53 protein-coding genes, 1 tRNA gene and 1 pseudogene (2 of these 55 running past the window's edge) are annotated in these 56125 nt (G+C 70.4%); 23 read left to right on the top strand and 32 right to left on the bottom strand.

All coding sequences use genetic code 11. The annotated features are described in order from the left end of the window. Together pucL and P5G59_RS08655 are read left to right on the top strand one after the other, a co-directional pair. Positions 1 to 797, top strand: the 3' portion of a protein-coding gene (gene pucL / locus P5G59_RS08660; RefSeq protein ID WP_301217980.1) for a factor-independent urate hydroxylase. The gene continues 109 nt to the left of window position 1, outside the view; only the last 797 of its 906 coding nucleotides appear in the window; the start codon falls outside the window, past its left edge; the stop codon is at positions 795 to 797. Further along, complete coding sequence (locus P5G59_RS08655) at positions 794 to 1273, top strand: nucleoside deaminase (RefSeq protein WP_301217978.1); 480 nt, start codon at positions 794 to 796, stop codon at positions 1271 to 1273. The genes pucL and P5G59_RS08655 overlap by 4 nt, the downstream gene beginning before the upstream one ends. 85 nt (positions 1274 to 1358) lie before the next feature. Here P5G59_RS08655 and uraH read toward each other — a convergent pair whose 3' ends face one another. Further along, positions 1359 to 1697, bottom strand: coding sequence for a hydroxyisourate hydrolase (uraH, locus tag P5G59_RS08650; RefSeq protein ID WP_301218803.1), 339 nt, complete (start codon positions 1695 to 1697; stop codon positions 1359 to 1361). After that, positions 1695 to 2171 (bottom strand): annotated as a pseudogene (gene uraD / locus P5G59_RS08645) (2-oxo-4-hydroxy-4-carboxy-5-ureidoimidazoline decarboxylase); the annotation flags it as partial. The gene uraH and the pseudogene uraD, both read right to left, overlap by 3 nt. A 41-nt stretch (positions 2172 to 2212) precedes the next feature. Between uraD and P5G59_RS08640 the strand changes: the two are divergent. Together P5G59_RS08640 and P5G59_RS08635 are read left to right on the top strand one after the other, a co-directional pair. Beyond that, positions 2213 to 2803, top strand: a complete 591-nt coding sequence (locus P5G59_RS08640) for a nucleotidyltransferase family protein (protein ID WP_301217976.1) — start codon at positions 2213 to 2215, stop codon at positions 2801 to 2803. 189 nt (positions 2804 to 2992) lie between these two features. Next, positions 2993 to 3850 (top strand): MurR/RpiR family transcriptional regulator, encoded by an 858-nt coding sequence (locus tag P5G59_RS08635; RefSeq protein WP_301217973.1) that lies wholly within the window; start codon positions 2993 to 2995, stop codon positions 3848 to 3850. On the opposite strand, the gene P5G59_RS08630 is transcribed toward P5G59_RS08635, so the two are convergent. Both P5G59_RS08630 and P5G59_RS08625 read right to left on the bottom strand, forming a co-directional pair. Then, complete coding sequence (locus tag P5G59_RS08630) at positions 3820 to 5091, bottom strand: allantoate amidohydrolase (RefSeq protein ID WP_301217971.1); 1272 nt, start codon at positions 5089 to 5091, stop codon at positions 3820 to 3822. The two genes, P5G59_RS08635 and P5G59_RS08630, sit on opposite strands and share 31 nt — an antisense overlap. After that, a complete protein-coding gene (locus tag P5G59_RS08625) occupies positions 5088 to 6275 on the bottom strand; it encodes a pyridoxal-phosphate-dependent aminotransferase family protein (protein WP_301217969.1) in 1188 nt (395 codons plus the stop codon). Before P5G59_RS08625 ends, P5G59_RS08630 begins: the two co-directional genes overlap by 4 nt. 142 nt (positions 6276 to 6417) lie before the next feature. Here P5G59_RS08625 and P5G59_RS08620 point away from each other — a divergent pair, with 142 nt between their 5' ends. The 6 genes from P5G59_RS08620 to P5G59_RS08595 all read left to right on the top strand — a co-directional run bounded on the left by P5G59_RS08620 (position 6418) and on the right by P5G59_RS08595 (position 12264). Then, complete coding sequence (locus P5G59_RS08620; protein ID WP_301217967.1) at positions 6418 to 7464, top strand: acetamidase/formamidase family protein; 1047 nt, start codon at positions 6418 to 6420, stop codon at positions 7462 to 7464. Beyond that, complete coding sequence (locus P5G59_RS08615; protein ID WP_301217966.1) at positions 7457 to 8998, top strand: AtzH-like domain-containing protein; 1542 nt, start codon at positions 7457 to 7459, stop codon at positions 8996 to 8998. Before P5G59_RS08620 ends, P5G59_RS08615 begins: the two co-directional genes overlap by 8 nt. 16 nt (positions 8999 to 9014) lie before the next feature. Continuing rightward, positions 9015 to 9755, top strand: coding sequence for a YoaK family protein (locus tag P5G59_RS08610; RefSeq protein WP_301217965.1), 741 nt, complete (start codon positions 9015 to 9017; stop codon positions 9753 to 9755). Positions 9756 to 9851: 96 nt separating this feature from the next. Further along, entirely contained in the window at positions 9852 to 10454 is a 603-nt protein-coding gene (locus P5G59_RS08605) for a DUF1269 domain-containing protein (RefSeq protein WP_301217964.1), read from the top strand. A gap of 30 nt (positions 10455 to 10484) precedes the next feature. After that, positions 10485 to 11390, top strand: a complete 906-nt coding sequence (locus tag P5G59_RS08600; RefSeq protein WP_301217962.1) for an esterase/lipase family protein — start codon at positions 10485 to 10487, stop codon at positions 11388 to 11390. A 121-nt stretch (positions 11391 to 11511) separates the two neighbouring features. Further along, positions 11512 to 12264, top strand: coding sequence for a hypothetical protein (locus tag P5G59_RS08595; protein WP_301217959.1), 753 nt, complete (start codon positions 11512 to 11514; stop codon positions 12262 to 12264). A gap of 31 nt (positions 12265 to 12295) precedes the next feature. On the opposite strand, the gene P5G59_RS08590 is transcribed toward P5G59_RS08595, so the two are convergent. Then, positions 12296 to 13453 (bottom strand): ROK family transcriptional regulator, encoded by a 1158-nt coding sequence (locus P5G59_RS08590; protein ID WP_301217957.1) that lies wholly within the window; start codon positions 13451 to 13453, stop codon positions 12296 to 12298. 181 nt (positions 13454 to 13634) lie between these two features. Here P5G59_RS08590 and P5G59_RS08585 point away from each other — a divergent pair, with 181 nt between their 5' ends. The 5 genes from P5G59_RS08585 to P5G59_RS08565 are packed head-to-tail and all read left to right on the top strand — an operon-like array spanning position 13635 to position 20166. Beyond that, complete coding sequence (locus P5G59_RS08585) at positions 13635 to 14918, top strand: extracellular solute-binding protein (protein ID WP_301217955.1); 1284 nt, start codon at positions 13635 to 13637, stop codon at positions 14916 to 14918. Between the two features lie 4 nt (positions 14919 to 14922). Beyond that, the gene (locus tag P5G59_RS08580) at positions 14923 to 15924 is read left to right on the top strand and encodes a carbohydrate ABC transporter permease (protein ID WP_301217953.1); all 1002 of its coding nucleotides are present in this window, start codon (positions 14923 to 14925) and stop codon (positions 15922 to 15924) included. Beyond that, positions 15921 to 16808, top strand: coding sequence for a carbohydrate ABC transporter permease (locus P5G59_RS08575; RefSeq protein WP_301217951.1), 888 nt, complete (start codon positions 15921 to 15923; stop codon positions 16806 to 16808). Before P5G59_RS08580 ends, P5G59_RS08575 begins: the two co-directional genes overlap by 4 nt. Next, positions 16805 to 18412 carry a glycoside hydrolase family 66 protein gene (locus tag P5G59_RS08570; protein ID WP_301217949.1) on the top strand — a complete coding sequence of 536 codons (1608 nt, stop codon included), beginning with the start codon at positions 16805 to 16807 and terminating at the stop codon, positions 18410 to 18412. The genes P5G59_RS08575 and P5G59_RS08570 overlap by 4 nt, the downstream gene beginning before the upstream one ends. Continuing rightward, entirely contained in the window at positions 18409 to 20166 is a 1758-nt protein-coding gene (locus P5G59_RS08565; RefSeq protein WP_301217946.1) for a glycoside hydrolase family 13 protein, read from the top strand. Before P5G59_RS08570 ends, P5G59_RS08565 begins: the two co-directional genes overlap by 4 nt. 47 nt (positions 20167 to 20213) lie before the next feature. Here P5G59_RS08565 and P5G59_RS08560 read toward each other — a convergent pair whose 3' ends face one another. From P5G59_RS08560 to P5G59_RS08530, 7 genes are all read right to left on the bottom strand, one after another. Further along, complete coding sequence (locus P5G59_RS08560) at positions 20214 to 22217, bottom strand: beta-galactosidase (protein WP_301217944.1); 2004 nt, start codon at positions 22215 to 22217, stop codon at positions 20214 to 20216. 5 nt (positions 22218 to 22222) lie between these two features. Next, positions 22223 to 23161 (bottom strand): carbohydrate ABC transporter permease, encoded by a 939-nt coding sequence (locus P5G59_RS08555; RefSeq protein WP_301217942.1) that lies wholly within the window; start codon positions 23159 to 23161, stop codon positions 22223 to 22225. Next, the gene (locus P5G59_RS08550) at positions 23154 to 24104 is read right to left on the bottom strand and encodes a carbohydrate ABC transporter permease (protein WP_301217941.1); all 951 of its coding nucleotides are present in this window, start codon (positions 24102 to 24104) and stop codon (positions 23154 to 23156) included. Before P5G59_RS08550 ends, P5G59_RS08555 begins: the two co-directional genes overlap by 8 nt. 64 nt (positions 24105 to 24168) lie before the next feature. After that, complete coding sequence (locus P5G59_RS08545) at positions 24169 to 25527, bottom strand: ABC transporter substrate-binding protein (protein WP_301217939.1); 1359 nt, start codon at positions 25525 to 25527, stop codon at positions 24169 to 24171. A 29-nt stretch (positions 25528 to 25556) separates the two neighbouring features. Further along, positions 25557 to 27656 (bottom strand): beta-galactosidase, encoded by a 2100-nt coding sequence (locus P5G59_RS08540; protein ID WP_301217936.1) that lies wholly within the window; start codon positions 27654 to 27656, stop codon positions 25557 to 25559. 133 nt (positions 27657 to 27789) lie between these two features. Then, a complete protein-coding gene (locus tag P5G59_RS08535; RefSeq protein WP_301217934.1) occupies positions 27790 to 28794 on the bottom strand; it encodes a LacI family DNA-binding transcriptional regulator in 1005 nt (334 codons plus the stop codon). A 218-nt stretch (positions 28795 to 29012) separates the two neighbouring features. Then, entirely contained in the window at positions 29013 to 30593 is a 1581-nt protein-coding gene (locus tag P5G59_RS08530) for an FG-GAP repeat domain-containing protein (protein WP_301217932.1), read from the bottom strand. A 226-nt stretch (positions 30594 to 30819) separates the two neighbouring features. On the opposite strand from P5G59_RS08530, the gene P5G59_RS08525 reads away from it, so the two are divergent. Both P5G59_RS08525 and P5G59_RS08520 read left to right on the top strand, forming a co-directional pair. Then, on the top strand, positions 30820 to 33135 hold the full coding sequence (locus P5G59_RS08525) for an FG-GAP repeat domain-containing protein (protein WP_301217930.1): 2316 nt from the start codon (positions 30820 to 30822) through the stop codon (positions 33133 to 33135). Between the two features lie 113 nt (positions 33136 to 33248). Continuing rightward, entirely contained in the window at positions 33249 to 33794 is a 546-nt protein-coding gene (locus tag P5G59_RS08520; RefSeq protein WP_301217928.1) for a hypothetical protein, read from the top strand. Between the two features lie 100 nt (positions 33795 to 33894). Here the strand turns inward: P5G59_RS08520 and P5G59_RS08515 are convergent. Continuing rightward, positions 33895 to 33984, bottom strand: a tRNA-Ser gene (locus tag P5G59_RS08515). Between the two features lie 87 nt (positions 33985 to 34071). On the opposite strand from P5G59_RS08515, the gene P5G59_RS08510 reads away from it, so the two are divergent. Then, complete coding sequence (locus P5G59_RS08510; protein ID WP_301217926.1) at positions 34072 to 34878, top strand: SGNH/GDSL hydrolase family protein; 807 nt, start codon at positions 34072 to 34074, stop codon at positions 34876 to 34878. Here P5G59_RS08510 and P5G59_RS08505 read toward each other — a convergent pair. Continuing rightward, a complete protein-coding gene (locus P5G59_RS08505) occupies positions 34868 to 35794 on the bottom strand; it encodes an alpha/beta hydrolase (protein ID WP_301217923.1) in 927 nt (308 codons plus the stop codon). The genes P5G59_RS08510 and P5G59_RS08505 overlap by 11 nt on opposite strands. Positions 35795 to 35937: 143 nt before the next feature. Here P5G59_RS08505 and radA point away from each other — a divergent pair, with 143 nt between their 5' ends. Together radA and P5G59_RS08495 are read left to right on the top strand one after the other, a co-directional pair. Beyond that, positions 35938 to 37299, top strand: a complete 1362-nt coding sequence (gene radA / locus P5G59_RS08500) for a DNA repair protein RadA (RefSeq protein WP_301217921.1) — start codon at positions 35938 to 35940, stop codon at positions 37297 to 37299. 71 nt (positions 37300 to 37370) lie between these two features. After that, a complete protein-coding gene (locus P5G59_RS08495) occupies positions 37371 to 37742 on the top strand; it encodes a YciI family protein (protein ID WP_301217919.1) in 372 nt (123 codons plus the stop codon). Here the strand turns inward: P5G59_RS08495 and P5G59_RS08490 are convergent. The 5 genes from P5G59_RS08490 to P5G59_RS08470 all read right to left on the bottom strand — a co-directional run bounded on the left by P5G59_RS08490 (position 37729) and on the right by P5G59_RS08470 (position 44143). Further along, positions 37729 to 38361, bottom strand: a complete 633-nt coding sequence (locus tag P5G59_RS08490; protein ID WP_301217917.1) for a hypothetical protein — start codon at positions 38359 to 38361, stop codon at positions 37729 to 37731. The two genes, P5G59_RS08495 and P5G59_RS08490, sit on opposite strands and share 14 nt — an antisense overlap. A gap of 63 nt (positions 38362 to 38424) precedes the next feature. Then, a complete protein-coding gene (locus P5G59_RS08485; protein ID WP_301217915.1) occupies positions 38425 to 38943 on the bottom strand; it encodes an amino-acid N-acetyltransferase in 519 nt (172 codons plus the stop codon). Between the two features lie 64 nt (positions 38944 to 39007). Beyond that, positions 39008 to 40930 carry an alkyl/aryl-sulfatase gene (locus tag P5G59_RS08480; RefSeq protein ID WP_301217913.1) on the bottom strand — a complete coding sequence of 641 codons (1923 nt, stop codon included), beginning with the start codon at positions 40928 to 40930 and terminating at the stop codon, positions 39008 to 39010. Positions 40931 to 41067: 137 nt separating this feature from the next. Further along, positions 41068 to 43590 (bottom strand): ATP-dependent Clp protease ATP-binding subunit, encoded by a 2523-nt coding sequence (locus P5G59_RS08475; protein ID WP_301217911.1) that lies wholly within the window; start codon positions 43588 to 43590, stop codon positions 41068 to 41070. 130 nt (positions 43591 to 43720) lie between these two features. After that, positions 43721 to 44143, bottom strand: coding sequence for a hypothetical protein (locus P5G59_RS08470; protein WP_301217908.1), 423 nt, complete (start codon positions 44141 to 44143; stop codon positions 43721 to 43723). 56 nt (positions 44144 to 44199) lie between these two features. Here P5G59_RS08470 and P5G59_RS08465 point away from each other — a divergent pair, with 56 nt between their 5' ends. The 3 genes from P5G59_RS08465 to P5G59_RS08455 all read left to right on the top strand — a co-directional run bounded on the left by P5G59_RS08465 (position 44200) and on the right by P5G59_RS08455 (position 46013). Continuing rightward, entirely contained in the window at positions 44200 to 45174 is a 975-nt protein-coding gene (locus P5G59_RS08465) for a pirin family protein (protein WP_301217906.1), read from the top strand. A gap of 150 nt (positions 45175 to 45324) precedes the next feature. Further along, on the top strand, positions 45325 to 45603 hold the full coding sequence (locus tag P5G59_RS08460) for a hypothetical protein (protein ID WP_301217904.1): 279 nt from the start codon (positions 45325 to 45327) through the stop codon (positions 45601 to 45603). Further along, entirely contained in the window at positions 45600 to 46013 is a 414-nt protein-coding gene (locus tag P5G59_RS08455) for a type II toxin-antitoxin system VapC family toxin (RefSeq protein ID WP_301217902.1), read from the top strand. The genes P5G59_RS08460 and P5G59_RS08455 overlap by 4 nt, the downstream gene beginning before the upstream one ends. A gap of 27 nt (positions 46014 to 46040) precedes the next feature. Here the strand turns inward: P5G59_RS08455 and cls are convergent, their stop codons facing one another. From cls to ftsH, 13 genes are all read right to left on the bottom strand, one after another. Further along, on the bottom strand, positions 46041 to 47504 hold the full coding sequence (cls, locus tag P5G59_RS08450) for a cardiolipin synthase (protein ID WP_301217900.1): 1464 nt from the start codon (positions 47502 to 47504) through the stop codon (positions 46041 to 46043). Positions 47505 to 47588: 84 nt separating this feature from the next. Continuing rightward, positions 47589 to 47762: a hypothetical protein gene (locus P5G59_RS08445; protein WP_301217897.1), complete on the bottom strand. Its 174-nt coding sequence runs from the start codon at positions 47760 to 47762 to the stop codon at positions 47589 to 47591. A gap of 33 nt (positions 47763 to 47795) precedes the next feature. Continuing rightward, complete coding sequence (lysS, locus tag P5G59_RS08440; protein ID WP_301217894.1) at positions 47796 to 49325, bottom strand: lysine--tRNA ligase; 1530 nt, start codon at positions 49323 to 49325, stop codon at positions 47796 to 47798. Positions 49326 to 49378: 53 nt separating this feature from the next. Beyond that, entirely contained in the window at positions 49379 to 50251 is an 873-nt protein-coding gene (gene panC, locus P5G59_RS08435; RefSeq protein WP_301217892.1) for a pantoate--beta-alanine ligase, read from the bottom strand. A 40-nt stretch (positions 50252 to 50291) separates the two neighbouring features. Beyond that, positions 50292 to 51095, bottom strand: coding sequence for a Rossmann-like and DUF2520 domain-containing protein (locus P5G59_RS08430; protein WP_301217889.1), 804 nt, complete (start codon positions 51093 to 51095; stop codon positions 50292 to 50294). Then, the gene (locus tag P5G59_RS08425; RefSeq protein ID WP_301217887.1) at positions 51095 to 52792 is read right to left on the bottom strand and encodes a PH domain-containing protein; all 1698 of its coding nucleotides are present in this window, start codon (positions 52790 to 52792) and stop codon (positions 51095 to 51097) included. Before P5G59_RS08425 ends, P5G59_RS08430 begins: the two co-directional genes overlap by 1 nt. After that, positions 52789 to 53274, bottom strand: a complete 486-nt coding sequence (locus P5G59_RS08420; RefSeq protein ID WP_301217885.1) for a PH domain-containing protein — start codon at positions 53272 to 53274, stop codon at positions 52789 to 52791. The genes P5G59_RS08425 and P5G59_RS08420 overlap by 4 nt, the downstream gene beginning before the upstream one ends. Then, entirely contained in the window at positions 53258 to 53737 is a 480-nt protein-coding gene (locus P5G59_RS08415; protein WP_301217882.1) for a DUF3180 domain-containing protein, read from the bottom strand. Before P5G59_RS08415 ends, P5G59_RS08420 begins: the two co-directional genes overlap by 17 nt. Beyond that, complete coding sequence (gene folK / locus P5G59_RS08410) at positions 53734 to 54291, bottom strand: 2-amino-4-hydroxy-6-hydroxymethyldihydropteridine diphosphokinase (RefSeq protein ID WP_301217880.1); 558 nt, start codon at positions 54289 to 54291, stop codon at positions 53734 to 53736. Before folK ends, P5G59_RS08415 begins: the two co-directional genes overlap by 4 nt. Continuing rightward, on the bottom strand, positions 54288 to 54671 hold the full coding sequence (folB, locus tag P5G59_RS08405; RefSeq protein ID WP_301217877.1) for a dihydroneopterin aldolase: 384 nt from the start codon (positions 54669 to 54671) through the stop codon (positions 54288 to 54290). The genes folK and folB overlap by 4 nt, the downstream gene beginning before the upstream one ends. Next, entirely contained in the window at positions 54664 to 55467 is an 804-nt protein-coding gene (gene folP / locus P5G59_RS08400; RefSeq protein WP_301217875.1) for a dihydropteroate synthase, read from the bottom strand. The genes folB and folP overlap by 8 nt, the downstream gene beginning before the upstream one ends. Then, the gene (folE, locus tag P5G59_RS08395) at positions 55464 to 56042 is read right to left on the bottom strand and encodes a GTP cyclohydrolase I FolE (protein ID WP_301217873.1); all 579 of its coding nucleotides are present in this window, start codon (positions 56040 to 56042) and stop codon (positions 55464 to 55466) included. Before folE ends, folP begins: the two co-directional genes overlap by 4 nt. A 13-nt stretch (positions 56043 to 56055) precedes the next feature. After that, positions 56056 to 56125, bottom strand: the end of a protein-coding gene (ftsH, locus tag P5G59_RS08390) for an ATP-dependent zinc metalloprotease FtsH (RefSeq protein ID WP_301217871.1). Its footprint extends 1934 nt past the window's final position; the window shows 70 of its 2004 coding nt (coding positions 1935–2004); its start codon lies off the right edge, out of view; its stop codon occupies positions 56056 to 56058.

The raw sequence follows: 56125 nt of genomic DNA, 5'->3' as shown, positions 1-56125 counted from the left end.
CGCTGCGGGGCTCGTTCGAGGACGCGTACCTCACCGGCGACCAGTCGAAGGTGCTCCCCACCGACAGCCAGAAGAACACCGCCTACGCCTTCGCCAAAGAGCACGGCCTCGGGTCGATCGAGGATTTCGGGCTCACCCTCGCCCGTCACTTCGTCGACGACGTCGAGCCGGTCTCCGGGGCCCGCATCGAGATCGAGGAGTTCTCCTGGCGCCGGGCGGTCGTCGACGGTGCAGAGCACGACCACACCTGGCTGCGCACCGGCCCGGAGATCCGCACCGCGGCGATCACCGTCGAGGGTGAGGGCGACGCCCGCCGCGAGCACGTGATCGGCGGCGTCAAGGACCTGGTGCTGCTGAAGTCGACCGGAAGCGAGTTCGCCGGCTTCCTGAAGGACGGGTACACGACGCTGCCGGAGACGCACGACCGCGTCATGGCGACCTCGGTGGTCGCCAAGTGGCGGTTCGCGACGGTCGACGTGGACTGGGAGGACACGTACACCCGCATCACCGCCGCCCTCGTCAAGGAGTTCGCGACCCTCCAGTCGCTCGCCCTGCAGCAGACGCTCTGGCACATGGGCACGGCGGCACTGGATGCGGTGCCCGAGCTCGCGGAGATCCGGCTCGTGGCCCCCAACAAGCACCACTTCGTCGTGGACCTCTCGCCCTTCGGCTCGGAGAACCCCAACGAGGTCTTCTTCGCCGCCGACCGCCCCTACGGTCTGATCGAGGCGACCATCGTCCGCGACGGCGCCCCGGATGCGGGCAGCGCCTGGCGCGCATCGGCGGGGCTCGCATGAGCGCCGCGGCCTCCGACGCGCCCTGGCTCGACCTCGCGGTGCGGCTGGCGACCGAGAACGTCGCCGCAGGCGGCGGTCCGTTCGGCGCCGTCATCGTGCGGGACGGCGCCCTGCTCGCGACCGGCCAGAACCGGGTGACCCGCGACAACGACCCGACCGCGCACGCCGAGGTGACGGCGATCCGCGCCGCCTGCGCGATCGTCGGCGACTTCTCCCTGGCCGGGGCGACGCTGTACACCTCGTGCGAGCCGTGCCCGCTGTGCGCGTCGGCCGCGCTCTGGGCGCGCGTGGAGCGCGTGGTCTTCGCTGCCGACCGGCACGACGCCGCGCGGGCGGGCTTCGACGACCGCGAGTTCTACGAGCTGTTCGCGCGCGACCGCGCGACCTGGCCGACCCCGGTGGTCGAGCTGCGGGTCGAGGCCGCCGCCGAGCCGTTCGACGCCTGGCTGGCGGACACCGCCCGCACCGACTACTGACCCCGTCGCCCCGTCATCGAGTCCGCGAAAAATGCCCGCGACACGCCGTCCCGGTGGGTACTCTTCGCGGACTCGATGGCGGGCGTCAGCTTCCGCGGTAAGTGGAGTAGCCGAACGGGCTGAGCAGGAGGGGCACGTGATAGTGGGCATCGGGATCGGCGATCGCGAACACCACGAGGATCTCGGGGAAGAACGCGTCCGGTCCGAGGTACGCGGCCGTCGCGAAGGTCAGCCGGTAGCGGCCGGCGTCGAGGTCGACGGGTCCGAGTTCCGCGATGCGTCCGTCGGTGTCGGTCACGCCCGACGCCAGCCGCTGCCATCCGGCGCCGGTCCAGGAGTCGAGGTGCACCGGCACGCCGGCGGCCGGCCTCCCGGCGGCGGTGTCGAGCACGTGCGTGGTGACACGGCTGCGTGGCGTCGCCAGCAGGGTGCGCAGCCGCAGCGCCGCGATCTGCCGCAGCTGCTCGGCGACCTCGGCGAGCTCGGCCTCGTCCGGGTTGCCAAGCCGGCGCTCCAGCTCGGCGAGCACGTCGCGGCGGGAACGACCCGCCGCGCGGATGAGGAACACGCGCCCGAACCGTTCCTCGTAGGCACGGTTCCCGGCCGCGATCGCCGTCGCGAGTTCGGCGTCGTCCGCGTCGGCCGCCTGCTGCTCCCTCCGGGAGAGCTGCTGCGACGCCCCCTCGCCGACCGGACGCTCGCCGATCCGGGGGTGGTGCGAGAGGGCCTGGTCGATCTCCGCCTCGCTCAGCGGCGTCGCCGCCGCGACAGCCGCGCCCACCAGGGCGTCGAGCGTGTCGTAGGGCGCCCGCGCGACGACGTCGTCCACCCAGCGCGGCACGGCGAGGGCGGTCGGAAGGACGGCGCGCAGCGTCTCGGCGTCGATCGTCGTGGTCATCGGTCCTCCGTGGGGTCTGGCTCGTGGTGTTGACTGGCGGGATGGAGTTCGCGGGCATCGTTCTGGCGGCCGGCGCGGGGAGCCGGATGGGCACCCCGAAGGCCCTCCTCCGCACGCCCGATGGCGAGCCGTGGTCGGCGCGGGCCGTCCGGCTGCTGTTGGAGGGCGGCTGCTCCCGCGTGGTCGTCGTGCTCGGGGCGCGCGCGCAGGAGGCGCTGCCGCTGGTCCCGGCGGATCCGCGGGTCGGCACGCTCGTCGCCGCGCGCTGGGACGAAGGCCTCAGCGTCTCCCTGCGGGGCGGACTGCGCTGGGTCGAGCGCCTCTCTCCGCAGCCCGACGCCGCCGTCGTGACCCTCGTCGATCTGCCGGGGCTCACGCCCGCGGTTGTCCGGCGCCTGACCGTGAACCCGGGAGAGGACACGCTGCGCCAGGCGGAGTACGACGGACGACCAGGGCATCCCGTGGTCGTGGGGCGCGCGCACTGGTCGGCGATGGGCGCGACCCTGCGCGGCGACGAGGGCGGCCGCCGCTACCTGAGCGCCAACGGGGCCGAACGCGTGGAGTGCGGGCGACTGGCCGACGGCCGCGACGTGGACACGCCGCAGGACGAGCTGCCGCCCGCCGGATTCTGACGGAATGGTGTTCGCTATCGTTCCGGTCCCTTCCTCACCGTCGACGCTATCCACTCGATCCAGCCCGAAAGGCGCAGGATGCGCGGTCGCGGCACTTCGTCGCAGAGGTTTTACGCCGGCGAAACAATGGGCGTGGGTTAGGGTCGTGATGACTGCGCTCCGGCAGTCCCGCCGACCGGGGGAAAGGCCATGACCACGCCCACGACGCGCAGTCCGGATGGCCCCATCGACCGGCGCATCGAGAAGGTCTACGCGGAGCTGCCGCCCAAATCGCAGCGGGTCGCCGACGCCGTGCTCGACCACCTGGGAGACATCGCCAGCTACAGCGTCAGCGAGCTCGCCGAGCTGAGCGGCACCTCGCAGGCGACGGTCAGCCGCCTGTTCGCCTCGCTCGGCTTCGAGGACTTCGCGGCGGTGAAGGCGCACGTGCGGGGCCTGCGCACCGCCGGCGTCCCGATCAGCGGCACCGACACGGCCGGAGCCGCCGTGCTTTCGGAGCACGTCGCACGGGAGACCCGCAACCTCCAGCGCCTGCTCGAGACCATCCACGAGGAGACCCTGCAGCAGGCCGCCAAGACCCTCGCGGACGCCGACACCGTCCTCACGATCGGGTACCGCAACAGCTACCCCGTGGCGCTGCACCTGCGGACGGCGCTGCTCCAATGCCGCCCCCGCGTGGGCGTGCACCCGCAGCCCGGTCAGTCCCTCGGCGAGGAGCTCGCCCAGCTGACCGAACGGGACGCGGTGGTCGTCGTCGGCTTCCGCCGGCGGCTGTCGAGCTTCGGCGAGCTGATGCGCGTGCTGGCCGCGTCGCCGGCGACAGTCATTCTGCTCGCCGACTCCAGCGCCCGCCGCTACGCGACGCTGGCGGACCTGTGGCTGGAGTGCCCCCTGGAGTCGGTCGGCGCGTTCGACAGCTACGCCGCCGCGATGAGTGTGGTCAGCGTGCTGGCCGACGCGGTGCTGGACGCCGGCGGGTCCGCCGGCACCCGCCGCGTCTCCGCGATCTCCTCCGTCTACGAGGAGCTCGGCGAGCTCGACGCCTGAGTGCGTGCCAGCGCCTCCACGGTCCGCTCCAGCGCGTCGATCGCGGCGGCGACGTCGTCGAGGGTGACCGCCTCGTCGGCGTGGTGGCTGATGCCGCCCGCGCACCGCACGAAGGTCATGCCCACCGGCGCGATACCGGCGACGGCCATCGCGTCGTGGCCGGCGACGCTGAACAGCCGCGGGACGGAGCCGGTCGCGTCCGCCTGCCCGACCGATGCGATCGCCTCGCCGATCGCGTCCTGCAGCCTCGCGTCGCAGAGCACGGCGGCCGCGGTGTGGGTGTCGTGCCGTTCGAGCGTCAGGCCGCGCTCCCGGCAGATCGTCGCGAGCTCGGCGAGGATTGCCTCGAGGGCGGCATCCCGTTCCGCATCGGTCTCGGCGCGGAGGTCGAGCGACAACGTCGCCGTGCCGGGGATCACGTTCACCGCCCCCGGCGCGACCTCCATCCGTCCCACCGTCGCCATCGCCCCGAGCGACCGCGCAGTGCGCTCGATGGCGACCACCGCCTGGGCTGCGCCGAGCAGGGCGTCGTGCCGGCGGTCGTACGGCGTCGCGCAGTGCCGCGCCTCGCCGTGGAAGGTGAGGGACATCCGGCGGGCGGCCGCGATGCCCGTGACCACGCCGAGCGGCAGGTCGAGGTCCTCCAGGCGTGGCCCCTGCTCGATGTGGGTCTCCAGGTAGGCGAGCACTTCCCCGGCGCGGTTCGCCTCGCCGATGCGCGCGGGGTCGAGCCTGAAGCGTTCGAAGGCCTCCCGCAGCGTGACGCCGTCGCAATCGGTCAGCTCCCACCACTCGTCGCGCCAGGCTCCGGCGACGGCCGCGCTGCCGAGCAGCGTCGTCCCGAAACGCGTGCCCTCCTCGTCGCCGAACGCGATCACCTCGACCGCGAACGGGAGCGTTGCCGCCCGCGCGGCGATCCTCCGCACGACGGCGATCGCCGACAGCACCCCGAGGATGCCGTCGTAGCGACCCGCGTCGGGGACCGTGTCGAGGTGCGATCCGAGGAGTAGCGCCGGGAGGCCAGGGCTCCGGCCCTCCAGCCGCCCGACCAGGTTGCCCGCGGCGTCCTGCCTCACGGTCAGGCCGGCCTCGGCCATCCACTCCGCGGCACGGGCATGCGCCTCGGCGTGCTGCGGGGAGAGGTACACGCGCTCGATGCCGACGGGGAGGGAGGAGATCGCGGCGAGCTCGTCGCAGCGGTCGAGCAGTTCGCGGGCGTCTGCCGTGACATCCGCCGTCATCGAGCCTCCTCCGCGTACACGGCGAGCGCCGCCGCGACGCCGGCGTCGGCAGGAGCGGCGAAGCCGGCACGGCGCAGGGTGCTGTCGAGCGCGGTCAGCGTCGTGAGCACGGCGTCGCGACGGGCGTTGTAGCCCATGACCCCGACTCGCCAGACCTTGCCGTGCAGCGGCCCGAACGAGGTCCCGATCTCGATGCCGAAGTCGGTCAGCATCGCGGCGCGCACCGCGTCGCCCTCCACCCCGTCCGGGATGTTGACGGCCACGACGTTGTTCATCCGGTGCGCCTCGTCGCCGAACACCGTGAGCCCCAGCCCCTTCAGGCCCGCGAGCATGGCGGCGCCGTGACGGCGGTGCCGCTCCACCGCGGCGTCGATGCCCTCCTCGAGCAGCAGCGCGGCGCACTCGCGCGCCGCGTAGAGCATGCTCGCGGCCTCGGTGTGGTGGTTGAGCCGTTGCTCGCCCCAGTAGTCGAGGATCATCGCGAGGTCGAAGTAGTTCGAGTGGATGCGCGCCTGCGAGACGGTCGCGCCCGCGGCCGCGATCCCCGCCTCCACACTCCTGCGCCGGTCGAGCACCGCGACCGCGGCGGGCGAGAGCGAGATCGGCGCGCTGCCGGACGGCCCGGAGAGGCACTTCTGCAGTCCGGCCGTGGCGACGTCGACATTCCAGGCGTCCTGCTCGAACGCGTTCCCGCCGAGCGAGGCGGTCACATCCGCGTACAGGAGCACGCCCTCGTCGCGGCAGACCGCGCCCACCCGCTCCAGCGGCTGCAGCATGGTTGTCGAGGTGTCGCCGTGCACGAGCGCGACCAGCGCCGGGCGGACGCGATGGATGGCGTCGATGATCTCCTGCTCGTCGAAGACGGTCCCCCACGCGGTCTCGATTGTGTGCACCTCGGCGCCGCAGCGGCCCGCGATCTCGGTCAGCAGCAGCCCGAACCGTCCGAACACCGGCACGAGCACCCGGTCGCCCGGCTCGATCAGCGAGACGAGGGCGGCCTCGATGCCGGCTCGGGAGGTCCCGTCGACCAGGACGGTGGCCTCGTTCGCGGTGCGGAAGACCTCGCGATACGCGGCCATGACCTCGTTCATGTACTCGGTCATCGCCGGGTCGAACTGCCCGACGAGGGGCGCGGACATCGCCCGGAGGACGCGCGGGTGGGCGTTGATCGGCCCCGGGCCCATCAACAGGCGGGGCGGCGGGGAGAGCGTCGGAATGGCGATGGGATCCTCCCGAATGTAAGAGTTGTTTCGTAGCGTCACTGTACGGAATGATTGTTTCATCCACATGTCGCTGACGACACCGAACCGATCGGAGGGCGGCGACATGACCTCGCCGGACAGCGCACCAGCCCCCGCAGCACACGAGCTCGCAGCCGAGCCCGGCACGGTCTTCTGGGGGCGCCTGCCCTGCGAGACCGACGCCCCGGTGCTCACCGTGCGGCCGGGAGACGCGGTCACCTTCCAGACGGTCAGCCACGAAGGCCTGCTGCCCGGGCAGGGCTCGGACCCGGTCGCCTTCTTCGGGTCGTTCGGCTTCGAGCCGCACGAGGTGCTGCCGGAGGCCGTCGCCATCGCCCGGGAGTGCACGCGGTCGGAGCTCGACGGACCGCACGTGGTCGTCGGCCCGATCGCCGTCGACGGCGCCCGGGTCGGCGACGTGCTGACGATGACGCTGCTGTCGGCCGAGCCGCGCGTCCCGTACGGCATCGTCTCGAACCGGCACGGAAAGGGCGCGCTCGCCGGCGACCTGCCCACCGGCGGCGCCGAGCGCAGCGTGCTGGCCGAGCTGGTCGGTCCCGGCCGGGCGACGATCCGGGTGGAGACCGGGCGCGCTCCCGTGTTCCCGGTCGACCCGTTCCTCGGGATCATGGGCGTGGCCGTTCCCGGCGCCGACCGGCCCCACTCGGTGCCGCCCGGGCCCCACGGCGGCAACCTCGACATCCGGCTGCTCACCGCCGGCTCGCGCCTTCACCTCCCGGTGCTCGTGCCCGGCGCGCTCGCCTACGTCGGCGACCCGCACTTCGCGCAGGGCGACGGCGAGGTCGCGCTGACCGCCGTCGAGGGCTCGCTGACCGCCACGGTGCGGTTCGACCTGGTGCCCGCCGCCGACGCCGCCGAACGGTTCGGCACGCTGAACGGCCCACTGGTCGAGACCGACGAGTGCTGGGTGCCGGTCGGCCTGGATGAGGACCTCGACCTCGCGGTCCGCCACTGCGTGCGCGCCGCCATCGACCTGCTCGGCGTGCGGTACGGCCTCGACGAGGCCTCCGCCTACGCGTACCTCAGCGCCGCGACCGACTTCGACATCTCGCAGGTGGTCGACGGGGTCAAGGGCGCGCACGCCCGCATCCGGAAGGCCGACTTTGCGTGAGCCTGAGGTCGTCGCGCTCGACGGCGACACGATCCCCGACGGGCTGGTGGAGGCCGCGCTGAGCTACGAGCGGGCTCTCGCGGAGGACGACGTCGCCCTGCTCGACGCCTTCTTCGTCGACGGCCCCGCCGCGGTGCGAACGGACGCGGATGGCGTGCTCACCGGGCACGGCGCGATCGCGCGCTTCCGCAGGCTGCGCGGCGGTGCCCCGGCGCGGTTGCTCCTACGCCTCGAGGTCGTCGTCCTCTCCCCCGAGTCGGCCGTCACAATCGCGACCACCTCAGCCTCCGGTCGCAGCGCCGCCCTGACCCAGGTCTGGCGGCGCACGCCCGACGGCTGGAGGATCGCCGTGGCCCACGTCGGCGCCCCGGCGAGCGCCCTGGACGAGCGTGTCTGGCGCGTCGCCGGCGCGCCCCTGCTCCCTGCCGCGAGCCCCGGCGCGCTCGACGGCATGACCGTCGCCGTCAAGGACGTCTTCGCTGTCGCCGGGCAGCGGCTCGGCGGCGGCGTCCCCGCCTTCCTCGCCGGACGCGACCCGGAAACGGCCAACGCCACCGCGGTCCAGCAGCTGCTCGACCGCGGCGCGAGCGTGCGCGGCGTCGCGGTCACCGACGAGTTCGCGTACAGCCTCACCGGGGTCAACCCGCACCATCCACCGACCCCGAACGTCCTGCACCGCGGCCACCTGCCAGGCGGCTCCTCCAGCGGCCCGGCGGCCGCCGTCGCGCTAGGCGAGGCCATGGTCGGGCTCGCGACCGACACGGCTGGCTCCATCCGGGTACCCGCGTCGTACCAGGGGCTCTGGGGTCTGCGCACCACCCACGGAGCCGTGGACACCAGCGGGATGCTGCCGCTCGCCCCCAGCTTCGACACGGCCGGCTGGCTCGCCCGCGACGGCGAGACCCTGCTCCGGGTGGCCGAGAGCGTGCTCGGCGCATCCACCACCGCGTCCGCCGCGGGCCTGGTGACGCTGGAGGACCTCCGGCTGACCGACCCCGTCGCGGCGGCCTTCGACGCTGCCCTCGACCGGCTCGGCCCTGTTCGCCGTGTCGCCTACCCGCTCGACGAACTGGCGGCCGCGTTCCGTACCGTGCAGGCCGCCGAGGCGTGGCGGTCGCACGGCGCCTGGATCCTCGCCCATCCCGGCTCGCTGAGCGCCGACGTCGCCGGCCGGTTCGCCGCCGCGCAGCTCGTCACCGCCGACGACGAGTCGGCCGCACGGGCCGCCCTCGACGGCCACGCCCTGCGGTTGCGGGAGCTCCTCGGCGACGACGTGCTCGTCCTCCCCTCCACCCCGACCACACCGCCGCCGCTCGACATCGCGCCCGCGTCGCTGGATGCCGTCCGCGCCGCCACGACCCGCCTCACCTCGATCGCGGGCGCCCTGCGCGCGCCGGCCGTCAGTGCACCGCTCCTCGGACCGCGCGGCGCCGCCGGCGGCCTCTGCCTGGTGGGCTCGCGTGGGGACGACGTGCAGCTTGTCGCCCGTATGCTCGACCTCGCCACCGAGCTGACGACCGAACCGCGCTCATGACCGACCAAGGAGAATGATGTCGACCCCTCTCGCCGACCCGGCCCTGGCCGAGCGCCCGTCCACGCTCTCCCGGCTGGCGCACCTCGCCCCGATGCTCGCGCTGACGTTCACCACCGGCGTGGTCGACGCCGTCGGCTATCTCGGACTCGACCGCGTCTTCACCGGCAACATGACCGGCAACGTCGTCATCCTCGGGATGGCGCTGGCCGGCGCCGACAACCTGCCGATCGCCGGCCCGTCGCTCGCGCTGGCCGCGTTCATGGTCGGCGCCATCGTCTCCGGACGCGTGCTCCGCGCCGCCGGCACCGGCTGGTCGAGGCGTACGACGACCATGTTCGCCGTCGTCGCCACCCTCGTCGCGCTCACCGGCGTGCTCGCCGCCGTCGACGGCCACCCCGCCGCGCCGATCGCCCTCACGATCACCGGTGGCCTCGCCTTCGCCATGGGCCTGCAGGCGGCCGCCGCCCGCCACCTGTCGGTCGCCGACGTGACCACGGTCGTCGTCACCTCCACCATCACGGGCCTCGCCGCCGACTCCTGGTTCGGACTCCGCACCGGCCAGCGCTGGCCGCGCCGCGTCCTCGCCATCGCCCTCATCGCCGCGGGCGCCTTCGCCGGTGCGCTGCTGCTGCGCGTCCACCTCTCGGCGGGACTGTTCACCGCGGCCGTGCTCATCACCGCCGCCACCGTCTTCGGCCACGCCGTCACCGCGCGCGACGGCCGGCGTCTCGCGGCCGCGGAGGCCGCGGAGGCGTAGCGGCGAGTCCCTCCGCGAATGCTGCATAGCCACGCGCGAACCCCGTTCCTATACTTGCGGCCGAACGGCAGTCACCACGCTTTCAGGAGGCCCGACATGACCGACTCATCATCCACTCCCACCGCCCAGCCCGGCGCGGACGACGACACCGTCGAGGTCCGCGCAGCGGGCGTCAGCGACGGCGCCTACACCCTGCTCGCCGCCGACTTCGCGGACACCGACATCGCCATGGAGGCCTACGAGGAGCTCAAGAAGGTCGAGGACGGCGCGACGGTCAAGATCGACGGGGTCGTCGTCGTCCGACGCGACACCGACGGCAAGCTCGAGGTGCAGAAGGCCACCGATCACAGCACCCGCGAGGGCCTCGCCTGGGGCGCCGTCGGCGGTGCCGTCCTCGGCGTCCTGTTCCCGCCCTCGATCATCGGCAGCGCCCTCGTGGTCGGCGCCGGCGGCGGCATCTTCGGCAAGCTGCGCGAGCGCCACCACAAGAAGGAGCTGGCGAAGGAGCTGGAGGACGCGATCGAGCCCGGCCACTCCGGCATCATCGCGCTCGTCTCCAATCCCGGCGAGATCAAGATCCGCAAGGCGCTCGAGAAGGCCGACCACATCGTGGAGAAGGCGATCGACGACGCCGCCGCGGCCGACCTCAAAGCGGCAGGCAAGAACGCCGACAGCGCGAGCGACGCCGGCGACAAGTGATGCAGGCTGACTTCCCTTAGGCTCGCGAGCATGAGGGATGTCATCCTGGTCTCCGGCGGCGCCGCGGTCACCCCGTTCACCACCCCGGAGGGCGCGGCCCGCCGCGGCCTCGCGGCGGGCAACACCATGACGGCGCTCCGCTCGCGCCTCCTGGCGGCGGGCGCGCGGACGTTCACCGCACCCGCGCGCGTCGGCGCGGGAACCGTGACCGAGGACACCGGCTGGGAGGGGTTCGGCGACGTCCCGTTCGAGCTGCCCGCGGAACTGACGATCAACGCCGTCGGGACCCTGGCGGATGCCGGGACGTCCCTCCACGCCTTCCTGGGTCACCTCGCCGCCGAGTACGCGGTGACGGAGGCCGTGCTCGTCGGCCACTCCATGGGCGGCCTCTTCTCACGCGCCGCGATCGCCCACACCAGGGCGCACGGCTCGCCCGTCGCCATCCGCGGGCTGGTCACCATCGGGACGCCGTGGACCGGCTCCCTCCTCGGCGATCACCTCGCCGGCTCGATCACCCTGGAGGACGCTCACGGCGACCCCTTCACCGAGCGGATCCTGACCGAGTCCGCACGCTTCGCGCACGAGAACTCGCAGGGCGCCGCCGAGCAGGTGAGCGCGCCCTACCTCACCGGCCCGGACGGGTGGAACGCCGCGCAAGCCGGCGTGCTGGACGGCATCCCCGTCACGGTCATCGCCGGCGACTACTTCGCGTCCCACGACACCCCGGACTCGTTGTGGCCGCACGACGGACTCGTCGCGCGGACGAGCGCCTCGGCCGTCGGAGTGGAGGCGCCGGTGCTGGACACCCCGCATCGCGCGGCGTTCCCCGACGTTCACAGCATCTTCTTTGCCGACGCCGTCGGCCTGCCGTGGGAACGGGCCCTCACGTGGGACCCGGACGTCGCGGACGTCGTCGTCGACGCCGTCCGGGGGTAGGTCATGGGTCCGCATCCCGGGTGGCCCAGCGCTCACGGGACTTTCGACCCGGGCGATCGGCCGTCCGCTTGCAAGTCTTGATCGCCGGGCGAACGCGTGGCGGGCGAGCGAGGGAGACGAGTTGGAGCAGCAGGTTCAGGTCGACGTGATCGCGGAAGTCATCGGCGAACCGGCCGAGGGGCACCCGTCCGACTCGGCGGGTGCCGCAGACCGTGAGCTGCGAAGGCTGTACGCCCAGTCCTGGGTGAACGCGGGTTTCACAGATCCTCGCGAGGTGGCCGCCTGGATCGCCGAAGGCGTGCACCACGCCGGGATCGCCGCCGAGGCGTACCGCGCGGGGTTCCGCCCCGGTGACCCGTGGGTGGAGCGCTCCGACGCCTGCCTGGTCCCGCCTCGGCAGGAGCCGCTCACCGCCCCGGGCTGGTTCGCCGTCCGCGCCAATCGTGCGCGCGCCCGGCGCGCATGGCGCGCCCGGGAGCTCAAGCGACGGCGCGCAGACGCACTGTTCGACGAGCAGATGCGCCAGCTCGCGTGGTTGACCCGTTCGCTGGACTTCGATGCCGGATTCGGAGCCATCAGCCTCGAGCTGATTGGCCGATCCGACGTCCCGGTGATCGAGGCCGACGTCCTCCGCGGCTACGACGAGTACGCCGACGCGCTCGTCCTGCTGCGCGAGCGGCTGGCGGCGGATCCCTCCGACGCACCCGCCATCCAGGGCGAGCTCTCACGCTGGTACGGAATCGGCCAGGTCATCGGCCTCCACCTCCACGTGTGCGACGGGCCCATCCGCCGCACGATCGAGGCGCAGCTCGCAGCCGACCAGCGGTGGCTGGATGGGATGCGGCAGCACCACCGGCACCCAGGGGGCAGCTAGTGAATCCCGGCGGACGCTCGGCCGCGCCTAGCTAACGAAACCCCGGGTGGGTGCCGAGCACGTAGGTCTGGATCGCGATCACAGCCCCGCCGCGGCACCACTCGACGTTGTCGCCCGACGTCGTGATGAGGTCGAGACGCTTCGCCCTCGGGTCACGATCTGCGGCGATGCCGTGGTCGATCTCCTCCCGGGCGACCTCGACCAGGCGCACTCCCTCCCCGCCGAGAATGATCCGCTCGGGCATCGTGAGATTGGCCACGGCGGCCAGGAGCCTGCCGAGACCCCTCCCGGCGTCGGACACGACCCGGCGTGCCGCGGGCTCGCCCGCCTCGGCGAGCGTGAGGGCTTCGTCGTAGCCGACCGGTCGCCCTAGGGCGCTCCCGACCTCCTGCACGATGGCCTCTTGCGTGAGCACGCTGCGCGCGCAGCCCCGGTGGCCGGCCGGACAGAGCGGACCGAGCGGATCGAGCGGCCAGTGCCCGATGAGCCCGATGCCGGTATCGTCGTCGGCCACGATGCCGTCGTGGATGACGAGGCCGTACCCGATGCCGGCGCCGAGCGTGATCACGGCGAACCGATCAAGACCGCGCCCGTAGCCGAACCAGTGCTCCGCCTCGGTGAAGGCCACGACATCGTTCTCGATCACCGTGGAGATCCCCGTGCGCTGCTCGATCATGTCGACGAGCGGCACATCCTCCCACTCGAGGAAAGCCGCGCTGGCGACCCGGGAGTTGTCGGCGATACGGCCGCCGAGACCGATGCCCAATGCGGTGACCGGGGGCACGTCGCGGCTGAGGCGCCGTGCCAGTTCCGCGATCGCATCGGCGACGGCTCCGGGCTCGCGGGAGCCGAATTCCACCGTGTCCGTCGCGATGACGTTCGCTCGGAGGTCCGTGGCGACGCCCTGCACCCTGTCTGCCATCAGTTTCATGCCGATGAAGTGGCGCGACCCCGCGACGACGTCCAGCGGTCTCGAGGGGCGGCCCGTGCGACCCTCGGCCACCTCTCCGGTCTCGACGAGGAGGCCCGTCTCGATCAGAGGAGTGCTGAGACGCGTGAGAGAACCTGGAGAGAGGTCGAGACGGCGGGCGATCTCGCTGCGTGAAAGCGGGCCGTTGAGGAGGACCTCGAGCGCGACGGAACGCGACGCCCCAGTATCCGGCGTCCATGTCGGTGCAGCGATCGTCACTGGTTCCCCTTCGCTTTCCTGCCCCTTCACTTTGGCATGCCGGGATTGTTTCGTCAATCAACGAACCGCGGCTGGAATGGTGCTTTCAGCCACATATTGACACCGGGTTGTTTCTGCAATAGAAATAACTCCACACCGCGGGGCGCTTCATCCGGGCGCTCCCTTCCGAAGGAGAACTGCAATGAAGCGTTCCACCGCACTGGCCGCTACGGCGGCGCTCGCGGCATCCATCGCCCTGATCGCGAGTGGATGCTCGGCGACCAGCGGCTCGTCCGGCGGGTCATCCGATCACCCCGTCACCCTCACCTTCTGGGGCTCGTACGGCAACGGCGGGAACTCCGCCCAGCAGGACGCGCTGAACAAGACCCTGATCCCCGCCTTCGAGAAGGCCAACCCCGACATCAAGGTCGATTACGTCGACATCCCGTACGACAGCCTCCTGCAGAAGCTGACCACCAGCGCCGCCGGGGGAAGCCTCCCCGACCTCGTCCGCTCAGACATCGGCTGGGTGCCGCAGCTCGCCCAGCTCGGGGTGCTCACTCCGCTCTCCGACTCCATGTCCGACTTCGGCAAGCTTTCCAAGGCCGTCTACCCGGGCACGCTCTCGACCAACAGGTACGACGGCAAGTACTACGGCCTGCCGCTCGACACGAACACGCGAGTGCTCATCACGTCACAGAAGGCGCTGGACACGGCCGGGATGAGCGCGCCTCCCGCCACATTCGACGAGCTCAAGCAGATGGCCGCGAAGCTGAAGGGGACCGGCGTATCGGTCTTCGCCGACAGCGGCCTCGGCGGGTGGAACATCTACCCGTGGATCTGGTCGAACGGCGGAGCGGTCACCAACGCCGGCCTGACCAAGGCCAGCGGCTACCTCGACGGGGCGAAGTCGGTCGCGGCGGTGCAGATGCTGGTCGACCTCTACAAGGAGGGGCAAATCCCGAACCTCATCACCGGCAATCAGGGCGCGACGTCGACGTCCGACGGGCTGCCGACCGGAAAGTATGCGACCATCCTCGACGGCCCCTGGATGAAGGCGATCTGGGCCGGCCAGTACAAGGACTTCTCACCGATCTACGCTCCGGTCCCCAAGGGCGACGGCGCATCCACCAGTGTCGTGGGCGGGGAGGACATCGTCCTGACGGCATCGTCCAAGAACCAGGACGCGGCGCAGAAGTTCATCCGCTTCACTCAGTCCGAGAAGTTCCAGATCGAGATGGCCAAGACCGGCCAGATGACCGTCATCCCGGCCCTCGCCCCCCAGCAGTCCGCCATCGACCCGTACTTCGCGACGTTCGCCGACCAGCTGAAGACCGCCAAGTCACGTCTGGCCATCCCCCAGGGCGCCAAGGTAGACGGCATCCTGAGTGCCGCGCTCACGCCCGCTTTCACCGGGTCGACCAGCGTCAAGGACGCGCTCACCTCGGCGGCTCAGCAGATCGACCCGCTGCTGACCGCGAAGTGACGCCGTGAGCACCACGACCGAGAAGACCACGCGCGCGGCGGGGCCCGGCCCCGCCGCGCCGCGGCGCCCAGACGACCTCACCCGAGAAAGGGGACGGCCCCGCCGCCCCATCACCGCGAGCCGTCTCAGCGCCGGGGCCACGCCCTACCTGTTCATCGCCCCCGGGATGATCCTGTTCGGCGTGCTGATCCTCCTGCCGATCCTGCAGGCGGTCCAGATGAGCTTCTTCGACTGGAAGATCATGGCCGGCGCAGTCAGCCGGTTCCTCGGGTTCGAGAACTACATCCGGGCGTTCGAGGACCCGCACTTCTGGTTGAGCCTGACCAACAGTGGGATCTACATGCTGTTCACCGTGCCGCCCCAGATCGTCCTGGGGTTGCTGATCGCGGTGCTGCTGAAACGGAAGAGCCCGACTCAGCCGTTGTTCCGCATCCTGTTCTACCTGCCGGTCGTGACGAGCTGGGTCGTCGTGTCACTGCTGTTCAAGTACCTGTTCGCCGACGGCGGTCTCGTCAACTTCACGCTGCACGACTTCCTCCACCTGATGAACTCCGACGTCTCCTGGCTCTCCGGGCGATGGACCGCGCTCGTCGCGATCTGCGCGCTCGGCGTCTGGAAAGGGGTCGGCTGGTCGATGATGATCTTCCTCGCCGCCCTGCAGGGGGTGCCCCAGTCGCTCGAAGAGGCCGCCACGATGGATGGTGCGGGTCGGTGGCAACGCTTCCGCGTCGTCACCCTGCCGGCGATCTGGCCATCGCTCCTGTTCGTCACGGTGATGCTCGTCATCGGCGGCTTCAACGTGTTCACCTCGGTCCTGGTCATGACCGGAGGCGGACCGGGAGGGCAGACGGATGTCGTCCTGACCTACATGTACGACCAGGCCTTCAAGTACCTCGATTTCGGCTACGGCTCGGCACTCGCCGTCATCCTCGCCGTCATCGTCTTCGTACTGGCCGTCATCCAGCTGCGCGTCTTCCGCGACCGCAGCGGAGAGGATCTCGCGTGACCGCGACCGCGAACAGTCCCCGCATCACGCAGCGCCCCGTCCGATCCGGCACGGCGACCCGTCGACGCGCCGGTGCGGCGGTGCGGATCGCCGTCCTGGTGGTGGGCGCGGCGATCATGGTGACGCCGTTCCTCTACATGCTCTCCACGAGCTTCAAGAGCCAGGCCTACGTGCTGACTGTGCCACCGCAGTTCATCCCGAACCCGGCGACGACGGACAACTACGTCCAAGCCTTGACCACCCAGGATTTCGGGCTCTACTTCCTCAACTCCAGCATCGTCGCCGTGGTGTCGACGGCGCTGTCGGTGCTGATCAGCTCGATGATGGCGTACGGCTTCGCGCGCTACCGGTTCGCCGGGCGCGAGACGCTGTTCCGCATCCTGCTGATCGGGTTGGTCGTCCCCGCGATGATGCTGATCATCCCGCAGTTCATCATCGCGAAGTTCTTCGGTCTCATCGACTCGCTCGGCGGCCTGATCGTGTTCTACGTAGCCGGTTCCCTCGCCCTCAACACGTTCCTGCTGCGGGGGTTCTTCGCCTCCATCCCGGTCGAACTCGACCAGGCGATGCAGGTCGACGGCGCCAGCGCGTGGACCCGCTACTGGCGCCTCGCGCTCCCCCTGGCCAAGCCGGCCCTGGCGACGGCGACGATCTTCACCTTCCTCTCCTGCTGGGACGAGTTCGCCTGGGCCCTCACCATCATCAACAACCCGCAGCGACGCACGCTCCCGATCGCCATCGCCCTCTTCCAGGGTGAGAACGCCACCCAGTGGGGTCTCGTCTTCGCCGCGTCGGTGATCGCAGTCGTCCCGGTGATCGTGGTCTTCCTGGTGTTCCAGCGCTATTTCGTCCAGGGTCTGACCTCGGGGGCGGTGAAGGGATGAGCGAGCTGCTTCCCGAGCGCGCCTGGTTCGGCCCAGGGCAGGAGGTCCGCGTCGAGCTCCGGGGCGTCTCCGAGCCGGGAGAACTCACGCTCTGGCATCTGGGCGAACGTCTCACGTCCCTCCCCACGCCGGGAGACGGATTCGTCACCCTCGGCTCGCTGCCTCCGGGCGGCTACGGGCTCGAATGGACGGATGGCACGGGCGCAGCGCCGTTGCGTTCGGCGCTCCACATCGCCGGTGCGGACGCACTCCGGCTGCGCTATGGGTTCACCGTCGACTACTCCCCCGGCCGCGACCCGGGGGGTCTCGTCGACACGGTCCGCCGCCTGCACTTGACCGACGTGCAGTTCTACGACTGGGCATACCGGCACGCGGACCTGCTGGGCGGCGGCGAGGACTACGAGGATGCGCTCGGTCAGCCCGTGTCGCTCGCCACGGTCCGGCGCCTGATCGAGGCGGTCCGGGGCGCCGGGGCACGCGCCCTCGGGTACGCGGCCGTGTACGCAGTCGGCCCCGCCGAGTGGCAGGACTGGCGGCAGTGGGCTCTCCTCGATGCCGCGAGCGCGCCTTTCGCGCTCGGCGACTTCCTGTTCATCGTCGACCCAGCGGCGGTGCCGTGGTTGTCCCACCTGCGCACCGAACTCGCCGCCGCCGTGGACAGGGTGGGCTTCGACGGCTTCCATCTCGACCAGTACGGCTACCCCAAGCATGCCCGCCGTGCGGACGGGCACGCCGTCGACGTCGCGCAGTCGTTCGCGGCGCTCATCGAGGGCGTGAGGGACCGCCTCCCGGGGTCCCATCTCGTCTTCAACAACGTCAACGACTTCCCCACCTGGACGACCGCGGCGAGCCCTCAGGATGCCGTTTACATCGAAGTGTGGGATCCGCACGTGACGCTCGGCTCTCTCGCCGCTGTCGTGACGCGCGCCCGTGCTGCGGGAGGCGACAAGCCGATCGCCATCGCGGCCTACCAGCACGTGTACGACTCCGCGCCCGCCGACGCGGCCGACCGGGCCACAGCGTTCACCATGGCGACGCTGTTCTCGCACGGCGCCACCCAGCTGCTCGCCGGCGAGGCCGATCGCATCCTGGTCGATCCCTACTACGTGCGCAACCACGTCGTCGAGCCCTCCACCGCCGACCTCCTCCGTCGCTGGTACGACTTCATGGTCGAGCATGACGAGCTCCTGTTCGACCCCGGGAACACCGACGTGACCGGCTCCTACGCGGGCCCGTACAACGACGACCTCGACGTGGCCTATGAGAAAACGCCGGTCGGCGGGGAGGCCGCTTCCGGGACCGTCTGGCGACGCGTCGTCCAGACACCCCGCGGACTGCTCGTCCATCTCATCAACCTGGCTGGACAGCCGGACGATCTGTGGGACGCGCCCAAGGAGCCCGTCGCCGACATCGGGAACGGATCGCTCCGCATCCGCGCGACGGCCGGGTCCACCCCGCGGGTCCGGGTGGCCGGCCCGGATGCGCTGCCGAGACTTGTCGACGTGGAGGTCACGGTCGACGGCACGCATGCGACGGCTCTCCTTCCTGCGCCCGGCACCTGGCAGCTCGTGCTCATCGACCTCGACCCGAAAGACACACTGTGAGCGATCTCACCACCGACCCGTCAGACGTCCGTACGGGCGGCGTCGCCACCGACGATGCGCCCTGGTGGCGGTCGGCCGTCGTCTACCAGATCTATCCACGCAGCTTCGCCGACTCCGACGGCGACGGCATCGGCGACCTGCGCGGCATCATCCAGCGTCTCGACCACCTGCAGCGGCTCGGGGTCGACGTGATCTGGCTCTCGCCGATCTACAGCTCGCCCGGGGACGACAACGGCTACGACATCAGCGATTACCAGGCCATCGACCCGGTCTACGGCACTCTCGACGACTTCGACAGACTGCTCGAGGAGGTCCATGCCCGAGGAATGAAACTGGTCATGGACCTCGTCGTCAACCACACCTCCGACGAGCACCCCTGGTTCGTCGAGTCCGCGTCGGGAATCGGCAGCGCCAAGCGCGACTGGTACTGGTGGCGGCCACCCCGCGACGGCTTCGCCGGCGGAGAGCCGGGGGCCGAGCCGAACAACTGGGGATCGTTCTTCTCCGGTTCCGCCTGGCAGTACGACCGGGATTCCGGTGAGTACTTCCTGCATCTCTTCTCGCGCAAGCAGCCGGACCTCAACTGGGAGAACCCGGAGGTGCGCGAGGCGATCTACGAGATGATGAACTGGTGGCTCGACCGCGGGGTCGACGGCTTCCGGATGGACGTCATCAACTTCCTCTCCAAGGAAGCATCGCTGCCGGACGGAAAGGTGCCTCCTCGAGCAACCTACGGCGACGGGTTCCCGTTCTACGCCGGAGGGCCACGCATCCACGAGTTCCTCCAGGAGATGAACCGGCGCGTGTTCGCGCACCGGACGGGCGCCTACCTGACTGTCGGGGAGATGCCCGGGGTGACCGTGGAAGAAGCGAGACTCTTCACCGATCCGCAGCGAGCCGAGGTCGACATGGTCTTCCAGTTCGAGCACGTCGGCCTCGACCATGGGCCGGACGGCAAGTTCGATCCCGGTTCTGCGACCCCGCTGGAGGTCAAGGAATCGCTCGTCCGCTGGCAGGAAGGGCTGTCCGACGTCGGCTGGAACAGTCTGTACTGGAACAACCACGACCAGCCCCGGGTGGTCAGCCGATTCGGCGATGACGGCGTGCACTGGCGTGAGTCGGCCACCGCTCTGGCGACGGTGCTCCACCTTCTGCGCGGCACACCGTACATCTTCCAGGGCGAGGAGCTCGGCATGACCAACATGCCGTTCACCCGCATCGAGGACTTCCGCGACATCGAGTCGCTCAACCATTACGCCGACGCGCTGGCCACCCACGGACGGTCGCCCGATGATGCGCTTGCCGCTCTGCATGCGATGAGCCGCGACAACGCACGCACCCCCGTGCAGTGGTCCGCTGAGCCCAACGGAGGGTTCACCACCGGCGAGCCGTGGATCACTGTGAACCCGAACTTCACGCACATCAACGCGGTCGCGCAGGCCGGAGATCCCCGCTCCGTGCTCTCGCACTACAAGGCGCTGGTCGCCCTGCGCCACGAGGAGCGTGTCGTTTCGGATGGGAGCTTCCGGCTCCTGCTCGATCGGCATCCGACCGTGTTCGCCTACGTCCGTTCACTGGGAAACCGGCAGATGCTGGTTCTCGCCAATCTGTCCGGGGAGCCCGCGGCCTACGACCTCGAGGAGGTGGACGCGTGGCGGGGCGCGTCGCTGTTGCTCACCAACAGCGACGCGCCGTCACCCGTCGGCGACGGCCGTCTGGGCCCGTGGGAAGCGCAGGTGCTCGTCCGAGGGTGACGGGAGTCGGTGGCTCGATCGGATGCGAGCGAGCCACCGGTAGTCCCTCACTCGACGATCAACACCACCCCCATCGAGCCGAGCGAGAGTCCCGCCGCAGGAGAACCGGTGAGCAGCTCCGTGCCGGCGAGGTCGAGGACAACGGCCTCCGGGGAATGGTTTATCGCCACGAGCACGCGGCCCCGTCTCACCAACTCCACACCAGGTATCGCCGGCAGACGGTCCACACCCGCGCCGTCGAGGACGGCATGGAGGAGGTTCGCGAGCGGCGCCGCCTCGAGACGCGTGGCCACGTACCAGGCGACCCCGTCACCGTGCTGATGGCGAGTGAGCGCCGGGTGCCCGTCCAGAGCACCTCCCTCGAACACCGCCTGCACCTCCGCGGTCTCCACCCTCACGTACTCCGCCCACTGTGCCGCAGCGCCGGTTCCCCCGATCACCTCGCCGCGCACGGACAACGCCGGCGGCTCGCCGCCGCCGAACGCACGCAGGTCGGGCGCGGCCGGCGGTGCGAACTCCTCGATCCACACACCCAGCGCGCGGCGCAGCGCCCCCAGGTAACCGCCGGCCCTGGCGTGGAGGTCGTGATCGAGGACCCCGGTCAGGAACCCCACGACGAGGGTGCCGCCCTCGGAGGCGTACCGGTCGAGGGCTTCGAGCTGCCCGTCGCTCGCGACGAAGAGAGTCGGGACGATCACGGCCCGATACCTGCGGAGGTCGTCGGTCGCCCGGACGAAGTCGACCGTCGCGCCGGCCGCCGCCAGGGCCGCGTACCAGGAGAAGACCTCCTCCACGTAGCTCGTGCGCGTCGGCGACGCTGGTTGCTCGACCGCCCACCAGGAATCCCAGTCGAAGACGATCGCGACCTGCGCCTCCACGGGCGCCCCGAGAAGGTCGGGGGTACCGGCCAAGGCCTTCAGCTCGCCGCCCAGCTCCTCCACCTCGCGGAACACGCGCGTGTCCGTCCCGCTGTGCGGAAGCATGCCGGAGTGGAACTTCTCGGCACCTGCCACGGCCTGGCGCCACTGGAAGAAGAGGATCCCGTCGGCCCCGCGCGCGATGCTCTGATACGACCAGGCCCGCATCTGACCCGGCAGCTTGGCGGCGTTGCGCTCCCGCCAGTTGACCGCACTCGGCGCCTGCTCCATCAGCAACCACGGGGCGCCGCCGCCGAGAGAGCGCATCAGATCGCGCTGCATCGCCGCGTACACGGGCGAGCGCGGGTCCGCCGGGTCGGGATAGGAGTCGTCGGACACGACGTCCACCTCCTCGGCCCAGGCCCAGTAGTCCGCGGCCTTGAAGAAGCCCATGAAGTTCGTCGTCACCGGCAGACTAGACCGGGACCGGATGATCGCCTTCTCCATCCGGAAGCAGTCGAGCAGCTCGTCCGAGCTGAACCGATCGAAGTCGAGCACCTGCGTCGGGTTCGTGAAGGTCGGCGCGGCGCGTGGCGGCAGGATCTCGTCGAACCCCGCGTAGTGCTGCGACCAGAACGCGGTGCCCCAGGCGTCGTTGAGCGCCTCGATGGTGCCGTACTTCGCCTCCAGCCAGCGACGGAATGCGGCGGCCGAGACGTCGCAGTAGCAGTGGCTGACATGGCAGCCGTACTCGTTGTTGACGTGCCAGAGCGCGAGCGCGGGATGGTCGGCGTACCGCTCGACGATCGCCTGCACCAGCCGCGAGGCGTAGCGGCGGTAGACCGGAGAGCTCGGGCAGTACGCCTGGCGGCTGCCCGACGAGAGGGTGACGCCCTCCGCGGTCACGGGGAGCATCTCCGGATGAGCGACCGCGAGCCACGGCGGCGGCGAGGCCGTCGCGGTGGCCAGGTCGACGCGCACCCCGCCTGCGTGCAGCAGGTCGAGCACCTCGTCCAGCCAGGCGAAGTCGAACTCGCCGTCGCGAGGCTCGATCCTGGCCCACGAGAAGATGCCGACCGAGACCAGGTTCACCCCGGCGCGGTTCATCAGCTCGACATCCTCGCGCCAGACCTCCGGCGCCCACTGCTCGGGGTTGTAGTCGCCTCCGTAGGCGAACGCGTCCTTCAGTACCACGCCGGTCACTCCTTCACGCTTCCGCTCGCAAGGCCCGTGGTCCAGTACCTCTGCAGGAAGAGGAACGCGATGACCAACGGGATGATCGACACCAGCGAGCCCGTGATGACGACGGAGAACAGGGCCTGCGAACCTCCGCCCGCGGCGCTGGTGGCCTGCTGCTGCGCGAGGCCGACCGTGAGCGGGTAGAGCTCCGAGCTGTTCAGCATGATAAGGGGCAGGAAGTAGTTGTTCCAGGTGCCGACCAGGGCGAACAGGAACACCGTGACGATGCCCGGGGCCAGCAAGCGGAGTCCGACCTGCCAGAAGATGCGGAACTCGCCCGCGCCGTCGACCCTCCCCGCCTCGATCATCGAGTCGGGGATCGCATCGGCGGCATAGACGCGCATCAGGAACACCCCGAAGGGGCTGACCAGCGACGGCACGATGACCGCGGCCGGGGTGTTCGTGATCCCGATCTGGCTGAACATCAGGTAGGTCGGGAGGGCGAGGGCGGTCAGCGGGATCATGATGGCGCCGAGCACGACGCTGAACATCAGCACCGCACCCGGGAAGCGGTACTTGGCGAACGCGTAACCGGCCATGGTTGCCAGCAGCGACGCGCCGACCGCGCTCACCAGGGCGTACACGAGCGTGTTGATCGCCCAGTGCACGTAGATGCCGTTCTGCGCCGTGAAGACGGCGCCGATGTTGGAGAACAGCTCGAACGTGTGCCCGAAAGCGAAGCCGAAGGTCGTGAACAGGTCGGCATTGCTCTTGGTCGACGCGATGAACAGCCAGACGATGGGCAGCACGAAGTAGAGAGCACAGATCCAGAGCAGAACGGTCAGGAGGGTGCTCCGCCGGGTCTGCCGGTTGTACGCCTTCGCCCGGCCGCGGGTCCGGCCCGATGCCCTCGCGCCGGCGGTACCCGGCAGCGTCGCGCGTGTCGCCGTCTCAGTCATTGCGCGCCTCCTTGCGCTGGGTGGTCAGCTGGACGACGTACGACACGATCGCGATGACGATCCCGAGCAGGAACGCGATCGCGGCGGCGTAGTTGACGTCCTGGTTGGTGAACGCGAGGTTGTACGCGTAGTAGTTAGGCGTGTACCCGTTGTCGATCACGTTCGGCGCGATGGCGTGCAACAGGCTCGGCTCGTTGAAGAGCTGGAACGTGCCGATGATCGAGAAGATCACGGTGAGGATGATGGCCGGCCGGATGCCCGGGATCTTGATGCTCCAGGCGACGCGCCACTGGCTTGCGCCGTCGATCTCGGCGGCCTCGTACAGCTCCGTCGGGATCGACCGGAGTGCGGCGTACATGATGATCATGTTGTAGCCGACGAAGGCCCACGTCACGATGTTCATCATCGAGCCGAGCATGTTCTGGGCGCTGAGCAGGTCGGGCGCCCCCAGCCCGACCGCGCGGAAGGTCTGAGCGATCGGACCGAAGTCGTTGCCGTACAGGTATCCCCACATCAGCGTCGCCACCACGCCGGGGACGGCGAACGGCAGGAAGATCAGCAACCGGAGGGCGACGGAGCCGCGCACCCGGCCGCTGTCGAGGGCGAGAGCGAAGAAGAGCGACAGCGCCAGCATGATGGGCACCTGGATGACGAGGAACAGCGCCATCCTGCCGAGGCCCGCGAGGAAGTCCGGATCGGTGAAGGCGCGTGCGTAGTTGGCGAACCAGGCGAAGGTCTGGCCGCCGATCAGCTGCGTCGTGAACAGGCTCAGGTAGCCGGAGTAGAAGAGCGGCAGGAGCAGCATCACGACGAACACGAGCATGAACGGCGCCACGAAGAGGTAGGCAGCACGATTGAGTCGCCTCTGGTTGGCGTTCCGTCGGGGCCGCGACGGCGCAGCTCGCTGCGCGCGCTCCCTCGCGGGTGCCACGGACTGGGTCATGGTGAACTCCCTTGTTCTGTCAGGGCCGCGCGGCGGCGGGGAGCATCCCGCCGCCGCGACGTCTCTACTTGTTGACGGAGAAGCCCTGCTGGGTACCGTAGGTCACGAGCGCCTTCTGCCACGCGTCGAGGCCGGCCGACAGGTCGCCCTTCGCCGAGAGCGCCTTGCCCACGGTCTCGGTGTAGCTCGAGTAGGCGTAGTCCATGTAGGGCAGCCAGTCGAACTTGGTGTCGACGGTGGTGGAGATGTTCGCGAACAGCTCGTTGACCTTCTGTCCGCCGTAGAACGCCGCCTGCTGGTCGACGAAGGCCGGGTCCTTCAGAGTCGCGGTGGACGTCGGGAACAGGAACTGCTTGTTGGCGAACATCAGCGTCGACTCCGGGTCGTTGTTGATGAACTTGGCCAGCTCGTAGGCAGCGATCGGGTTCTTCGTCGTCTTCAGGACCGCGTCGGACGAGCCTCCCCAGTTCCCGGACGCCGGCTTGGTTCCTGGCGTCTGCGGCAGCTCGGCCGCCCGCCAGAGCCCCGAGGTCTTGGCCGCCGTGCCCTGCAGGAAGACCGGCGCCCACGCGGCGGTGAGCCAGCCGGCGTACTTGCCGTTCGCCAGGCCCTGGTACCAGCTGTCGGTGAAGTCGGGGTCGGTGGACACGTAGCCCTTCTGCACCAGGTCCTGCCAGTAGGCGGCGACCTTTTTGGCCTCGGCGCTGTTCACGTCGACCTTCACGCCCTTCTTGCCGTCGTAGCCGAACGGCTTGACGCCCGCCTGCCAGAGCAGCCCGAGCATCTGCCCGGCCTGACCGGAGGCGAGGTTCGACATGTAGACGCCCGTCTTCTCCTTGACGGTCGCCGCGTCGGCCGCGTACTCGTCCCAGGTCTTGGGCGGCGTGGTGATGCCGGCCTTGGCCAGGATGTCCTCGCGATAGAGGTTGCCCATCGGGCCGGAGTCCTGCGGGATGGCGTAGACCCCGTCACCCTGCTTGACCTGGTTCCACACCCACGGCACGTACTGGTCGCCGAGGTCCGACGCCCCGTACGGAGCGAGATTCAGGAGGCTGTCCGTCACGGTGAACGAGGAGATGTACTGGAACTCGATCTGAGCCACGTCCGGGGCGCCCTTGCCCGCCTTCAGTGCCGTGCGCAGCTTCTGGTAGTGCGGTGCGCCCTGGCCGACGTTCTCGACGTCGACCTTGATCGCCGGGTACTTCTTCTCGAAGAGCGCGACCTCGTTCTTGATGTCGGGCACCCATGTCCAGAAGGTGAGGGTGGTCGGGGTCTTCATCGCCTTGTCGATCTCGGACTGCGACACCGGCTTCGTGTTGTCGGCGGTGCCGCCGCCTCCGCCCGTGCAGCCGGTGAGTGCGAGTGCGACAGCCAGAATGCCGGTGCCCAGCGCCGCTGCTGTCCTCGAGGCTTTCTTCCTCATGATCGTTCTCTTTCTCTTGGTGTTCCCACTCACGCGTGTGAGTCGGCGACCTCGAAGACGGCGACGTCGCGCGGCCCGAGGGTGTACGGGGAGCCGGCGGCGTAGTGTTCGCCGGTCTCGAGGTGGATGCTGTCGGCGGGCACGGTGACGACGTGCGCGGCCCCCGACCAGTTGTGCAGGAACGCGAGCGCGCCTGCGGCAGATCGGCCTGTGCTGACCGTGACAGGGTTCCCGGTGCGCCAGACGGTCGCGGCGGTGTGCGGGACGAGCCACCGTGCGAGGCTCCGGGCGAGCGGGGCATTCGGCACGGTGCCGACGTAGGTCACGCGGCCCGCGCCGAAGGCCGTGGTGGTGATCGCGGCCTCCGCCCCGAGCTCGGTCGGCTCGTAGGAGACGAGCGGCTCCGCCCCGTCGAGGGTGAGCACGTCGACCCACGCGGTGGCCTGCGAACCGGCCTCCAGCTCGAGACCCGACGAGGCGCTCACCGTCAGGGGGGCCGCCAGATTGGAGTACTCGTCGTACCAGACCCCGGCGGCATCGTGCAGTCGGTCCGGCGCGACCCCGCGGCGGGCGCGGGCGAGCTGGTCGCCGTAGCCCGTGCGGATGCCGAGCACCAGGTGGCCGCCGGCCTCGGCGTATGCGCGCAGGGCGTCGAGCACGTCGTCGTCGGCGACGTACTCGGCGGCTGCGATCAGCACCGGGTAGCGCTCGGCCAGCTCGGCGGCGGACTGCTTCGCGAACTGCCGGCTGTGCTGGACGCGCACCTGCACTCCTGCCTCGGTGAGACCGCGCTGGAACGCGTCAACGATGCGAGCGTACGAGCGCCTGTCGGCCTCCCCCTCGTCCGTCGCGAGCGGAGGATAGAACTCGAACGACCATTTGGTGTCGGTCGAGTGCAGCAGCAGCACGTCGGCATCCGGCTCGAACCCGTCGAGGGCGCCCCCGATACGCTTCAGGCTCCCGCCGAGCTCCGCAACCTCCCGGTAGATGCGGCCGGGCACCTGGCTGTGCGGCAGGACCCCGCCCCAGTAGGTCTCGACTCCGAAGTGCAGAGTGTGCCAGTGCCAGTACTCGATCATGCGGGAGCCGCGGGCGACGAGGGCGAACGCCGCCTGCTTGATCTGCCCGGGGAAGGGGGGCTGGTTCTGCCAGGGCCCGCCGATCGACTGAGCGTTGGTCTCCGTCACGAGAAAGCGCTCCTGGCGGGACGAGTACGCCCGGTCCGCCCACTGGAAGAGCGCCCATGGACCGGTGTGCCACCAGTCGGCGCGGCGAGGGAGGTCGACGTCGGCCGAGAGGCCGTCCTGCATCAGGTAGTAGGGGTTGCCCGCAGTGATGTCGAGGGAGGCCGCGAGCTCGTCGTCGGAGATCTGCGGACGCGAGTACGAGATGCAGGTCGTGACGAACTGGTCGTCGCGGGCGTACTCCCGCACGATCCCCGCCTGCCAGGCGATGAGCTCGGTCGCCTGCTCGCCCTGGAAGCGGCGCCACTCCAGCTGGTACTGCGGCATGAGGTTGCCGCCCGGGCGCCACAGCTCCGACCATTCGGCGATGCGGTGCGACCAGTACACCAGGCCCCACTCCTGGTTGAGCCGTTCGACAGAGCCGTAGCGCGTACGCAGCCAGGAGACGAACGCCTGGAAGGTGCTCTCGTTATGGGGGAGGTTGTTCCCCGGCTCGTTGTCCACCTGGTAGCCGATCACGGCCGGGTGGTCGGCGTAGCGGCTGACGACCTTACGGATGATGCGCTCCGCGTACCAGCGGTAGACCGGGACGGACTGGTCCATCTCCTGCCGGGCGCCCCACCCGAGCGCGTGCCCCTGCCGGTCGACCGACGCGATCTCCGGGTGCAGCGTCTGCAGCCACGGCGGGATGGCGTAGGTCGGCGTTCCCAGGACGACCGCGAGGCCCCGCGCGTGCGCGCCGTCCAGCACCGGCTGGAGCCAGTCGAGGTCGAACTCGCCGTTGCGCGGCTCCCAGGTCGACCACACCGACTCGCCCACCCGGATGACCGTGAACCCTGCCTCCACCATCAGGTCGAGGTCGCGATCGAGCGTCCCCTCCTCCTGGTATTCCGCGTAGTACGCGGCTCCGAAGAGCACGCCGGGGAATCGGGGGTTCTGCGTCATCGTCGACCTTCCGCATCAGTGCATGTTGTCGACAACATTGACGGAGCACTCCCGCCCATGTTGTCGACAACATTTGGCTTGGTGGCAAGGTTACACAGGTGCCGCCCGACTCACAAGAGTCGTGACCGGATGGTTACCGGCGAGCTTCCGCGGTGCGGACCGCGCCCGTGGAACCCCGCACCTCGAGCTCGGGAAGCCGGTAACCGGGGACCGTGGAGAGGTCGTCCCCCTCGATCTTCGCGATGAGCGTGTTCATCAGGTAGGCGCCCTCCCCCTCGAAGTCGAGACGGACCGTCGAGAGCGGAGGAAGATGGAATCGGGCCTCCGGCGCGTCGTCCATACCGATCACACTGACGTCGTCGGGCACGCGGATCCCGCGCTCCGCCAGACCGTAGATCAACCCGATCGCCATGCTGTCGTTGGCCAGGGCGACCGCCGTGACCTCCTCCGGCAGTTCTCGGGCGGCGCGGTAGCCCGACTCGGCGGACCAGTCCCCCTCGCCCTCCCAGACGATGTCCATCCGCCGTTCGGCCGCGACCTCGACGAAGCCCTCGCGGCGCTGGTTCGCCGCGATCCAGACCGGCGGGCCGTTCACGAACGCGACGCGCGTGTGCCCGAGGTCGGCCAAGTGCGCGGCCGCCAGCTTGCCGGGGAGGGAGCGCGGATTGACACTCGTCGACGAGAGTCCCTCCGCCGAGTCCATCGCGATGGGGATGTCGATCCCGCGATTCTCGATCGCCGCCCGGACCACATCGGTCTGCGCCGTCGCGAACACCCCCGCGATCTGATGCTCCATGATCACGTCGAGCGCTTCATCCACGGACACCTGGTCTTCGCCGTCCATCGACGCGATGTCGAGGACGAAGCCCCGGCTGCGCGCGGCCGTCGTCGCCCCGGCCACGATCCGCCCCGGGCCGGACAGCTCCATGCGGTGCGCAAGGATCCCGATACGGTTCGACTGCCGCGATCGGAGCCACCGCGCCGCACCGTTCGGCCGGTAGTTCAGCTCGTCCAGGGCGGCCTGGACCTTCTCCCGGGTCGCCGGCCGAATGCCCTCGAAGCCGTTCAGATACCGGGTCACGGTCTGATGCGACACGCCGGCGTGACGAGCCACGTCGTAGATGGTGGCGCGCTTCATGAGACGAAGTCTAGCCACCGGGGTGGATGCGTGCCGACCGCGTCGCAGGGCCGACGGTGGTTGCACCATACGGCTCCGTTTCGAGGAGCCGCACGACCGTGTCCCGGCGCCCGGATCCCAGAGGAACACGGGAGCTCGCACGTGGCGGGTTTCGGCGCCGTCAGCCTCGAAGTCATCGGCCGATCCGACGTTCCGGTGATCGAGGCCGACGTTCCTGATCAGGAGATGAGCGTCCTGATGCTCTGCCAGCCCGAGCCGATGACGGTGGACGAGGTGGTTCCCGTTCCATCCAGCACCTGGATGTACACCAGCGAGCCGTTCCCGTTCGGATTCGCTATCAGGACCCCGGGAGACATCGGAGAATACGAGTAGTGGCCGACGGCCCAGCCCGACTGCGGCTGGAGCGCGCCGATCGCGCTCAGTGCGTTCGTTTCCACCGCCAGGTACGCGCCGAACGGCGCGGTGGCGCCTGCGGGGGTCAGGTTGGGTGCCATCCAGCCCGAGTAGCTCCACAGGTCGGCGAACCCGTCGGTATTCGCGTCCACCGCTGCCATGCCGTACGCGCTCTCGTACCCGGGAGCGGCGATCCGGACCCCGGAGGTGAACGGCTGGTGACCCGGGTTCGTCGCGAAATGGTTCATGTACAGCCAGTATGTGTGGTCGGAGCGCTCCGCGATGAGATCCGCGAAACCGTCATGGTTGACATCGCCGAGCGTCACGTCGACGAACGGCTGCCAGCCGCTGCCGATGAGCGTCGCCGAGGCGTACGGCATCCGCCCTGCATTCGAGTTGATGTTGTTGTAGTAGGCCACAAGAGCACCGTCAGAGCGGATCACGACGAGTTCCGAGTAGCCGTCGCCTGTCAGATCCCCAGCCGCCTGCATCCGGATGCCGTATTGCGGCCCCCAGCCCGATCCGATGACACGCGACGTGGTGAAGGGGACACCGCCCGCGTTCTGCGACGACTCGTTCTGGTAATAGAGGAGACGTCCGCTGTAGTCGATCGCCAGGAGGTCGGACTGGCCGTCGCCGTTGACGTCCGACTCTGTGGGACGCAGGCTCGGGAAGTCGGTCTTCATCGCCGGGCACGGGTCGGCCTTGACGAACATGGCCTCCCCGACCGGCTGGGCCTGGCTCGTCGTCTGGATCATCGCGCCGGACGTCGTCAAGGGTCCGGTGACCGTGAAGTCATATGCGACAGCACCGGTCGCATCGGCGACGGCGGCGGGCGCCCCGGATGCGCCGGCCGCCGACAGCGTATAGGTCTCGCCGGGGACGAACCCCGTCACGGTGCCGTGCACGCGGTACGAGAACGCCTGGAGGTCGCCCCAGTTGCCGAGGAATCGTGTGGAGCACACCGCGTCGGCCGACAGATTGCCGGTGGGCGCCACCCCGGACGCGCAGGTGCTCGCGTTGACCATGGCCCGGGTGATCACGGTCGGCCCGGACGAGAGCAAGACGGAGTAGAAGTCCCCGGAGACCACCGCGCCGGAGACCGAGAAGTCGAGCGCCGCGCCGCCCTGCGTGTCGGTGGTGACCTGACCGTCCGCGCCGACGGCGTTCGAGGTGCTGTCGTACACGCGCACGGTGTACGTCGTCGACGCGGGAAGGCCGCTGATCGTGGCCGTGACGTGGAGCGAGTGGTAGAACCCGGCCTGGAGGGTTGTGCAGTCGGTCGTCGCGGTGGGAGGCGACCACCTGATCGCCGCCGCCGCCAGGGCCGGGCCGGGCCAGGCCACCAGGGTCACGACCATCGCGATGACCGCGGCCAGGGCCACTCGCAGACGCAGTCTTCTCACGCATTCCTCGATTCCGGCACAACAGGTGGTCCGGATCGGTGCAGCGGACCGGCGGGATCACTCTAGTGACTGCGAACCGTTGGTTCTGGCACCCGAACGGGGGCTCCCTTCGGCCGACGCTGCCGAGATCGGGCTCCTGCGCTGTCCCCCATTCGGGCGCAAGAAGCGAGGACCGCTCAACTGCTACGTTCTGATGATCTACCCGTGAACTCTGCAGAGGACCCCTGTGACGGCCACCCGAAACGTCGCCCCCTCCCGCCTGCGCGCCGGTTGTGCGATCACCCTGACACTTCTGCTCGCGACCGCGGGACTGGCCGGGGCGGTGGAGCCGGCATCGGCCGCAGCGCCGCGACCGACGGCAGCGGGCGCTCCCGCGATACAGGCCGAGCACCTCCACGGCACCCTCCGCGTGACGCGGACCGAGCCGGTGCTCAAGAAGGGCCAGTCGCTCAGCGAGGGCGCACCGACGACTGCCTATACGGTGACGACGGCCGACGGCACCCGCGTGCCGATCTCCGGCGACATCCCGGCAGGGGCCAAGACCGGTGCCATCTTCGATGGGACGGTCTCCGTTCGCAGCGGGAGGGCCGCCGCTCGATTCACCTCCGGCGCATCGGCGACGCCCCTCGCAGTATCCGCCGCGACCGTGACGCCGGGCGTCGCGACGGTCGCCCAGAGCCACGTCCTCGATCTCGTGGTGATCAATCCGGTCGGTGTCGCGCCGGTCGATTCCTCCGTCTACGACCAATCCGCGCTTGTGGAACTGGCGACGCGGATCGGGGACTTCTGGCACTGGCAGTCCGTCCAGGACCGCACGACCGACCCTGCCAAGGTCATCACGTTCACGACGACCCCCACCGTCCCCGTCCTCAGTTCGGATCAACCGTGCTCGCAGAGCATCGACACGCTCTGGGATCAGGCCGCCGTCGCGCTCGGCTACGCCTCGGCACAGAACTACCTCGACACTCCGCCACCGGGAGGGGCTCATCACCTCGATGTGATCCTGCCTCCCGGCTGCGCGGACGCCTGGAGCGGGATCTCGACCATCGGCGACGGGATCGGGAGCAGCGGGCTGATCTCGGAGACAGTCGGCCTCAGCGTCGACCGTATGCTTCTGGCGCAGGGCATCGGCGTCAACTTCGGGATCGGTTCGTCGGATCTCGCCTTCTGCGGGCGTACCACGGGCGGACCGAACTGCACCACCTACGCATACGGCGACGGCTACGACGTGATGGGGAACATCTGGGAGGGCTACGACAGCCCGGACAACCTCAACTCCCGCACGCTCGCCATGCTCGGCTGGGTGCCGGCCGCGGGCGCGCCGAGGTTCGCTCTCGCCCAGGGGGAGGCGGTGCACACGTGGAAGTCCCAGCGGCTCCAATGGGCCGCAGACGCTCAGCTGCCCTCGATGCTGCAACTGACCGATCCAGCGACCCAGAGCACGTATTACCTCGAGGACCGCTCCGGCTACGGGTGGACATCGCCGCCGGCATACGTCTACGACAACGTGTTCGCGATGGACGCTGCCGCGGAGGACCTGGTCGAGGAGTCGCGAGGGGTACGCCTGCTCACGAGTACCCCGGACAACGGGTCCGTGGTCATCACCCAACCGGACACCCGCAATCCCTACAACGATGCGGCCGTGATCAACGGATGGGACGGCAGCGGCGGCCTGGAGTTCCACAACGACACCGTGACGAACGAGTCCGGTTCGATCTCCGTGACGGTGACGGCCAGCGACGCCGCGACGGCGACGGTGGACATCACCCTGCGAGCACCGCGCCCGCGCCTTCACGACTACTCGGGAGACGCGCACCCGGACGTCCTCGCCCGGAACACGGCGGGAGGGCTCTTCTCCTACCACGCCAACGGCGCAGGGGGCTGGGCGACGCCCACCACGAGCCAGGTCGGCAGCGGTTGGAACGTGATGACCGCCATCGTCGCCCCCGGCGACTTCAACGGCGACGGGCACCCCGACGTTCTGGCCCGCGACAGCTCGGGCGTGCTCTGGCTCTACCCGGGCAACGGTGCAGGAGGCTGGGGTGCGCGGCGGGCCGTCGGCACCGGGTGGAACATCATGACGAAGATCGTGGGTGTCGGCGACTTCACCGGGGACGGCACCGCGGACATCGTCGCGACCGACACAAGCGGCCGCCTCCTCCTCTATCCGGGGAACGGTACGGGAGGTTGGCTGAAGGCGACCGCTATCGGCTCGGGATGGGCAGGAATGGTCGCCCTCGCCGGAGTCGGCGACTTCAACGGCGACGGCCAGCCTGACCTTCTCGCCGAGGACGCCGCCGGTGCCTTGTGGCTGTACCCGCACACCCTCACGAGGTGGTTGCCCCGCCTCCAGGTCGGCAGCGGATGGCGCGGCATGACCCAGATCGTCTCCGTGGGCGACTTCGACGGCGACGGAACGAACGACGTCGTGGCCGCCGACCCGCGCGGCGCCCTGTGGCTCTACCGCGGAACCGGCGAATCCGCGTTCGACACGCGCACGCAGATCGGCTCAGGTTGGGGCCTCATGACCTGGCTGGGGTGACAGGGGGACGCTCGGCCAGGTTCACGCCCGCCTAACAAGCGTGTGCGAAGTGTCGATTGGTGATCTCAGGAGGGTGACGATCAAGACCTCCAGCCGAACCTCAAGGGGGAAACGTGAGCAACCTGTCCGACATCGACCGCCGGTTCACCGATTGGGAGAACTGCGACCTCCCGAGTGTCCGTGCTGGTCTGGTCGAGGCCATCGTGGCCGAACGTGCAGAGGCGTCGGGCCGGGACGCCGATGCCACGTGGTATGGCGGCGGGACCAGAGCACTGGACGTGACGAGCGTGGAAGACGGCACGCTCGTCCGGCGCAACGCCAAGTCGGTGCGTCTGGAGAAGTACAAGGGCGAGCTGCACGTGGCGCTCGCTCGCTACAACGCACAGCCCTACGACGCCGAGAAGGTCGACCGTATCGTCATGGTTCTGCTCGATGACGCGAGTTCGGGCTTCAAGGTCGATCTCGAGCGCGGGATCGCCTCCATGGAGGGTCACGTCTCGATCGACCGGATCTGGGATGTCCCCGTTTCCGCGCTGAACGACGAGCTCCCCGACCACGACCCGGCGACCGAGGGAAACATTAGGAACGCGCTCTTCCGATTCGAACAACTCGAGCCGTATCTGGTGTGGAGGCGCAACACGGATATCGAGCGGGAGTAGTCGACCGCCATCCGGCTTCGGGCCCGGGAGCTACATCCGAGCCCGGGAGAGCGAAAACCCCCGGATCCTTTGTAAACACTGGGATCCGGGGGCTTCGACGTGGCGGTACCGGTGGGATTTGAACCCACGGTGGGCTTTCACCCACACAACTTTTCGAGAGTTGCACCTTCGGCCGCTCGGACACGGTACCGCGGACTATCGTACGCGATTCGGGCGGTCGTCTCCAATCGGGGAGGTGGGCGTCCGCGGGTCGGTGGTCCGGGGTACTGTTCCTCGCATGAAGGCTCTCCCCCGCATCCTGTCCGCCCTGGCCGGTCTGGCGGCCGGCGCGGTGCTGGCGGCGGTCGGGTGGCAGCGGGTGCAGGCGAAGCGCGCGTCCGTCGCGGAGGGGCGCGTGCGGCTCAACGAGATGCTGCCTGTGCACTCGAGGTGGTGGCGGGACGCGGCCAACGACCCCGGCGAGCTGCTGTATGTGGCCATCGGCGACAGCGCGGCGCAGGGCATCGGGGCGTCGGCGCCCAAGAACAGCTACGTCGGGGTCATCGCCGACCACCTGCGCGCGGTCACCGGGCGCACGGTCCGGGTCGTCAACCTCTCGGTCTCGGGCGCGACGGTCGCGCTCGCGGTGGCCGACCAGCTGCCGAAGTTCACGTCCCTCCGGCCAGACATCGTGACGGTGTCGATCGGCGCCAACGACATCGCGGCGTTCGACCCGGAGCGGTTCCGCGCGGGGCTGCGAGCCGTGTTCGCCGCGGTGCCCGACCACGCGATCGTCGCCGACCTCCCCTACTTCTACCTGCCGTGGAACGAGCGGCTCGTCGCGGAGGGCAACCGCATCCTGCGCGAGGAGGCCGCGGCACGCGGGCTGCAGGTCGTGCCGCTGCACGCGACGATGCGCCGGCAGGGCATCCGGGGCGCGTTCACGCAGTTCGCCGAGGACCTGTTCCACCCCAACGACCACGGCTACCGGGTGTGGGCGTCGGCGTTCCTGCCGGCCGCCACCGCCCGGGCGCGTGAGCTCTACCCGCGCACCGGGACCGCCGAGCGCACTGTGGAGAGCACGGCGGAGCCGCTCAGCGCCTGACCCGGTTCGGCGCCACGTGCGACAGGATGCGGTCCCACATCGGCGCGACGACCAGATGCCCGGCGCCCGGGACCATCTCCATCCGGGCGTCCGGCAGCGAGCGCTGATACCAGGCGGCGTGTGCGTGGCCGGCGACGGCATCCGCCTGGCCCGCGATCACCAGCGTCTTCGCCGCCACGTCCGCGAGGTCGAAGCCCCACGGGCGGGCGGTGTAGCTCAGGATGTCATCGGCCACGCCCACGGTGCCCTGCCGGAACGCGTCCTCCAGCATCCGCCCGAGCCGGTCGCGCAGACCCGGGCGCGCCAGCACCTGCTGGTCGACGGCGCCGATGCCGAGCAGGTCGAGCGGCACGTCCCCCGGCTCCGAGGCGGCCGCCACCGCGTCGGCCTGCGGCTGCAGCATCCCGCTCAGCTGAGCCCGGGCGGCATCGGGCTCCATGGCGGACAGCCGGTCCGACATCGCCTGCAGCTGCGGCTCGATCCAGGGGACCGCCTCGTTCGGCGCCGGCGTGCCGACGATGGCGACCCGGTCCACCAGCTGGGGGTGCCGGGCGGCCAGTGCGAGCGCCACGCGACCGCCGGCCGACCATCCGACGACCCCGATCGTGCGCGGACGGCTGACCCCGATCACCGACTCGGCCACCACGACCGACCGCACGTACTCGGCGATGTCGTCCGCGGCGCCGGTGATGCTGGGCCAGGTCCCCGCCGGCCAGGGCTCGCTCGAGCCGTAGCCGGGGCGGTCGAGCGCGACGATGTGGGCGCTGCGCTCGGCGGAGGCGTCCGGGTCGGGATCGAACATCGACGAGCCCGGCGCGGGGTGGCAGAACACCACCAGGCGCTCGGCGTCGGAGTCGCCGAAGCCGGAGAGCCCGACGACGCGACCGGAACGGAGGGTGAAGGTGCGGTCAGCCATGCGGCCCATTGTGCCCGCGACGGACGACCCGCAGAAGTGCCCACAGGCGGTCCTGCGCGGACGATCTCCACAGCCGCCGCGATCCTCCGTCCGATGACGGTGGCTGCCCGTAGTGTTGAGCCCGATCGAGGAGGGGAGGTGCCGTGGCGAAGGCGTCCGTCAACTATCGCTGTTCCGAGTGCGGCTGGTCGACTGCGAAGTGGGTGGGCCGGTGCTCCGAGTGCGACGCGTGGGGCACGCTCGCCGAGCAGGCACAGCCCACGGGTGTGCTCCGCGCCCTCAAGCCGGTGACGATCGCCGCCGGCCGGGAGGCCCGCGCGATCACCGACATCCGCGCCGACGGCGTCGACCGGCGGCCGAGCGGCATCGGGGAGTTCGACCGCGTGCTCGGCGGCGGCATCGTCCCCGGCGCGGCCATCCTGCTGAGCGGCGAGCCGGGCGTCGGCAAGTCGACCCTGCTGCTCGAGGTGGCGTCCCGCGCCGCCCGCGCACGCAACCGCGTGCTCTACGTCAGCGCGGAGGAGTCGGTGAGCCAGGTGCGCATGCGCGCAGAGCGCACAGGCGCCGTGCACGACTCGCTCTACCTCGCCTCCGAAACCGACCTCGCCACCATCGTCGCGCAGATCGACGCGGTCGACCCGGCGCTGGTGATCGTCGACTCCGTCCAGACGGTGTCGAGCGGGTCCACCGAGGGCATCGCGGGCGGCCCGAGCCAGGTGCGCGAGGTCGCGAGCACGCTCATCCGGGTCGCCAAAGAGCGCGACTTGCCCATCGTCATCGTCGGCCACGTCACCAAAGACGGCTCTATCGCCGGCCCCCGCCTGCTCGAGCATCTGGTGGATGTGGTCTGCCAGTTCGAAGGCGACCGCCAGACTGCGCTGCGCTTCGTCCGGGCGCTCAAGAACCGCTTCGGTCCGACCGACGAGGTCGGCTGCTTCGAGATGGCCGGAGACGGCATCGCCGAGGTGCCCGACCCGAGCGGCCTCTTCCTCAGCCGCAGCACGACGCCCGTGTCCGGCACCTGCGTGACGGTGGCGATGGAAGGCCGGCGCCCACTGCCGGTCGAGGTGCAGGCGCTCGTCGTCGGCACGACGGCGCCCAACCCGCGACGCGTCACCAACGGCGTTGACGCGTCGCGCGTCGCCATGCTGCTCGCGGTGCTCGAACGCCGGGCGGGCATCCGCCTCGGCGACAAGGACGTGTACGTCTCCACGGTCGGCGGCGTGCGGCTGAACGAGCCCGGCGCCGACCTCGCCATCGCGCTGGCGATCGCCTCCGCCGCGACCGACCGTGCCATCCCGCACACCCTCGCGGCCTTCGGCGAGATCAGCCTGGCCGGCGAGGTCCGGCCCGTGGTCAGTGGCAAGCAGCGCACGGCGGAGGCGGCCAGACTCGGCTTCTCGACCCGGGTCGACGACCGCAGTGCGTCCATCCGGGAGGCGCTCCGGCTCGCCTTCACCGCTGCGTCGACGGATCGCGAACGGGAGCTCGACGCCGCGTTCTGACGGCGCGTGTCGAATCCGGGCCCGGTCGTTCGACGCACGGGTAAGACACAGAACCACGGAAGGACACCCCGATGCCGCTCTACGCCATCTTCATCCACTTCGACCCGAGCGCCGAGCACGACGCCGCCGAACTCGCCGAGCACGACCGGCACTCCGACGACCTCATCCGCGCGGGGGCGCTGGTCGCCGCCTATGCTCTCACCCCGCCCGAGACGGCTCGCTCCCTCCGCGCCGACGGCGAGACCGACGGCCCGTACACCGAGAGCAAAGAACTGATCGCCGGCATCGGCATCGTCGAGGCGAGCGACCGGGAGGCCGCGCTCGCGCTCGCGCGCCAGAACCCGGCCATGCGCCACGGCTCCGGCGTCGAGGTGCGCGAGGTCGCCGGCGCCTACCTCCGGGAGACCGACACGGCCTCGGCATCCGACGTCACTGCAGGATGAACTGCTTCGTCTGCGAACTCTTCACGTCGGAGACGCTCGTCTCCAGGTGATACGACGCGCCGCCCGCGGGAACCTGCGGACGCTGCGCCTGGCAGGTCGACGGGTCGGAGCGGGTGCGGTCCCAGGTGATCGGCGCCTGCGACGAGATGGTCTTGCCGGGCTGCAGCAGCACCTCGGCATCCACCTTGTCGGTCTGGCAGTCCGTGGACTTCCAGTACACCTCCGAGCCGCTCGTGATCGTGAAGGCCTGCTTCGCGGTCCCGGCGTCGATCGTGCAGGCCGCCGAGCCGGTATTCGTCAGCGCCACCGAGAGCTGCGGCAGCTCCCCCGCGGCGTAGACGTCCTTGTCGGTGACGGCCTCCACCTTCACATCGCCCGGCGCGCACGGCTTGCCGTCGGCGCTCGCGCTGCTGGTGGGGATGCTCGTCGCGGCGGCCGGCGTGGTGGTCGAGGCGGGCGCCGGCTGCTTCTTCGCGGGCTCTCCACCCGCGGAACCGGGGCGCACCACGATCAGGACGATGACGACGACGACGGCGACCAGTCCGATGAGGACGATGAGCCGACGACGCCAGTAGACGCTGCTCGGCTGCGGGCCGACCGGGTTCTTGAACGTCGACATGCCCGCACTATAGCCACGGCCCCCAGACACGCCCGGCAGGCGCGCCCGGCCGTCAGAGCATGCTCAGAGGTGCTTGATCATGCGGGTGTTGCCGAGGGTGTTCGGCTTCACACGGGCCAGATCCAGGAACTCGGCGACACCCTCGTCGTGGGAGCGCAGCAGCTCCGCGTACAGGGCCGGATCGACCGTCGCCTCGCCCATGTCCTCGAAACCGTTGCGCCCGAAGAAGCCGACCTCGAACGTCAGGCAGAACAGCCGGTCGAGCCCGAGCTCCCGCGCGTCCGACTCCAGCCTCCCGAGCAGCGCCCGACCGACGCCGCGGCCCAGCCACTCGTCCGCCACCGCGAGCGTGCGCACCTCGCCGAGGTCGCTCCACATGACGTGCAGCGCGCCGCAGCCGATCAGCTCGCCGTCGGCGTTCTGCGCGACCCGGAACTCCTGCACGGCCTCGTAGAGCGTCACCATCTCCTTGCCGAGAAGGATGCGTCGCTGCACCAGCGGCTCCACCAGCTGCTGGATGCGCGGAACGTCACTCGTCCGCGCCCTCCGGATGCTGAACCCTGGCCCGCTGTCACCGCTCACCGTTCCAGCCTACCGACGGCCGGGACCCCCCTCGGACCGCCGCGGGCTCACGACCGCACAGCCGTCAGGGCTGCACGATCGGGAACCACAGCGGGAAGTCGTCCAGCATCCCAAACAGCCGGTCCACCGCCGCACGGTCACCCTCGACGCTCGCGTCGCCCGAACCGACGAGGTCGTCGAGGGAACGTCCTCCGAACAGGGCTGCGGCCAGCGCCGCCTTGCTCGACGACGCCCGCGCCACCGTCCCGTCGAGCAACCCGTCGCGCGTGTAGACGAGCACGCCGTTGCGCACCTCCAGCAGGAAGGTCGCCGGGCCGCCATCGGCGTCGGTGACCGTCCAGCCCAGCGCGAACGGCTCGTCGCCGGTGCGCCCGGCGTCGAGCTTGATACCGGCGAAGTCGAGGATCATCTCCGGGGACATGGCCGCGAAGACGTCCGGGGTCGCCAGCTGGATGTCGCCGAGGTTCCTGACGCCGTTGCGCAACTCCAGCGCCCCCATGAGGTACTCGTTGCGCCAGGTCGGGTTCTCGGACTGGTACCCGAGCTGCTCGAACGCGTCCGCCTGCAGCAGCGCCGCCGCCCGGTTCGACGGGTCGGCGAACACGACGTGCGTGAGCACCTCGGCCACCCAGCGGTAGTCGCCGGCGTCGTACGCGACGCGCGCCTTCTCGACCACGGCGTCCGCCCCGCCCATGTATTCGACGTAGCGCGGCCCCGCCTCCGCCGGCGGGAGCTGGTTCAGGTGCGCGGGATGCGAGTCGTACCAGCCGAGGTAACGCTGGTAGACGGCCTTCGCGTTGTGGCTGAGCGACCCGTAGTAGCCGTGGCTGTACCACTCGCGGTCGAGGCCGGCCGGCAGCCGCAGCTCCTCCGCGATCTCCGGCATCGTCAGCCCCCGGTTGGCGAGCCGCAGGGTCTCGTCGTGGATGAACTTGTACAGGTCGCGCTGGTTCGCCAGATACTCGCGGATGTCGGCGGTGCCCCAGCGCGGCCAGCCGTGCTGGCCGACCAGCACGTCGGTGTCGTCGCCGAACAGCCCGATCGTCTGGTTGAGGGTCTTCCACCAGGTGGCCGCATCGCGCACCTGGGCGCCGCGCAGCGTGTAGAGGTTGTGCATCAGATGGTTGGCGTCCTCCGCCACGCACAGCAGACGCAGCGCCGGGAAGTGGATGAGGAACTCTGCCGGCGCCTCGGTTCCCGGTGCCATCTGGAAGGTCATCTCCACTCCGTCGACGGTCCGGGTCTCCCCCGTCTCGCGGATGAGGTCGGTCGGCGGCACCAGGGTAGCGCTGCCGCCGGCGCCGAGCGTGTTGGCGAGCCCGGCATCCACCTGGCCGCGCGGCCCGGGTGCGAGGAGCGGGCCGTACATGTACAGGGCGCGCCTGGTCATCGCCGTGCCCGCGTAGACGTTCTCGGCCGCGGCTTCATACAGGAAGCCCTCCGGGGCGATGACCGGGAAGTCACCGCCGTGCGCGTCCTCGACGATCGCCCGCGATCCGCTGAAGTGGTCCACGTGGCTGTGCGTGTAGACGAGCCCGGTCACGGGCCTGTCGCCGCGGTGCTCCCGGTACAGCGCGAGGGCGGCGCGGGCGGTCTCGGCGAAGCTCAGCGGGTCGATGACGATGATCCCGGTGTCGCCCTCGACGATCGTGATGTTCGCCAGGTCCATCCCGCGCAGCTGGTAGACGCCCTCGGCGACCTCGAACAGCCCGTGATGGTTGTTGACCTGGGCGTGCCTCCAGAGGCTCGGATGGACGGTGTCGGGCGCCTCCTCGGACGCGTCGACGAAGTCGTGGGACGTCAGGTCGAGCACAGGGAAGCCGTCGGCCCGGCGGATCACGGGGTCGGCCGGGGCACCGACGAAACCGCGGGCCGCGTCCTCGTAGTCACGCCGGTCGCTCAGCGGCAGCGTGTCCCGCGCCGCCCGGTTGGCCGCACGGGTGTGCTGCGTCGCGTCCTTCGGCATCGTCTCGTCCGCATCCGACATCGTGGTCTCCTCCCCGCGGCCGCCCTGGCGCGATCTCGCGGTCAGGCTAGCGGGCCGCCTGCGTCGCGGGGAGTACCGGAAACGCGGAACGGCCGGTGCCCGTCGAGCGGGCACCGGCCGTTCCGGTGGGGCGTGCGTCAGTCGTTCGCGGCGAGGTCCGGCGTGGCAGGCCCCGTGCCGATCGCGGCGGCGGCGTTGATGCCGGCGCCGATCGGCTCCTTGCGGGCCGTCGTCGTGAACACGAAGTCGCCGTCGGCGAAGTCGACGTGGACGTGGTCGCCCGCGTTCAGCTCGCCGTGCAGGATCTTCTCGCTCAGCCGGTCCTCGATCTCGTGCTGCACCGCGCGGCGGAGCGGGCGGGCGCCGAGTGTCGGGTCGAACCCGACCTCGATCAGCCGCTCCTTCGCCGGGACGGTCAGCTCGATGGTCATGTCGCGGTCGAGCAGGCGGGTCGACAGGCGCTTGATGAACAGGTCGACGATCTGCAGCAGCTCCGGCTTGCTGAGCTGCGGGAACACGATGATCTCGTCGACACGGTTCAGGAACTCCGGCTTGAAGTTCTTCTTCAGCTCCTCGTAGACCTTGCCGCGCATCCGGTCGTAGCCGGTCGTCGGGTCGCCCTCGATCTGGAAGCCGACGGGGCCGCCGGAGATGTCCTTCGTGCCGAGGTTCGTGGTCATGATGATGACGGTGTTCTTGAAGTCGACCACGCGGCCCTGACCATCCGTCAGACGTCCCTCCTCCAGGATCTGGAGCAGCGAGTTGAAGATGTCGGGGTGCGCCTTCTCGATCTCGTCGAACAGCACCACGCTGAACGGCTTGCGGCGGACCTTCTCGGTCAGCTGGCCGCCCTCCTCGAAGCCGACGAACCCGGGAGGGGCGCCGAACAGGCGGGAGACGGTGTGCTTCTCACCGTACTCCGACATGTCGAGGGAGATCATGGCCGACTCGTCGTCGAACAGGAACTCGGCGAGCGCCTTCGCCAGCTCGGTCTTACCGACGCCGGTGGGCCCGGCGAAGATGAACGAGCCGGAGGGACGCTTCGGGTCCTTCAGGCCGGCGCGGGTGCGGCGGATCGTCCGCGAGAGGGCCGCGATGGCCTCCTCCTGGCCGATGACGCGCTCGTGCAGCGCCTTCTCCATGTAGACGAGTCGAGCCGACTCCTCCTCGGTGAGCTTGAACACCGGGATGCCGGTCGCCTGGGCCAGCACCTCGGCGATGAGGCCCTCGTCGACCTCTGCCGTGGTCTTGACCTCGCCCGAGCGCCACTGCTTCTCGAGGCGCAGCCGCTCGCCGAGGAGGTTCTTCTCCTCGTCGCGCAGGCTCGCGGCCTTCTCGAAGTCCTGGTCCTCGATCGCGGCCTCCTTCTGGGAGCGCACGGCGGCGATCTTGTCGTCGAACTCGCGCAGCTCCGGCGGCGCCGACAGGATCGACAGGCGGAGGCGGGCGCCGGCCTCGTCGATCAGGTCGATGGCCTTGTCCGGGAGGAAGCGGTCCTGGATGTAGCGGTCGGCCAGGTTCGCCGCCGCGACGATCGCGCCGTCGGTGATGGACACCTTGTGGTGCGCCTCGTAGCGGTCGCGCAGGCCCTTGAGGATGTTGATCGCGTGGGGCAGCGACGGCTCCGCGACCTGGATGGGCTGGAACCGGCGCTCGAGCGCGGCGTCCTTCTCGAAGTGCTTGCGGTACTCGTCGAGGGTCGTGGCGCCGATCGTCTGCAGCTCGCCGCGGGCGAGGAGCGGCTTGAGGATCGAAGCCGCGTCGATGGCGCCTTCGGCGGCACCCGCGCCGACGAGGGTGTGGATCTCGTCGATGAAGGTGATGATGTCGCCGCGGGTGCGGATCTCCTTGGTGACCTTCTTCAGGCGCTCCTCGAAGTCGCCGCGGTAACGGGAGCCGGCGATGAGCGAGCCGAGGTCGAGCGTGTAAAGCTGCTTGTCCTTCAGCGTCTCCGGCACGTCGCCGCGGACGATCGCCTGCGCGAGGCCCTCGACGACGGCGGTCTTGCCGACGCCGGGCTCGCCGATCAGCACGGGGTTGTTCTTGGAGCGGCGCGACAGGATCTGCATGACGCGCTCGATCTCCTTCTCGCGCCCGATCACCGGGTCGAGCTTGTTGTCGCGCGCCGCCTGCGTGAGGTTGCGACCGAACTGGTCGAGGATCTGGCTACCGGCCTGCGCGGTCTGCTGATCGTTGCCGCCGACCTGGACCTGCTCCTTGCCCTGGTAACCCGAGAGGAGCTGGATGACCTGCTGGCGGACGCGGTTGAGGTCGGCGCCCAGCTTGACGAGCACCTGGGCGGCGACGCCCTCGCCCTCGCGGATGAGGCCGAGCAGGATGTGCTCGGTGCCGATGTAGTTGTGGCCGAGCTGGAGGGCCTCGCGGAGGCTGAGCTCCAGCACCTTCTTCGCGCGCGGCGTGAAGGGGATGTGACCGGTCGGCTGCTGCTGGCCCTGGCCGATGATGTCCTGGACCTGCTCGCGCACCGCGTCGAGCGAGATGCCGAGCGACTCGAGGGCCTTGGCGGCGACGCCCTCTCCCTCGTGGATCAGGCCGAGCAGGATGTGCTCCGTCCCGATGTAGTTGTGGTTCAGCATCTTGGCCTCTTCCTGGGCCAGGACGACCACACGGCGGGCTCGGTCGGTGAATCTCTCGAACATGTCTACTCCTCGTACGACTCCGGGCAGGTTCGGCGTCGATACAAAGAGAGTAACCACCGGGTCCCCCGTCCCGCGGCCCTGTTCGCCGTGGGCGTGACGGGTCTCAGGGGACGCCAGGGTTCGGCCGCGCTCAGCCCTGCCGGGCGGGCAGCGTGAGGGTCTGGTCCGGCAGTTCGACGCCGACCTCCGCGGTCTTCGACGTGCCGTCGGGGGTGGCGAACACCGTCGTGTGCGGCACGTAGTCGTGCGTGCAGATGCCGCCGGGCGCGGGGGCGAGGGTGGCCGTGATCCTCGTGGCGCCGGAGGAGCGGATGTGGTCGACCTTCGGCGGGCAGGTGGAGGAGCCGTAGAGGACGATCGCGAGGCGCGTCCCGTCCTCCATCCAGACCGCCCACGACGATCCGCCCGCGCTGCTGGCCGGGGCCTCCACGCCCTTCGGCTCGCCCGCGTAGTCCTCGACCGGGCGCCCGGGCGCCGAGGAGCAGCCGACCAGGGCGGCGACCGCGGCGAGGGCCGCGACGGCGGGGAGGAGGCGGGCGGCGGTCCGGGGCACGCGCCCATTCTAGGGAGCGCGGCTCGAAGCCGGCCGTGCAAGCCTAGGATGCCGCTATGAGCAACCTCGAACGCGATCCGGCCGAGCTCGTGGCGGGCACCGCCGTGCTCGACGAGGCCGATGTCGAGCTGCTGGAGCCGCGGGACGTGCCGCTCGGCGGTCCGCGGGCGATGAACGTACGACGCACGCTGCCGCAGCGCCGCCGGTCGCTGATCGGCGGCTGGTGCTTCGTCGACCACTACGGCCCGGACGACGTGGACGCCACCGGAGGCATGCGCGTGCCGCCGCATCCCCACACGGGCCTGCAGACGGTCAGCTGGCTGTTCGAAGGGGAGATCGATCACCGCGACAGCGTCGGCAGCCACGCGCTGGTGCGGCCGGGCGAGCTCAACCTGATGACGGCCGGCCGCGGGATCAGCCACTCGGAGGTCTCGACGCCGGGCACCCGACGGCTGCACGGCGTCCAGCTGTGGGTGGCGCTGCCGGAGGCGTCCCGGGACATCGCGCCGTTCTTCGAGCACCACGCCCCCGTCGCCGGCAGCATCGGCCCGGCCACGGTGCGCACCTTCGTCGGGTCGCTGGCCGGCAGCGGCACCACGGCGACGGTGTTCTCGCCGCTCCTCGGGGCGGAGTTGGTGATCCCCGCGGGCGCGACGATCGAGGTGCCGCTGGATGCGACGTTCGAGCACGGCGTCCTGGTCGACGCGGGCGATGTGACCGTGAACGGCGTCGCGGTGCCCGTCTCGCACCTTGCGTACCTGTCGCCGGGTCGCTCCCGGGTCGCGGTCACGGCGGCGACGCCGACGCGCATCGTGCTGCTGGGCGGCGAGCCGCTCGGCGAGCAGATCGTGATGTGGTGGAACTTCATCGGCCGCAGTCACGACGAGATCGTGGCGTTCCGCGCCGACTGGCAGGGCGAGGTGATCGCGGCCGCGGAGCCGCACGGCCGCTTCGGCACGGTCGAGGGCTACGACGGCGCGCCGCTCCCCGCTCCGGAGCTCCCCACGGTGCGCCTGCGGCCCCGCGGCTAGGGCGGCCTCGGTTCCGTCCACAGCACCACATTCCCGCCGGTTCTCCACAACTTCGCCGGAGAGGTTCGGCGACCCTGCCCGACCGGGCACACTGGTTCCCATGCATGCAAATCCATTGCTTTCGCATGCACCCACTCATAGAATCGAACCATGGGAGTCACCGTGCAAGTCAGAGATCTGGATCCGGCGGTCAACGACCGGCTGAAGGGAGAGGCGGCGGCCAAAGGCCTCTCGTATTCCGAGTACCTGCGCCGCGAGTTGACGCGCATCGCCGAGAAGCTGCGTATCGACGAGCGGTGGAGAGAGGTGTCGGCCGAGAGTCGCGCCTCCACCGAGCATCCCTCCGCGCCGGCCGAGCCCTGGCGACCGCTGGGGATGGGCACCGACGAGATCGTCGCCTCCATTCGTCAAGATCGCGACGACCGATGAAATCCGCCGTGGTGGATTGCAGCGCCGTGGTCGACCTCCTCGACTCGGGCGGCCCGTCCGTCTTCCAACATCATCCCGAGTTGGAGGAGTGCATTCTTGTGGCGCCCCATCTCCTCGATCCGGAATTCCTGAGCACGGTCCGGCGCCATGCGATGCGCGAGCGAGGCCAACCGGACGACTACGAGCGCTTCGTCCTCGGCTTCTATCGGCTCGACATCATGCGCATGGAGCACGAACCGCTCTGGGAGTACGCCTGGCGGTGGCGCGAGAGCCTCAGCGCCTACGACGCGATGTACGTGGCGCTTGCGCACGTCCTGGAGCTTCCCCTGCTCACCGCCGACGAACGGCTCGCCGCAGCGGCGCGACCCTGGTGCGACGTGCGCCTCGTCCGCGAGCTGGCCGTGGCGTGATCGACCGTGGTCGACCACACGAGGCGGCTACTGCAGCGCCGAGGTCAGCCGGGCCAGGTTGTCGAGCACGGTGGAGCGCAGCGGCTGCTTCATCCACTCCTCGAGCGTGAGTTCGCGGCTGTCGCGGCGGTAGCCGTCCTCGACCTTGCGCATCTCGTCGACGAACGAGCGGCCGCGCACCATGAGGGAGACCTCCATGTTGAGCTGGAACGAGCGCATGTCCATGTTGCTCGAGCCGATGACGGCCACGTCGTTGTCGATCGTGAAGTGCTTGGCGTGCAGGATGTAGGGCGCCTTGTACATCCAGATCCGCACGCCCGCACGCAGCAGCGCCTCGTAGTACGACCGCTGGGCGTGGTAGACGAGGGCCTGGTCGCCGATCTCCGAGACGAACAGGTCGACAGAGATGCCGCGCTGCACGGCGGAGGTGATGGCCATGAGCATGGCGTCGTCCGGCACGAAGTAGGGCGAGGTGATGACGATGCGCTCCTGCGCGTAATACAGCAGGGCCAGGAAGAGCCGGAGGTTGTTCTCGCCCGCGAACCCGGGTCCGGAGGGGACCACCTGGGCGTCCAGCTCGTTCGGGTCGATCTCGTCGGTGATCGGCTCGGTCTCGCGCTGCAGCAGCTCGTCGGTCTCGCTGTACCAGTCGGTGATGAAGATCGCGTTCAGACCGGCGACGATCGGGCCCTCCAGACGCACGATGAGCTCTTTCCACTTGAGCCCGCGCCGGATGTTCGACTTCTTGTTGTAGCTGCGGTCGATGACATTCTGCGACCCCATGAAGGCGACACGGCCGTCCACGATCAGCAGCTTGCGGTGGTTGCGCAGGTCCGGTCGCTGGTACTTGCCCTTGAGCGGCTGCACGGGGAGCATGAGCTGCCACTTCGCGCCCATCGCGGTGAGGCGCTTCGTGGTGCGCTTGTAGTCGGGCGTGCGCAGCGAGGCGATGTGGTCGAGCAGCACACGCACGACCACTCCCCGCTTCACCGCCTCCTCGAGCGCGTCGAAGAACGGGCCGGTCGTCTTGTCGAGAGACAGGATGTAGAACTCGACGTGGATGTACTTCCGCGCCTTCCGGATCTCCTCCGCCATCGCGTTCAGCGAGCCCTCGTAGTCGCCGTTCAGCGTCGCGCGGTTGCCGCCGACGAGCGGCATCGCGCCGAGGTTGCGGTTGAGCTCGACCACGCCCTCCAGCCACGGCGGCCACGGGTGGTCACGCCGCACCCGCTCGATGCCCTCGGTGCTCTCGATGATGAAGCGGTTGATCTCCTCCTGCTTCTTCCGCCGGCTCTTCGGGAGCTTGTAGCTGCCGATCAGCAGGAAGAACAGGATGCCGATGTACGGGATGAGGAAGATGGCCAGCAGCCACGCGGTCGCCGACGTGGGCTTGCGGTTCCGCGGCACGATGATGATCGCCAGCACGCGGATGATGAAGTCGACGAGAAGGGCGACCCAGATGGAGACCGAGACCCAGAATCCCGTCTCCATGCACACGTCCCTCCGGCGAAGTCAGAGGGACGCGGACGCGTCCCCAGGGCTACCGTATCGGGTGCGCGCGGTACGCGGCAGACGTCAGGGCTTCGGGGCGAGCCCGCGACGGGCGCGCTCCTGCGCCTCCAGCCTGCTGTACGCCTTCCGCTCGTTGCGGTCGGCGCGCACGATGAAGCGCATGATCGCCCAGAACAGCAGGCCGACCAGCACGGTCGGCGCGAGCGCCCAGACGAAGCCACCGAGGATGTCGTTCATATCGCCTTCATCGTAGTGCCGTGGCCTGGGAGGCTACTTGACCAGCGGGAAGAGGATGGTCTCGCGGATGCCGAGACCCGTCAGCGCCATCAGCAGGCGGTCGATGCCCATGCCCATGCCACCGGTCGGCGGCATCCCGAACTCGAGCGCCCGCAGGAACTCCTCGTCCAGGCGCATGGCCTCGTTGTCGCCCGCGGCCGCGAGCTTCGCCTGCTCGACGAAGCGCTCGCGCTGCACGACAGGGTCGACGAGCTCCGAGTAGCCGGTGGCCAGCTCGAACCCGCGCGTGTACAGGTCCCACTTCTCCACGACGCCCTCGCGCGAGCGGTGCGCACGCACGAGCGGGCTGGTGTCGACCGGGAAGTCCATGACGAACGTCGGGCGCACCAGGTCGGTCTTGACGTGGTGCTCCCACAGCTCCTCGACATACTTGCCGGCCAGCGGGTGCTCGATCTCGATGCCGGCGAGCGCGGCAAGCTCACGCAGGCGCTCGATCGGGGTCTCGGGCGTGATCTCCTCGCCGATGGCGTCCGAGAGGCTGTCGTACATCCGGATGCGGTCCCACTGGCCGCCGAGGTCGTACTCGGTGCCGTCGGCCCAGGTGACGACGTGCGAGCCGGAGACGGCGACCGCCGCATCCTGGATCAGGGTCTGCGTCAGGTCGGCGATCGAGTTGTAGTCGCCGTACGCCTGGTAGGCCTCCAGCATCGCGAACTCCGGCGAATGGGTGGAGTCGGCGCCCTCGTTGCGGAAGTTGCGGTTGATCTCGAACACCCGGTCGATGCCGCCGACGACCGCGCGCTTCAGGTAGAGCTCCGGGGCGATGCGGAGGTACAGCTCGGTGTCGAACGCGTTGGAGTGGGTGACGAACGGGCGCGCCGACGCGCCGCCGTGCATCACCTGCAGCATGGGCGTCTCGACCTCGACGAACTCGCGCTCGGCGAACGTGCTGCGCAGGCTCGCTACGGCCTTCGCCCGGTCGATGACGGTCTTGCGCGCCTGCTCGCGGGCGATCAGGTCGAGGTAGCGGGCACGCACCCGGGTCTCCTCGCTCAGCTCGTTGTGCAGGTTGGGCAGCGGAAGCAGCGCCTTCGCGGCGATCCGCCACTCGGTCACCATCACCGAGAGCTCGCCGCGGCGACTGGAGATCACCTCGCCGGAGACGAACACGTGGTCGCCGAGGTCGACGAGCTCCTTCCAGGCGTCGAGCGCCTCCTGGCCGACCTCGCCGAGCGAGACCATGACCTGGATGCGCGACCCGTCGCCGGCCTGCAGCACGGCGAAGCAGAGCTTGCCGGTGTTCCGCAGGTGGATGACGCGGCCGGCGATGCCGACGACCTCGCCGGAGGCCTCGTCGGCCTGCAGGTGCCCCCACTCGGCTCGGACGGCCGGGATCGTGGTGGTGACCGGCACCTGCACCGGGTACGCTCCGCCGCTCGCGTCGGCGGCCTCGGCGATCAGGCGCTCGCGCTTGCCGAGCCGTACCGCCTTCTGCTCGCTGACGTCCTCCTCGCCGGCGTCGGCGGGCTCGCGGTCGGCCGCGGTGGTCTGCGCGTCGGTCATCGCTGTCTTTCCTTATCGAACAGGGCGGTCGGTCGGGGCTGGTCGGCTCGCGGTCACGTCGTGAGGCGCTGGTTGTCGATCAGGCGGGTCGTGCCCACCCGGGCGGCGATCAGCATCAGAGCCGGACCGTGGTGGTCAGGCGAGGCCTCCCGGAAGCTCTCCGGGTCGACGATCGCGAGATAGTCCAGCTTAACCGCCGGTCGCGCCTCGATGCGCGCGCGGGCCGCTGCGAGGGCGGCGGCGACGCCGTCGGCGGCCGCGTCCGCCCCGGCGGCGAGGGCCTCCGACAGGGTGACGGCGGCGAGCCGGTCGTCGGCGCCCAGGTAGCGGTTGCGGCTCGAGAGAGCGAGACCGTCGTCCTCACGGACGGTGTCGACGACGGCGATCGTGACGGGCAGGTTGAGATCCTCGACCATCCGGCCGATCACGTGCACCTGCTGGGCGTCCTTCTGCCCGAACACGGCCACGTCGGGCTGGACGATGTTGAAGAGCTTCGTCACGACGGTGAGCACGCCGTCGAAGTGCCCGGGACGGGACGCGCCCTCGAAGAGCGTGCCCGACTCGCCCGCGGTCACCCGCGTCTCGGACGGACCCGACGGGTACATCTCGGCGGCGGTGGGTGCGAAGACGATGTCGGCGAGGCCCTCCAGTGCGACCAAGTCGGCCTCGAGCGTGCGGGGGTAGCGCTCGAGGTCCTCCCCCGGGCCGAACTGCAGCGGGTTGACGAAGATCGAGACGACGACCACCCCGCCGAGATCCCGGGCTCGCGACACCAGGCGCAGGTGACCCTCGTGGAGGGCGCCCATCGTCGGCACGAGGACCACGCGTCCGGTGGGCGCGTCCGCCGGGCCGTCCTGCATCGCGGTGCGCCGTGCTCCGGCGATCCGCGCCCGCAGCTCGGCGATGCTGGTGATGATCTCTGGCATGCTCGTCCCTCCGGCTGGTTCTCCACCGGCCGGATCAAGGCTACTCGCCGCGGAGGAACCAGCCGCGGCCGTCGTCCCTGGCGCCGGGAGGGGTGCCGTCCTCGATCGCGTCCAGCACGTCGAGGTCCAGCCGGGTGGGTGCGCCCGCGCGGGTGAGCGCGTTGTCGACCGCCGAGCGGACGAGCGAGCTGAGGAACGACCCGGGATTCTCCACCCCGATGTCGCGCAGCAGCCCGGTGGACTGCTCGACGATCGAGCGCGAGAACGACGTCGCCGTCGCGATCGCCTCGGCATAGGCCGCGCGGTCCGCCTCGGCGACGACCACCGGCTCGCCGCCCATCTCGACCACGAGGGCCTGCGCGATCGGCAGCACGGCTGCCGGCGCGGTCACCGCGAAGTAGCTCTCGGACAGGCGCGCCAGGTCGAGGCTCGTCCCGGTGAACTCCAGCGCGGGATGGATGGCCAGCGGGATGGCACCGGCCGCAGCCGCGGGGGCGAGCACGTCGATCCCCCGGCCAGGGGCGGTGTGCAGCACGATCTGGCCCGGCTGCCAGGTGCCGGTCGCGGCGAGACCGGCGACGAGGGCCGGCAGCTCCGGCTCCGGCACGGCGAGGAGGACCAGCTCGCTGCGCTCCACCAGGGTCGGGACGTCGAGCAGGGGGACGTTCGGCAGCATCCCCTCGGCCCGCTCGCGGCTGGCCTCGGACACGGCGGAGACGCCCACGAGAGCGTGACCGGCGCCGGCGAGGGCGAGCCCGAGCACGGGGCCGACACGGCCGGAGCCGACGATGCCGACCCCGAGCCGGCCGGAACGCTGCGACGGCGGGCGGGCGGACGGGAGCATCAGTGTTCCTCCTCGGAAGACGGGACGTCGGTGATCGGGGCCGCGGCGGACGGGCCGTCGCCAGGCGCCGCGCTCGGCGCGACGCTCCCCCAGCGGTGGCTGCGGTCGGCCGCCGCCGCGGCGATCGTGCGCGCGGCCACCTCCTCGAACAGCCGCACGCCGGTCGACGCGTCGATCGCGGCGAGGCGCGGCCTGACCGGACCGGAAACCGTGTGGAAGCGCGCCTCGGAGAGCCGGAGGGCGGCGTCCAGCGGACCCTGCTTCAGCTCCAGGCTCTGCAGCCGCGCGAGCGGGACCACCGCGAGGCTGCGCCAGACGAACCCGCGCCGGAGCAGGACGGTGTCGTCGAGCAGCAGGTAGCCGGTGCGCTGCCACGAGAGCGGCCGGAACCAGGCCGCCCGACGCGGGCTGCCGACGAAGCCGTCACGCCCCGCCGAGACCATCCCGGCCTCGATCGCGCGCCGCTCCTCCTCCGCGGCGAGCCCGGGCAGCACGAGGGCGAGCACGCGCGAGACATCGGTCGCGTCGCCGACCGGCAGCATGGTCGTGTTCGGCTGCCCGGCCGCGCCCTTCTCGCGCGAGTGGCCTGCGGTGTCGATGCGGATCTGCCACCAGCCGAACGGTCGCCACAGCAGCGGCTGCAGCACCTCGACAGCATGGATGCGCCCCGGCGGCAGCGTCTCGTTGCTCGTGCTGAGCAGTCCGAAGCCGACGCGGACTCCGTCGGGGGTGCCGGCGATCGAGTACCGCAACGACTTGGTGAAACGGTTGACGTAGAAGCTCGCCGACCCGATCAGGCCGGGGAGCACGACGATGAGCAGCCAGGCGGACCCGGTCGAGGCGCCCCAGATCAGGAAGGCGACCACGATCACGACGAAGACGGTGAACCCGCTGAGCAGCAGCGACCCGAGCAGCCGCAGCGGCGGGATCTTGACGACCGACTCCGGCGGCGCGGCGTTCGGGTCGAGCTCCGGCGCCAGGAACTCGTTCACCCGGCGGCCGACGAGGTCGCCGACAGCCGAGGCGCGCGATGCGCCGGCCGGCGCCCCCGGAACGCCCGGCACGCCCGGTGCTCCCGGAGCCGCCGGTCCCTGCGCCGCGACAGCCTCCCCCGCCTCCGCCGCCCGCACGCCCGACGCGAGCCGCAGCACGTCGCCGCGCAGTCCATCCGCCAGCGTCGACCCGAGGTAGGCGAGCTGCACGTTCGCGTCGTGGCCCGCCACCGAGATGTCCAGCTTCGCAGCGCCGAAGATGCGTGCGAGCACCGGCCGCACGACGTTGATGCCCTGGATGCGGTCGAGCCGCGCCTTGCGCTGCGTCCGGAACAGGATGCCGCTGCGCACCTCCACCGCGTCGCCCGTGATCCGGAAGCTGTGCATCCGCCACGACAGGTAGAAGGCGGCGAGGCACAGCAGCAGCACGACCGCGACGCCGAGCAGTGCCCAGCCCTCCCAGCCATGGTTGTAGATCGCGTCGAGCGGATCCCCGCCGTAATCGGGCGCCCCGACGAAGAACGAGATCAGCCGCTCGCGCAGGTTGGAGAGCACGAAGCCGAAGACGGCGATGAAGACGATGCCGCCGCGCAGCAGCGGGGTCGCGGGATGCAGCCGGTGCCACTCGCCGTCGGTGTACCGCTCGGCCGCGCGCTCCGCCGCCGAGAGCGGTGCGCCGCCGGGCAGCGCCCCACGGACGTTCACAGCCCCGCCCGCCTGCTCTCCGCCAGCTCGACGAGCCGGTCGCGCAGCTCCGCGGCCTCGGGTTCGGGGAGACCGGGCACCATCACCCCGGTGGACGCGGCCGCCGTGACGAACTTCAGGTCGGCCAGCCCCAGCATCCGGCTGACCGGTCCCCGGTTGATGTCGATGAGCTGCATGCGCCCGTAGGGCACGGAGACGAAGCGCTGGAACATGATGCCGCGCCGGAACAGCAGGTCGTCGTCGCGCAGGCGGTAGCCGATCGAGCGGGCTCGGCGCGGCGCGATGATCAGTGCGATCACGGTGATGACGACCACGACGGTGAGTGCGAGCCAGCCGAAGGGCCAGCCGCCGACGAGCCAGAGGAACAGGCTCGCGGCGGAGAGGATGAGGCCCGTGATCACGGTGCCGGAGATCACCACCAGCACGTACTTCGGCGAGACGCGGCGCCACTCGCCGACGTTCAGGTCAATCCGTTCCGGCATGGACCCGCTCCCTGCGCTCGTCGTCGTCGCCCGGCGGGAGGGTGCAGAACAGCTCGGCCACCAGTCCCGCGACGAGCAGGATCACGGCTCCCGCCGTGGCGAGCGCGGTGAGCAGGATGGCGTTGCCGCCGGGCAGCACATCCCGCGACAGCAGGTAGGCGCCGATGCCGACGCCCACGCCGGTCAGCAGCGCCCCGCTCAGGCTGCAGGCCTTGGCGAGCACGACGATGCGCGTCGCCTGGAACGGGTCGATGCGCCGCACGCTGCGGCCGCGCACGGCCCGGCGGATCGGGATGGCGAACGCGATGACGAGCACGGCGACCGCCAGCAGCGTGATCGGGAGGGTGAGCGGCGGGATGAAGATCGCCTGGCCCATCCCGGAGGCCGCGAGCTCGGCGAGGAAGCCGACGACGAGTCCGCCGACGCCCAGCCCGATGAGGGAGGTCGCGCGCGTGCGTTTCACGACTGCTCCCCCTTCGCCGGGTCCGTCCAGAGCCGCACCGGGTCGGTGGCCTGCTCCGCCAGCGCCGACACCGGACCGTAGCCGGGCAGCTGCGCGCCGGGATCGACGTCGAGCCACGGCACGAGCACGAAGGCACGCTCGTGGGCGCGCGGGTGCGGGAGCACGATGCGCGGGTCGTCGTCCGACACGATCCCGCCGTAGTCGACGATGTCGATGTCGAGCGTCCGGTCGCCCCAGCGCTGCTCTCGGACGCGGCCCAGGCGGTCCTCGACGGCGTTGATCAGGCCGAGCAGGTCGAGGGGCTCGAGCAGGGTGTGGACGAGCGCGACGGCGTTGAGGTATGCGGGCGCCTCCTCGTCGATGCCCTCCGGCTTCAGCGCCGGGGTCTCGTACAGCCGCGACACGGCGCGCACGTCGATGCCGGGCTCCTCGGCGAGCAGGTCGACGGCGGCCCGGATGGTCGCGGCGCGGTCGCCGAGATTGCTGCCGAACGCGAGCACGGCGGGCACGCCGACGCGCATCCGCACCGGCTTGCCGAGGGGCGCGGCGTTCATGCCCGGCTCCGGACGATGCGGACGGCGACGTCGGCGAAGGGCACGGTGATCGGCGCCTGCGGTTTGTGGACGGTCACCTCGACCGCGTCGACCGGCTCGTGCGCGAGCACCGTGGCGGCCACGCGCTCGGCGACGGTCTCGATGAGGTCGACGGGGTCGCGCTCGACGGCGGCGACCACCTCCTCGGCGAGCTCGCCGTAGTGGACGGTCGCGCCGAGGTCGTCGCCCTTGGCGGCCACCGACAGGTCGAGCCACGCGGTCACGTCGACGACGAAGTCCTGACCGTCCGCGCGCTCGAAGTCGAACACGCCGTGGTTGGCCCGCACGCGAAGGCCGGTGAGGACGATCGAATCGGTCGGGCGCGACTGGGTGCTACTCATCGGATCCAGCTTGCCACGCCCGGACGACGTCGAGGGCGATCCGGGTCGACGGCACGTCGTGCACCCGAACGGCCCAGGCGCCGGCCTGCGCCGCGAGCGCGGAGATGACGGCGGTCGGGGAGTCGCGGTCCTCGACCGGCGCGCCTTCGGGCAGCAGGGCGCCGAGGAACCGCTTGCGGGAGGCGCCGATCAGCACCGGGTAGCCGAGCGTCTCGATCTCGTGGAGCCCGGCGAGCACCTGCCAGTTGTGGCCGGCGTTCTTCGAGAACCCGAGGCCCGGGTCGAGGATCAGCTTCGCCGGGTCGACTCCGCGCTGGAGCAGGTCGGTGACCCGGGCGGAGAGCTCCGCCCGCACCTCGGCGACCGTGTGCCGGTACACCGCGCGGGAGTCGCCTGCGTCGAGGCGCCCGCGCCAGTGCATGACCACGTACTGGGCACCGGTGTCGAGCACGGCGTCGGGCATCCCGGCGTCGGCGAGGCCGCCGGACACGTCGTTGATGATGGCGGCGCCCGCCTCGACCGCGGCGCGCGCGGTGGAGGCGTTGAGGGTGTCGACGCTCACGGTCACCCCGCGGGATGCCAGCTCGCGGATCACCGGGACGACGCGCTTGCGCTCCTCGTCCGGCTCCACGCGGAGCGCTCCGGGCCGGGTGGACTCGCCCCCGACGTCGACCAGATCCGCACCCTGCGCCGCCAGCTCAAGGCCGTGGGCGATGGCGGCGTCGGGCTCGAGCCAGAGCCCGCCGTCGCTGAACGAGTCCGGCGTCACGTTGAGGACGCCCATGATGAGAGTCACTCGGCGCCGTGTCCGATCAGGGCGATGAGCTCCGCCCGGGCCGCAGGCTCGGTGTACGCGCCGCGGGCCGCGACGGTGACCGTCGTGCTCCGGGTCTGTCGGGCGCCGCGCGTGGTCACGCAGGTGTGGGCGGCGTCCAGCACCACCAGCACGCCGCGGGCCGCGGTGCCCTGCTCGATCGCGTCGGCGATCTGCTCGGTCAGCCGCTCCTGGATCTGCGGACGGGACGCCAGCGTCTCGATGACCTTCGGGATGCGGCCGAGCCCGACCACGGTCTCCCCCGGCAGGTACGCGACGTGCGCGACGCCGAGGAACGGCAGCAGGTGGTGCTCGCACACCGAGCGGAACTCGATGTCGCGCAGCAGCACGGTCTCGGCTTGACGTCCGGACTCGAGCGGCACCGGCGCGCCGAGGTCGTCGACAGGGTCGCGGCCGACGCCGGCGAAGAACTCGGCGTAGGCGTCGGCGACGCGCGACGGCGTCGACTCCAGTCCCGGACGCGCCGGATCCTCGCCGATGGCGGCGAGGATCTCGGCGACGGCCGCCTCGATGCGCGGACGATCGATGCCGCTCATGCGCGAGGCGGACCTAGGCGGTGGCCGGTCGGGGCTTGATCGCGGGCGAGCGCTTCGGCTTCGCGGCCGGCGGCTCGGAGTCG

This window comes from Leifsonia virtsii (assembly GCF_030433675.1).
Taxonomy (GTDB): Bacteria; Actinomycetota; Actinomycetes; order Actinomycetales; family Microbacteriaceae; genus Leifsonia; species Leifsonia virtsii.
The sequence above is the reverse complement of the archived record's forward strand: the minus strand, read 5'-3'. Positions and strand labels throughout refer to the sequence as shown.

What these genes read in the sequence shown, in the direction of transcription:
- P5G59_RS08630 (WP_301217971.1), bottom strand. Translation starts at nt 5,091, where the DNA reads ATGACGGCGGATGTCACGGCAGACGCCCGCGAACTGCTCGACCGCTGC.
- folE (WP_301217873.1), bottom strand. Translation starts at nt 56,042, where the DNA reads ATGAGCGGCATCGATCGTCCGCGCATCGAGGCGGCCGTCGCCGAGATC.
- P5G59_RS08495 (WP_301217919.1), top strand. Translation starts at nt 37,371, where the DNA reads ATGCCGCTCTACGCCATCTTCATCCACTTCGACCCGAGCGCCGAGCAC.
- panC (WP_301217892.1), bottom strand. Translation starts at nt 50,251, where the DNA reads ATGCCAGAGATCATCACCAGCATCGCCGAGCTGCGGGCGCGGATCGCC.
- P5G59_RS08510 (WP_301217926.1), top strand. Translation starts at nt 34,072, where the DNA reads ATGAAGGCTCTCCCCCGCATCCTGTCCGCCCTGGCCGGTCTGGCGGCC.
- P5G59_RS08620 (WP_301217967.1), top strand. Translation starts at nt 6,418, where the DNA reads ATGACCTCGCCGGACAGCGCACCAGCCCCCGCAGCACACGAGCTCGCA.
- P5G59_RS08610 (WP_301217965.1), top strand. Translation starts at nt 9,015, where the DNA reads ATGTCGACCCCTCTCGCCGACCCGGCCCTGGCCGAGCGCCCGTCCACG.
- P5G59_RS08655 (WP_301217978.1), top strand. Translation starts at nt 794, where the DNA reads ATGAGCGCCGCGGCCTCCGACGCGCCCTGGCTCGACCTCGCGGTGCGG.
- P5G59_RS08550 (WP_301217941.1), bottom strand. Translation starts at nt 24,104, where the DNA reads ATGACCCAGTCCGTGGCACCCGCGAGGGAGCGCGCGCAGCGAGCTGCG.
- P5G59_RS08570 (WP_301217949.1), top strand. Translation starts at nt 16,805, where the DNA reads ATGAGCGAGCTGCTTCCCGAGCGCGCCTGGTTCGGCCCAGGGCAGGAG.
- P5G59_RS08465 (WP_301217906.1), top strand. Translation starts at nt 44,200, where the DNA reads ATGAGCAACCTCGAACGCGATCCGGCCGAGCTCGTGGCGGGCACCGCC.
- P5G59_RS08635 (WP_301217973.1), top strand. Translation starts at nt 2,993, where the DNA reads ATGACCACGCCCACGACGCGCAGTCCGGATGGCCCCATCGACCGGCGC.
- lysS (WP_301217894.1), bottom strand. Translation starts at nt 49,325, where the DNA reads ATGACCGACGCGCAGACCACCGCGGCCGACCGCGAGCCCGCCGACGCC.
- folB (WP_301217877.1), bottom strand. Translation starts at nt 54,671, where the DNA reads ATGAGTAGCACCCAGTCGCGCCCGACCGATTCGATCGTCCTCACCGGC.
- P5G59_RS08585 (WP_301217955.1), top strand. Translation starts at nt 13,635, where the DNA reads ATGAAGCGTTCCACCGCACTGGCCGCTACGGCGGCGCTCGCGGCATCC.
- P5G59_RS08545 (WP_301217939.1), bottom strand. Translation starts at nt 25,527, where the DNA reads ATGAGGAAGAAAGCCTCGAGGACAGCAGCGGCGCTGGGCACCGGCATT.
- P5G59_RS08540 (WP_301217936.1), bottom strand. Translation starts at nt 27,656, where the DNA reads ATGACGCAGAACCCCCGATTCCCCGGCGTGCTCTTCGGAGCCGCGTAC.
- P5G59_RS08420 (WP_301217885.1), bottom strand. Translation starts at nt 53,274, where the DNA reads ATGCCGGAACGGATTGACCTGAACGTCGGCGAGTGGCGCCGCGTCTCG.
- P5G59_RS08640 (WP_301217976.1), top strand. Translation starts at nt 2,213, where the DNA reads ATGGAGTTCGCGGGCATCGTTCTGGCGGCCGGCGCGGGGAGCCGGATG.
- P5G59_RS08460 (WP_301217904.1), top strand. Translation starts at nt 45,325, where the DNA reads ATGGGAGTCACCGTGCAAGTCAGAGATCTGGATCCGGCGGTCAACGAC.
- folK (WP_301217880.1), bottom strand. Translation starts at nt 54,291, where the DNA reads ATGAACGCCGCGCCCCTCGGCAAGCCGGTGCGGATGCGCGTCGGCGTG.
- P5G59_RS08490 (WP_301217917.1), bottom strand. Translation starts at nt 38,361, where the DNA reads ATGTCGACGTTCAAGAACCCGGTCGGCCCGCAGCCGAGCAGCGTCTAC.
- P5G59_RS08455 (WP_301217902.1), top strand. Translation starts at nt 45,600, where the DNA reads ATGAAATCCGCCGTGGTGGATTGCAGCGCCGTGGTCGACCTCCTCGAC.
- P5G59_RS08605 (WP_301217964.1), top strand. Translation starts at nt 9,852, where the DNA reads ATGACCGACTCATCATCCACTCCCACCGCCCAGCCCGGCGCGGACGAC.
- P5G59_RS08505 (WP_301217923.1), bottom strand. Translation starts at nt 35,794, where the DNA reads ATGGCTGACCGCACCTTCACCCTCCGTTCCGGTCGCGTCGTCGGGCTC.
- P5G59_RS08480 (WP_301217913.1), bottom strand. Translation starts at nt 40,930, where the DNA reads ATGTCGGATGCGGACGAGACGATGCCGAAGGACGCGACGCAGCACACC.
- P5G59_RS08625 (WP_301217969.1), bottom strand. Translation starts at nt 6,275, where the DNA reads ATGGGCCCGGGGCCGATCAACGCCCACCCGCGCGTCCTCCGGGCGATG.
- P5G59_RS08445 (WP_301217897.1), bottom strand. Translation starts at nt 47,762, where the DNA reads ATGAACGACATCCTCGGTGGCTTCGTCTGGGCGCTCGCGCCGACCGTG.
- P5G59_RS08555 (WP_301217942.1), bottom strand. Translation starts at nt 23,161, where the DNA reads ATGACTGAGACGGCGACACGCGCGACGCTGCCGGGTACCGCCGGCGCG.
- cls (WP_301217900.1), bottom strand. Translation starts at nt 47,504, where the DNA reads ATGGAGACGGGATTCTGGGTCTCGGTCTCCATCTGGGTCGCCCTTCTC.
- P5G59_RS08600 (WP_301217962.1), top strand. Translation starts at nt 10,485, where the DNA reads ATGAGGGATGTCATCCTGGTCTCCGGCGGCGCCGCGGTCACCCCGTTC.
- P5G59_RS08535 (WP_301217934.1), bottom strand. Translation starts at nt 28,794, where the DNA reads ATGAAGCGCGCCACCATCTACGACGTGGCTCGTCACGCCGGCGTGTCG.
- P5G59_RS08430 (WP_301217889.1), bottom strand. Translation starts at nt 51,095, where the DNA reads ATGCTCCCGTCCGCCCGCCCGCCGTCGCAGCGTTCCGGCCGGCTCGGG.
- P5G59_RS08475 (WP_301217911.1), bottom strand. Translation starts at nt 43,590, where the DNA reads ATGTTCGAGAGATTCACCGACCGAGCCCGCCGTGTGGTCGTCCTGGCC.